45 protein-coding genes and 2 pseudogenes (2 of these 47 cut by a window edge) are annotated in these 57671 nt (G+C 60.0%); 19 read left to right on the top strand and 28 right to left on the bottom strand.

The genetic code is table 11. The features are described from left to right. Positions 1-162, top strand: a pseudogene (locus B5M06_RS14520) (hypothetical protein); its annotated part reaches 99 nt to the left of the window's first position; the annotation flags it as partial. On the opposite strand, the gene B5M06_RS14515 reads toward B5M06_RS14520, so the two are convergent. The 20 genes from B5M06_RS14515 to B5M06_RS14440 all read right to left on the bottom strand — a co-directional run bounded on the left by B5M06_RS14515 (position 156) and on the right by B5M06_RS14440 (position 27605). Next, positions 156-686 (bottom strand): phenylacetate--CoA ligase family protein, encoded by a 531-nt coding sequence (locus tag B5M06_RS14515; protein WP_054066616.1) that lies wholly within the window; start codon positions 684-686, stop codon positions 156-158. The pseudogene B5M06_RS14520 and the gene B5M06_RS14515 sit on opposite strands and share 7 nt — an antisense overlap. Beyond that, positions 683-2047 carry an HlyD family type I secretion periplasmic adaptor subunit gene (locus B5M06_RS14510; protein WP_054066615.1) on the bottom strand — a complete coding sequence of 455 codons (1365 nt, stop codon included), beginning with the start codon at positions 2045-2047 and terminating at the stop codon, positions 683-685. Before B5M06_RS14510 ends, B5M06_RS14515 begins: the two co-directional genes overlap by 4 nt. Next, complete coding sequence (locus B5M06_RS14505) at positions 2035-3291, bottom strand: glycosyltransferase (RefSeq protein WP_054066614.1); 1257 nt, start codon at positions 3289-3291, stop codon at positions 2035-2037. Before B5M06_RS14505 ends, B5M06_RS14510 begins: the two co-directional genes overlap by 13 nt. After that, positions 3276-13328, bottom strand: a complete 10053-nt coding sequence (locus B5M06_RS14500; RefSeq protein WP_080025278.1) for a calcium-binding protein — start codon at positions 13326-13328, stop codon at positions 3276-3278. The genes B5M06_RS14505 and B5M06_RS14500 overlap by 16 nt, the downstream gene beginning before the upstream one ends. A gap of 1 nt (position 13329) precedes the next feature. Beyond that, entirely contained in the window at positions 13330-13857 is a 528-nt protein-coding gene (locus tag B5M06_RS14495) for a hypothetical protein (RefSeq protein WP_054066064.1), read from the bottom strand. Between the two features lie 57 nt (positions 13858-13914). Further along, positions 13915-14097: a hypothetical protein gene (locus B5M06_RS17130; protein ID WP_162777396.1), complete on the bottom strand. Its 183-nt coding sequence runs from the start codon at positions 14095-14097 to the stop codon at positions 13915-13917. Beyond that, positions 14094-14693: a hypothetical protein gene (locus B5M06_RS17125; protein ID WP_162781739.1), complete on the bottom strand. Its 600-nt coding sequence runs from the start codon at positions 14691-14693 to the stop codon at positions 14094-14096. Before B5M06_RS17125 ends, B5M06_RS17130 begins: the two co-directional genes overlap by 4 nt. A 211-nt stretch (positions 14694-14904) precedes the next feature. Beyond that, positions 14905-15435: a hypothetical protein gene (locus tag B5M06_RS14490; RefSeq protein ID WP_054066063.1), complete on the bottom strand. Its 531-nt coding sequence runs from the start codon at positions 15433-15435 to the stop codon at positions 14905-14907. Next, on the bottom strand, positions 15432-17213 hold the full coding sequence (locus tag B5M06_RS14485; RefSeq protein ID WP_162781738.1) for a hypothetical protein: 1782 nt from the start codon (positions 17211-17213) through the stop codon (positions 15432-15434). Before B5M06_RS14485 ends, B5M06_RS14490 begins: the two co-directional genes overlap by 4 nt. A gap of 29 nt (positions 17214-17242) precedes the next feature. Continuing rightward, positions 17243-18148 carry a hypothetical protein gene (locus B5M06_RS14480; RefSeq protein ID WP_054067421.1) on the bottom strand — a complete coding sequence of 302 codons (906 nt, stop codon included), beginning with the start codon at positions 18146-18148 and terminating at the stop codon, positions 17243-17245. Further along, on the bottom strand, positions 18145-18303 hold the full coding sequence (locus B5M06_RS17120; RefSeq protein WP_162777459.1) for a hypothetical protein: 159 nt from the start codon (positions 18301-18303) through the stop codon (positions 18145-18147). Before B5M06_RS17120 ends, B5M06_RS14480 begins: the two co-directional genes overlap by 4 nt. After that, complete coding sequence (locus B5M06_RS14475) at positions 18300-19769, bottom strand: EF-hand domain-containing protein (RefSeq protein ID WP_162781737.1); 1470 nt, start codon at positions 19767-19769, stop codon at positions 18300-18302. Before B5M06_RS14475 ends, B5M06_RS17120 begins: the two co-directional genes overlap by 4 nt. 222 nt (positions 19770-19991) lie before the next feature. Next, positions 19992-20372, bottom strand: coding sequence for a hypothetical protein (locus B5M06_RS17265; protein ID WP_162777420.1), 381 nt, complete (start codon positions 20370-20372; stop codon positions 19992-19994). Beyond that, on the bottom strand, positions 20369-23257 hold the full coding sequence (locus B5M06_RS17675) for a calcium-binding protein (protein ID WP_080025275.1): 2889 nt from the start codon (positions 23255-23257) through the stop codon (positions 20369-20371). Before B5M06_RS17675 ends, B5M06_RS17265 begins: the two co-directional genes overlap by 4 nt. A 13-nt stretch (positions 23258-23270) precedes the next feature. Further along, positions 23271-23600, bottom strand: coding sequence for a hypothetical protein (locus B5M06_RS17115; RefSeq protein WP_162777451.1), 330 nt, complete (start codon positions 23598-23600; stop codon positions 23271-23273). Continuing rightward, positions 23597-24409: a hypothetical protein gene (locus B5M06_RS14460; RefSeq protein WP_054067039.1), complete on the bottom strand. Its 813-nt coding sequence runs from the start codon at positions 24407-24409 to the stop codon at positions 23597-23599. Before B5M06_RS14460 ends, B5M06_RS17115 begins: the two co-directional genes overlap by 4 nt. Next, complete coding sequence (locus B5M06_RS14455) at positions 24406-24636, bottom strand: hypothetical protein (protein ID WP_058879662.1); 231 nt, start codon at positions 24634-24636, stop codon at positions 24406-24408. The genes B5M06_RS14460 and B5M06_RS14455 overlap by 4 nt, the downstream gene beginning before the upstream one ends. Continuing rightward, positions 24633-24833 (bottom strand): P-loop NTPase family protein, encoded by a 201-nt coding sequence (locus B5M06_RS14450; RefSeq protein ID WP_054067041.1) that lies wholly within the window; start codon positions 24831-24833, stop codon positions 24633-24635. The genes B5M06_RS14455 and B5M06_RS14450 overlap by 4 nt, the downstream gene beginning before the upstream one ends. Positions 24834-24846: 13 nt before the next feature. Continuing rightward, complete coding sequence (locus B5M06_RS14445) at positions 24847-25389, bottom strand: hypothetical protein (RefSeq protein WP_054067042.1); 543 nt, start codon at positions 25387-25389, stop codon at positions 24847-24849. Beyond that, positions 25386-27605 carry a peptidase domain-containing ABC transporter gene (locus B5M06_RS14440; protein WP_080025274.1) on the bottom strand — a complete coding sequence of 740 codons (2220 nt, stop codon included), beginning with the start codon at positions 27603-27605 and terminating at the stop codon, positions 25386-25388. The genes B5M06_RS14445 and B5M06_RS14440 overlap by 4 nt, the downstream gene beginning before the upstream one ends. Before the next feature lie 383 nt (positions 27606-27988). On the opposite strand from B5M06_RS14440, the pseudogene B5M06_RS17700 reads away from it, so the two are divergent. The 5 genes and pseudogenes from B5M06_RS17700 to B5M06_RS17260 form a co-directional block, all read left to right on the top strand. Further along, positions 27989-28102: pseudogene (locus B5M06_RS17700) on the top strand (nucleotidyltransferase domain-containing protein); the annotation flags it as partial. 16 nt (positions 28103-28118) lie between these two features. Beyond that, on the top strand, positions 28119-28454 hold the full coding sequence (locus tag B5M06_RS14435) for a hypothetical protein (protein ID WP_338028327.1): 336 nt from the start codon (positions 28119-28121) through the stop codon (positions 28452-28454). A gap of 138 nt (positions 28455-28592) precedes the next feature. Next, on the top strand, positions 28593-28895 hold the full coding sequence (locus B5M06_RS14430) for a hypothetical protein (protein WP_054067043.1): 303 nt from the start codon (positions 28593-28595) through the stop codon (positions 28893-28895). Positions 28896-29036: 141 nt separating this feature from the next. Further along, the gene (locus B5M06_RS14425; protein WP_077344978.1) at positions 29037-29396 is read left to right on the top strand and encodes a hypothetical protein; all 360 of its coding nucleotides are present in this window, start codon (positions 29037-29039) and stop codon (positions 29394-29396) included. 150 nt (positions 29397-29546) lie between these two features. Continuing rightward, positions 29547-29690, top strand: coding sequence for a hypothetical protein (locus B5M06_RS17260; RefSeq protein WP_165442798.1), 144 nt, complete (start codon positions 29547-29549; stop codon positions 29688-29690). Positions 29691-29977: 287 nt separating this feature from the next. Here B5M06_RS17260 and B5M06_RS14420 read toward each other — a convergent pair whose 3' ends face one another. Then, the gene (locus B5M06_RS14420) at positions 29978-30478 is read right to left on the bottom strand and encodes a tetratricopeptide repeat protein (RefSeq protein ID WP_205245586.1); all 501 of its coding nucleotides are present in this window, start codon (positions 30476-30478) and stop codon (positions 29978-29980) included. Positions 30479-30817: 339 nt separating this feature from the next. Here B5M06_RS14420 and icd point away from each other — a divergent pair, with 339 nt between their 5' ends. Beyond that, the gene (icd, locus tag B5M06_RS14415; protein ID WP_054067046.1) at positions 30818-32074 is read left to right on the top strand and encodes an NADP-dependent isocitrate dehydrogenase; all 1257 of its coding nucleotides are present in this window, start codon (positions 30818-30820) and stop codon (positions 32072-32074) included. 218 nt (positions 32075-32292) lie between these two features. Further along, positions 32293-33702 (top strand): MFS transporter, encoded by a 1410-nt coding sequence (locus B5M06_RS14410; RefSeq protein ID WP_054067047.1) that lies wholly within the window; start codon positions 32293-32295, stop codon positions 33700-33702. A gap of 47 nt (positions 33703-33749) precedes the next feature. On the opposite strand, the gene B5M06_RS14405 is transcribed toward B5M06_RS14410, so the two are convergent. The 3 genes from B5M06_RS14405 to B5M06_RS14395 all read right to left on the bottom strand — a co-directional run bounded on the left by B5M06_RS14405 (position 33750) and on the right by B5M06_RS14395 (position 37674). Beyond that, positions 33750-36314 (bottom strand): chemotaxis protein CheW, encoded by a 2565-nt coding sequence (locus B5M06_RS14405; RefSeq protein WP_054067048.1) that lies wholly within the window; start codon positions 36312-36314, stop codon positions 33750-33752. Between the two features lie 95 nt (positions 36315-36409). Beyond that, entirely contained in the window at positions 36410-36961 is a 552-nt protein-coding gene (locus B5M06_RS14400) for an NUDIX hydrolase (RefSeq protein ID WP_054067049.1), read from the bottom strand. A gap of 14 nt (positions 36962-36975) precedes the next feature. Continuing rightward, complete coding sequence (locus B5M06_RS14395; RefSeq protein WP_054067050.1) at positions 36976-37674, bottom strand: fumarylacetoacetate hydrolase family protein; 699 nt, start codon at positions 37672-37674, stop codon at positions 36976-36978. Between the two features lie 39 nt (positions 37675-37713). Between B5M06_RS14395 and pgeF the strand changes: the two genes are divergently transcribed. Next, a complete protein-coding gene (gene pgeF / locus B5M06_RS14390; protein WP_054067051.1) occupies positions 37714-38580 on the top strand; it encodes a peptidoglycan editing factor PgeF in 867 nt (288 codons plus the stop codon). Here the strand turns inward: pgeF and B5M06_RS14385 are convergent. After that, positions 38500-38811, bottom strand: coding sequence for a hypothetical protein (locus B5M06_RS14385; RefSeq protein ID WP_054067052.1), 312 nt, complete (start codon positions 38809-38811; stop codon positions 38500-38502). The two genes, pgeF and B5M06_RS14385, sit on opposite strands and share 81 nt — an antisense overlap. Positions 38812-38997: 186 nt before the next feature. Between B5M06_RS14385 and B5M06_RS14380 the strand changes: the two genes are divergently transcribed. From B5M06_RS14380 to B5M06_RS14365, 4 genes are all read left to right on the top strand, one after another. Next, positions 38998-40692, top strand: a complete 1695-nt coding sequence (locus B5M06_RS14380) for a PHA/PHB synthase family protein (protein WP_054067068.1) — start codon at positions 38998-39000, stop codon at positions 40690-40692. 123 nt (positions 40693-40815) lie between these two features. Then, positions 40816-41997 (top strand): acetyl-CoA C-acetyltransferase, encoded by a 1182-nt coding sequence (locus B5M06_RS14375; RefSeq protein ID WP_054067053.1) that lies wholly within the window; start codon positions 40816-40818, stop codon positions 41995-41997. Positions 41998-42190: 193 nt separating this feature from the next. Further along, positions 42191-42928 (top strand): acetoacetyl-CoA reductase, encoded by a 738-nt coding sequence (gene phbB / locus B5M06_RS14370; protein ID WP_054067054.1) that lies wholly within the window; start codon positions 42191-42193, stop codon positions 42926-42928. A gap of 635 nt (positions 42929-43563) precedes the next feature. Further along, on the top strand, positions 43564-44922 hold the full coding sequence (locus B5M06_RS14365) for an alanine/glycine:cation symporter family protein (RefSeq protein ID WP_054067055.1): 1359 nt from the start codon (positions 43564-43566) through the stop codon (positions 44920-44922). A 135-nt stretch (positions 44923-45057) separates the two neighbouring features. On the opposite strand, the gene B5M06_RS14360 is transcribed toward B5M06_RS14365, so the two are convergent. The 3 genes from B5M06_RS14360 to B5M06_RS14350 all read right to left on the bottom strand — a co-directional run bounded on the left by B5M06_RS14360 (position 45058) and on the right by B5M06_RS14350 (position 49178). Then, complete coding sequence (locus tag B5M06_RS14360) at positions 45058-46005, bottom strand: tyrosine-type recombinase/integrase (protein WP_080025273.1); 948 nt, start codon at positions 46003-46005, stop codon at positions 45058-45060. Positions 46006-46332: 327 nt separating this feature from the next. Then, complete coding sequence (locus B5M06_RS14355) at positions 46333-48384, bottom strand: PAS domain S-box protein (protein ID WP_080025272.1); 2052 nt, start codon at positions 48382-48384, stop codon at positions 46333-46335. A 146-nt stretch (positions 48385-48530) separates the two neighbouring features. Beyond that, positions 48531-49178, bottom strand: coding sequence for a GntR family transcriptional regulator (locus tag B5M06_RS14350; RefSeq protein ID WP_054067058.1), 648 nt, complete (start codon positions 49176-49178; stop codon positions 48531-48533). 123 nt (positions 49179-49301) lie between these two features. On the opposite strand from B5M06_RS14350, the gene scpA reads away from it, so the two are divergent. The 6 genes from scpA to B5M06_RS14320 form a co-directional block, all read left to right on the top strand. Next, complete coding sequence (gene scpA / locus B5M06_RS14345; protein WP_054067059.1) at positions 49302-51491, top strand: methylmalonyl-CoA mutase; 2190 nt, start codon at positions 49302-49304, stop codon at positions 51489-51491. A gap of 14 nt (positions 51492-51505) precedes the next feature. Then, the gene (gene meaB, locus B5M06_RS14340) at positions 51506-52546 is read left to right on the top strand and encodes a methylmalonyl Co-A mutase-associated GTPase MeaB (protein ID WP_205245377.1); all 1041 of its coding nucleotides are present in this window, start codon (positions 51506-51508) and stop codon (positions 52544-52546) included. Positions 52547-52623: 77 nt separating this feature from the next. Next, a complete protein-coding gene (locus tag B5M06_RS14335) occupies positions 52624-54162 on the top strand; it encodes an acyl-CoA carboxylase subunit beta (protein ID WP_054067060.1) in 1539 nt (512 codons plus the stop codon). A gap of 165 nt (positions 54163-54327) precedes the next feature. Beyond that, positions 54328-56382: an acetyl-CoA carboxylase biotin carboxylase subunit gene (gene accC / locus B5M06_RS14330; RefSeq protein WP_054067061.1), complete on the top strand. Its 2055-nt coding sequence runs from the start codon at positions 54328-54330 to the stop codon at positions 56380-56382. Positions 56383-56592: 210 nt separating this feature from the next. Continuing rightward, on the top strand, positions 56593-57063 hold the full coding sequence (locus tag B5M06_RS14325) for a VOC family protein (protein WP_054067062.1): 471 nt from the start codon (positions 56593-56595) through the stop codon (positions 57061-57063). An 83-nt stretch (positions 57064-57146) separates the two neighbouring features. Then, positions 57147-57671: the 5' portion of an alpha/beta hydrolase gene (locus tag B5M06_RS14320; protein WP_054067063.1), read on the top strand. Its footprint extends 369 nt past the window's final position; only the first 525 of its 894 coding nucleotides appear in the window; it begins with the start codon at positions 57147-57149; its stop codon lies beyond the right edge, outside the window.

Raw genomic sequence — 57671 nt, 5'->3', positions numbered from 1 at the left:
GCGCAATGGGATGCCGCCATCCAGCAACAAGCCCTACAGACCGTCGCCGTCCGCGAACGACAGGCGCAAGCCATCGTCAAGGTCGTCACCCAGTACGTCGACCGCATCCGCGTCGTCAGAGCGAAGGGCGACACCATCATCAAGGAGGTTCCCGTCTATGTGCCCGGCTTGGTTTCATCCACTGGCTGCGGGAACTGGCGGATGATGGCCATGGTCGCCGAGAGATCGCGCCGGTGCCAGAGATGATCGCGCAAGGTCGCCGTCTGCCAGAGCAATTGGGTGAGCGCCGTGCGCCGTACCGTGACGGGTTCAGTGGTGGAGCCGCCCGTCGCGATGTCGAAGGTCTTGCCGTGGGCGCGTGGATAGGTGGTGGCCCGTAGGCCATCGGCCTGCGTTTGCAGATCGGTGCGCGTCAGCAACGGAATCTCGTGCCAACGGGCCAGGTCGTTGGGTAGGCGCTCGCGATAGAAGGCGCAGTGGCGGCGCGCGTGGTCGAGCAGCGCACCCAGCTGCCGATCCTGTCGTTCCCGCAGCGCCTCGGATGACATCCACTGGGTGCTTTCCATCTGGAACAGCAAGGCCAGCACGGCGGCATCGCGTGCTCCCACCACGGCAGGCCAGCGGATGCCGTGTACCTGGCTGGACAGTGCCTCCGTCAGTGACGACGGCCGTCGGGCATTGCTCATCGCTCTCGACCGGCCTCGTGCCAGGCTTTTTTCACGGGTGAGAGCAGGTACTCCGCCACCGTACGGTCGCCCAGCAGGATTTCCGCCGTGGTCTGCATGCCCACCGACAAGGGATACTGCACCCCATCCATCTCCAGCGCGTTTGCGTCGAGCGCCACCAGGGCTTTGTAGCGCAGCGGCCGCTGGCCGCCCGCCAGCCCCTGGTCTCGGGCTTCTTCCTCGCTCTGGGCATCGGCACTCACGTGCTCGACGGTGCCCTGTCCCATGCCGTACTTCTGGAAGGGATAGGTGGCGAACTTGAGCTTGACCGTCAGTCCCGGCCGCACGAAGCCGATGTCCTCGTTGGAGACCCAGACCTCGGCCTTGAGCTTTTCTTCGCGAGGCACGAGGCTGGCCAGCACGGTACCCGGCTGCACCACGGTGCCGGCGGTGTGGGTGGCCAGGTCCTTGATCACCCCGTCCTGCGGGGCTTTGAGTTCCAGCAGCGCGCGCCGGTGCTGCTGCTTCTCCAGTTCCTTGGCCAGCTTGTCGATTTGTGCCCGCGCCTCATTGCGCTCGGCGTGCAGCTGCCGCAGATAGTCCGCCTCGATCTGCTTGAGTTTTTTGAGCGACTGGTCGATGCTGGCCTGGGCGGAGGCGATCAGGTGCTTTTGCGTCTTCAGCTCCTGTTCCTTTTCGATGCGCTCGCGGCGCTTGTCCGAGCCCGTCAAGGTTCCGGCAAAGCCGTCTTTGACCAGCTTCTCGTAGGCCTTGTCCTGCTCGCGGTAGTGGGGCAGCACCGATTCCAGTCTCTCCTTCTGCTGGCGGGCGGCGGCCAGCTCCTGCTGCGCCTTGGCCAGGCGGCTGCGTTCCTCGGCCAAGGCGGCGGCCAGGGCATCGCGGTTGGCCTGGTATTGGGCGGCGGTCTCGCGCAACAGCGCCGCCGGTGCCTGAACGTCCGGCTCAAAGGGCTTGCCGGTGAGCTCCGCATCAATGCGGGCCAGTTGAAGTTGCTTGCGGGCGTATTCGGCGGCGATGGCCTCGAGATCCGCCTCGGTGATCAGCGCATCCATGCGCATGAGCACCTGACCGGCACGCACCGTCTCGCCCTCGCGCACCAGGATGTCCTTGACGATGCCCGCTTCCGAGGGCTGCACGATCTTGAGATAGCTGGCGGGCACGAGTTTGCCGTCGGCCACTGCCACGATGTCCAGCCGTCCCAGCAACGCCCAGACGATGAGAAAGGCGACCAGCGCCAGGATGGCCCACAGCACCCGCCGCCCCTGCGGATTGGGCGCGCGGTGTTGCAAACGGACGAGCGGAGGATGGAAATCCAGCGGGTCGCTGTGGGCCTGCTGGAGGAGGGATTTCAATGCAAGCATGCCGGGGGACTCTCTTGTGGTTCTGGGGTCTTGCGGGTACGGTCAGTGTTCCAGCCTTCAAGCATCGCGCGCTCGATGGCGAACAGGCTTTGTTCGATGGCCTCGCTGGGCGAGTAATCGGCATGACGATCCCGGAACGCGCGGGCGGCCTGCCGATACGTCGGGTTGCCGAGCAGTTCCTGCAATGATGTGGTGACGCTGTCCACATCGATGCGGCCACTGAGCAACTTGCCCGCACCCAGTTCCTCCACCCGATGCGCAAAAAGTGTCTGCTCGACATGCCGAGGCCGCATCGCCAAGGGCACGCCTGCGAGCAGTGCCTGGGTCGAGAAGCCACTGTTGCCGTAGCCGAGCGCCAGATCGGCATGTGGAAGCAAAAGAGACAGATCGATCGATGCGAGTGCAATGCGCAAACGCCGCGTCGCGCACCGTTTCGCTGCCTCGGGGCGTATCCCGGGCACGATGCACAGCACCTCTGCATCCAACCGGGCGAGCGCCTGCAAGATCGATTCGAAGCCCGGTACAGCAGGACGCAGGTAGGCCAGTACCCTGCAACCCTCGCGGTTTTGCCAGCCAACACGCAAGGCTTGGGGCACCGAGACGATGGGCCCGACATAGCGCCCATCCGGCCGCGCGCCGTAGTGGTCGAGTTCGGCAAAAGTGTCCAGGATGTCGTGGGCACCAAACAAGTCGCGCATACGCACTGCGCTTGCATGGCCCAGTGCTTTCTGCGCGGCCTCCAGCACCCGGTCGAGCCTTTCCTCGGCAGCCATGAGCGCCTGATCGGACACCGCCTCCCAGGGCCGGATCGACGGCCAGGGAGAAACAGCCGGAGGGATCGCAAAGCCGTTGCCGATGGACAGATGGGGAATATTGGCAAGCCGTGCCGCCAGCAAGGCCGTCGGCGCATGGTCGGCGACCAGCACGTCAGGCTGGGCCAAGGTCAAAATCCCCCGCCAGGCGTTGAGCCGAGCGACCACGTCCTGCGCTTCGGCAAAACCGCTGACGCGCAGCACATCGGCGTAGTTCACTGGTGGGCTGCTGCCCGTGCCCGCCTGTGGGGTCAGGGGCGCGGGCAGCACGGTGATGCCGGGTGCCGGGCGCTGTCCGGCGGGTAGCCGCACGTCCTTGAGCGCCAGGGTCACCCCGTGCCCGCGGGCCATGAGCCCTTGCGCCAGCCGCAGGCACCGGGCGAGGTGACCGAAGGCCTCGCCCAGCTCCCACGCGATCAGAACGCGCGGCATGGGGGGCAGCAGCGCAAGGCCGTGACGCCTTCCTTCAGGCCGGCAAAGCCCTTGAGCTGGGTGCCGGCGGCCAGCCCCACGGCGTCGCCATGGGTGCGCAGCATCGCCGCGTTGCCAGAGAGCAGCCCCACCAGCCCCGAGAGGTCGGCACCCTGGCCCTTGCCCAGCCACTGCGCCGCCCCTTGCCGTTCGGCATCGAGCCTGTTCAATGCCTGCAGCAGGTGCTGCCAGTGGGCTTCGACCGCCTGGCTGTTGCTCGGGGACGGTGCCTGCCCTTGGGAGGGCACGGATGGCGACAGCCAGCGATCGAACCATCCGGCATCCAGGCTGGGCAAAGGATTTTGGTTCACCGCCTTGGCATCGGCCTTGAAGCCATCGAGGAAGCGCTCGAGCAGGTCATCCTGCTTGCCCTTGCTGCCGCCGGGATTGCCGGGCCCGGTGCCCGCGCCGTCATTGATGTTGGCGCTGTGTCCGGGCGGCGGTGCGTCCGCGCCGTTGCCCACGCCTTCGTTGCCCTTGCTGGCGGCGGGTAGCACCGTCTTGTTGCCGACGCTGATGCGGAACACGTCGGAGGCCGTCGAGCACACCCCATGGCCGTCGCTGGCCACCACCTTGACGTCGATGGCGGCGGTCGAACCTGTAGGCGCCGTGCCGCTGAACGTCTGCGTGGCGGCGTCGAACTTGAGCCAACTGGGCAGCGGCTTGCCGTTGGACAGGGTGGCCGCGTAGCTCAGCGTGTCGTTGCGGTCGGCGTCACGGAAGCTGCCTGCGGGCATCTGCCATGAGAAGGCCTTGCCCTTGGCGAGTTGCACATCACTCAGGCAGCGAACCAGATCGGGCATGTCGTTGGTGCCCTGTACGGTCACCGTCAATGCGCCGTTGCTACGCTGCGTGCCGTCACTGGCCAGGTAATTGAAGGTCTCCGTGACCGTCTCGCCCGCACCCAAGCCCTGCACCTTGGACGAGCAATCGTCGAGCACGTAGGCGTAGGTGCCATTGGACAGCAGGGTCAGCACGCCGTATTCGCCGCGCCGGATACCGGGGTCGGCCACGCGCAGGCGCTTGCCTTCCGGATCGCGGTCGTTGGCGAGCACATTGCCCCAGGCCAGCAGCTTGCGATCTTCGATGACGGTTGCCGTATCCGGCGCCGTGACCGGTGCCTGGTTGCCGCCGCCCGATTCGACCACCAGGGTGAAGCTCTGGCTGGCCGAAGCACCCGCCAGGTCGGTGGCGGTGACCCGCAGGACGTAGTTGCCCGCCGTGGCTGGGGTGCCGCTGAAGCTGCCGGTGGCGGCATCGAAGGTGAGCCACCCGGGCAGGGCACTGCCGTCGGCAAGCGTGGCCGAGTAGCTCAGCACATCGCCCGCATCGACATCGACAAAAGCGCCCTCGGGCAGTTGCCAGCGGGTGGGCTGACCGACGCGGCCGCTCTGGTTGCCAAGCAACACGCCCACCTCGGGCGCGTCGTTGACATTGGCCACCTCGATGGCGAAGGTCTGGCTGACTTGTGCTCCGGCCAAGTCCGTTGCAGTCAGGCGTACGGAGACGCTGCCCACATCGCCGTTGGCCGGGGTGCCCGAGAACGTACCGGTCTGGGCGTCGAAGCTCAGCCAATCGGGCAGTGGATCGCCGTTGGCCAGCGTGGCCGTGTAGGCGAGCTCATCGCCTATGTCGACATCACGGAAGCTGCCAGCAGGCAGCGTGAAGCTGAAGGCGCTGTCTTCCAGGGCGCGCAGGTCGGACAGGGGCGTGCCGACTTCGGGGGCGTCATTGGTGTTTTGCACCGTGACATGGAAACTGTGCAAACTTGATGCGCCCAGGGCGTCCATGCCTTGCACGATGACGTCAAATTCACCCACGTCGTCGTTGTCCGGCGTACCGAACAAGGTGCGCGTGGCCGCGTCGTACTGCAGCCAGTCCGGCAGCGTCGTGTAACCCGAAACCGTCACCCGCGTCAGGATATCGTCGCCATCGGCGTCGATGAACAGGTCGTCGGGCAGCACCAGACTGAAGGCAGCATCTTCGAGCGCCACCTGATCGTCGATGGGGTTAGCAACTTCCGGCGCGCGGTTCATGAACTCACGCAGCGTGACGGCGGTGCCGTCGGCGAACTCGAAGGTGTCGATCACCGTGCCGCCCGATGCGCCATCCGGGGCGTAGTTGCTCACCCGCACCACGTCGCCGCCCGAGCCGTAATGGATGAGCAAGTCATCGCCGTCTACTTCCAGCCGCACGTCTTCGCGGGCGATGCCTTCGCCGAAAGTGAGCACATTGCCGACACCCGCATCGAGGTCATCTTCGATGATGTCTTCGCCATCACCCAGATTGACCACGTAGGCGTCACGCTGGGCACCGCCACGCAAGACATCGTTACCCAAGCCGCCGGTGAGCACGTCCTCGCCATCACCAGATTCCATGACATCGTCGCCGTCGTAGCCGTAGAGGCGGTCGCCGACGTTGGTGCCTTCCAGCGCGTTACCCGCATTGTCGCCCTCGACCACGAAAGTCCAGGACACAAGGGTGGCGTAATCCACCGCCGTGCCGTCGGCGAACTCGAAGCGTTCCACTGCGTGGGTGCCGAGCACGTCCTGCGGGTTGAAACCGGTCAGGCGCACCAAGTCTCCGTCGTCCCCGTAGGGAATGAGCAGGACGTGGCCGCCGTTGCCGTCCGCCTCGAAACGCAGGTTGTTGCGTAGCGCATTCGGATCGATGCCGGGGCCGAAGCGCAGCACGTTGCCCGCATCTTGTTCCGCCACGTCGTCGATCGTGACGATGCCGTCGCCTAGCTGCACCACATAGGTGTCGTTGCCGCCTTCACCCGCCAACCAATCATCGCCTGGCGTGGCTTCGATCAGGTCATTGCCGTCGCCGCCCCGGACGCGGTCCGTGAGCGTGGTTCCCTTGAGAGCGTCGGCGTCGATCGTGCCAACGATGTCGAAACCGCGCGCGAGCAGTTCCTCGTAGCCGATCTCGTCGCCGTCGATACCGAAGCGGAAACGCTCCACGGCACGCGGCCCCAACGGGTCCTGCGGGTCGAAGCCCGACAGACGCACACGGTTGCCGGTGTTGTCGAGATCGAGGGTCAGGAAGCCTTCGGCATCAAAAGACAGGCGTACGTCATCGAGCGTCGTGCCCTCGGGCAGCACCAGCGTGTTGGGTGTATCGCCGTCTTCGCTGTCGATGATGGTGTCCGTGCCGCCATCGGCGTCGATGAGGTAGAGGTCCCCGCCCGCGCCGCCTCTCAGGGTGTCGTCCGCCCCGCGACCCTCGATCCAGTCGGCGAGTGCCGTGCCGGTTAGCTCGTCGTCGTTGGGTGTGCCGATGATGCGCACGCCACGTGCCAGCAGGTCGTCGAACGACAGGTTGACACCCAACCAGGGCAGACTGATTTCCGAAACCGGCGCCTGCATACCCTCTGCGCGCGGGTCGAATCCGGCAAAGCGGATGGCATCGCCTTCCTGGTTCAGGCGCAGCAGCAGGTCGCGTCCGTCGAATTCCAGGCGCAGGTCGTCGGCGTTGATTTCGCCGGTGATCTCGATGCGGTTCGTGTCCTGTTCGCGCCAGGTCTCGGCAATCAGCGTCTCGGTCGGGCGAGTGCCCCAGTCCTTGTGGATACGGTAGGTGTCCGAGCCTGCGCCACCCACAAGGCGATCCGCGCCGCCTTGGCCATTGAGCACGTCATCGCCGTCGCCGCCGATCAGCGTGTCGGCAAACGGCGTACCGTCGAGCCAACCGCCTTCATCACCGGCCATTTCGGTCTTGCCCGTGGGTTCGATGCTCTCGGCCACGATCTCGGTGCCATCGGCAAAGCGGATGATGTCCACCGAGCGGGTCTGCGTGGCCCGGTTCGGCTCGAAGCCCTTCAGGATTACCCGGTCGCCGGGCTGGTTGGCGAACTCGATCACCAGATCGCCATTCTGCTGCGAATAGCGCAGGTCTTCGGGGCGAATGCCGGGGCCGAAGGTGAGGATGTTGGGCGCATCGTCGACGATGGCGCCGCCGTACCACCAGCCGCCTTCGCCGCCTTCGCCGCCTTCGCCGCCTTCGCCGCCGTCCCAGCCGCCGCCATAGCCCCCTTCACCGCCATCCCAGGCGGCCGCACGAGCGAGTTCGTCACCATAAGCCCATTCGCCACCGTAACCGCCTTCACCGCCGCCGTAGCCCCAGTTGAGCACACGGTGGTCGTCGTCGATGATCACTTCACCGTGGCCAGGCTGATACACGTAGGTGTCGCCACCCCATTCGCCGAAGAGTTCGTCGCGGCCCGTGCCGCCGGTGAGCGTGTCCGCGCCCCAGCCGCCGTAGATCACATCGTTCCCGTCGCCGCCGTCGAGCACGTCATCGCCGTCGCCGCCGTGAATCAGGTCGTTGCCCTCACCGCCGAGGATCGTGTCATTGCCAGCCAGACCCAGCGCGATGTCGTTGCCCGCGCCCGCGTCCAGCGTGTCGCCATCGGCGGTGCCGTAGAGCACGTCGTCGCCGTCGGTCGGGGTGTTGTTGGCGAGATTGGCCGAGACGAACAGGTCGCCGGACTGCGCATAGGCCACGGCCTCCAGTCCGCCCGCCGGGGCCACCGTGCCGGTCAACTCAAAGCCCGTGCCCTCAAAAGCCAGCGGCGCATCCATCGTTGCCGACAGCAAAGCGCCTGTGTTGGCCTGCAGCCAACCCGCAAGGTCGAACACGCGCGTCTTCCCGTCGGCATCGATGAACTGGATGCGCTCCAGATCGCCCGGCAGATTGTCGATGCGGGTGTTCTCCAGCGTGATCGAGCCGCCCGCACCGCCTTCGATCAGCAATACCACCCGTCCGTCGGGGTCCAAGGCGGCGGAAAGCATCGCAGGCAGAACCGTGGCACCGAAGGACAGCGTGTCCGTGCCTTCGCCGGTGGTCAGCCGGTCATGGCCGTCGCCGTGGTTGAAGACGACCACATCGTCGCCCGCGCCGGTGTCGATGCGGTCATCGCCCGCCTCACCAGCGACCAGATCGTCGCCGGCACCCGAGTACACGTTGTCGTTGCCGCTGCCAGCCGAGACGATGTCATTGCCGGCAGCCAGGTAGACGTTGTCGTCGTTGCCGCGTGCCTGGACGGTGACCGACTGGCCGGTGTAGTCGTTAATGACGTCATCGGCCTGGCTGCCGAGGATCGTGGTCGGGTCGCCCCAATAGCGCTGCTGCCAGCCCATCTTGCCGCCATCGGCGCGGGCGATCACGTCGGAGAGCGTCCATTCGGTGCCATCGCCGAAGCGGAAACGCTGAATGGCGCCACGCCCCAGGTCATCCCCGTTCTCGGTGCGCACGACCAGCGCGTCGTTGCCACCGATGCCAATGACCAGGTTGGTGTAGCCGACATCACCCGCCTGGCCGCCCCAACTCGCATCCCCCAACTGCACCGACACGTCCTCGGGCCGGATGCCCGGCGCGAAGACCACGGTGTCGTTGGCCACCGCCAGGCTCGCGCCCATGGCGTTGTCCAGCCCTGTGCCCGGAGCCACGATGTAGGTGTTGTTACCCGCGCCGCCGTAGAGCGAGTCGCGGTCGGCGCCGCCATCCAGTGTGTCATCACCGGCTTCGCCGAAGAGCTGGTCGCGCCCCGCGCCGCCAGTGAGCACGTCGTTGCCCTCGCGACCATAGATCACGCTGTCCTTCTCGGTGCCCGCCAACGTATCCTCGTCCGGCGAGCCGTAGAGGATTTCCGCGCCTTCGCTGACATTGAGCTTGGCCAGCACATCGTTCACGTTCAGACTTGCGCCGTTGTCGAAGTCGAAGCGGTCGATGCGTTGCCAACTGTTGAGCCATTCCTTGATGCGCACCGCGTCGCCCGACGCGGTGACGGTGGCGATCAGGTCGTTGCCGTCGCGGCTGAATGTGATGTCGTTCTGGCCAATGCCGGGCTTGAACAGCACGCGGCCATAGTTGTCGGCAATGGTGTCTTGGCCATCGCCGGCACCGAAGCGGTAGGTGTCATAACCGCCCAGGTCTTGGAACTGGTCGTTTCCGGCGCCGCCATCCAGCGTGTCGTCCTGGTAACCGCCAACGATCGCGTCATCACCCGATGTGGCGGCCAGCGCCCGTGCCGCCAGTTCGGTGCGATCCCACACCGTGCCGTCGGCAAAGCGCAGTTGCTCGATCCCTCGCTCGGTAGACCACGTGTCGGCCTGCCCGCGCACGGTGAGTTGGCTGCCATCCGGCAGGGTGACGGCCATGTCGCCTTGCAACGTCCAGCGCACGGTGACATCGGCGGGGGTGATGCCTGCCTCCAGCTCCACCGTGTCCGTGCCAGCGGTGTAGCCTTCGTTGATTACATCCTGCCCGTCGCCCAGCGTGACGCGGTAGGTGTCGGAACCCGCACCGCCTTCCAGCATGTCATCACCGGTACCGCCGATCAGCAGGTCATCGCCCGCGCCGCCGATCAAGATGTCGTTGCCGTCGCCGCCAAAGAGTTCGTCATTGCCCGCGCCGCCCACGATCACGTCATCGCGCCCATTGAAGCCGCGCAATTCATCATCACCGGCCTCGCCCAGCAGACTGCGGGATTTGATCGCCTCCATATCCCACACCGTGCCATCGGAAAAAACGATTTCCTCCACCGCGAAGCGGTTGCTCTCGTTGAAATGGTTCTTGACGATGAGCGTCTCGCCGGTGTCGCGGATGGTGATCTTCAGGTCATCGCTGACCTGCCAGCCGTTGACCGTGCGCACCCGCTCCAGCCGCACATCGGAGGGCAGCACACCCGCCTTGAGCTCGATGCGGTCGGTCTCATTTTGCTGCCAGGAATCCTCGATGATCGTGTCGTGCCCATCGCCCCGACCGAAGCGGTAGGTGTCGCCTTCACCGTTCCCGTCGTAGACCTGATTACCCCAGCCAATGACACCGCCGCCGCGCAGCACATCGTTGCCCGCGCCGCCGTCCAGAATATCCCGGCCCGCGCCGCCGAGCAGCACGTCATCCCCGCCCTGGCCGGTCAGCACATCCGCCGCCCTTGAGCCGATGATGGTTTCTGCATCTTCGCTGCCGGCAAAGAGAATGGCCTGCACGTCGGCAAACGACAGCACCGTGCCGTCGGCAAAGGCAATCCGTTCGATCAACCACGGGCCGTTCTGCCCGCGCCAGTCTTCATCGAAATACTGCTTGAGCGTCACCCGGTCGCCGCTATCGCGAATGGCCAGCACCAGATCGTTGCCGCTGCGGATGAGCTTCACGTCCGATGGCAGAACGCCTTCCTTGAAACGCAAGGTATCGCTGTTGCCGGCGGTGGTGTCGCCATCGATCACCGTGTCTTGGCCGTCTCCACGACCAAAGAGATAGGTGTCGTCGCCGTTGGCGGCGATGGATGGCGTGGTATTGCGCTCGACCCGATAGCTGCCGTTCTCGTATATCCAGTTCCAGCCGGTGGAGCCGATCAAGAGATCATTGCCCGCACCGCCATCGATCACGTCGTTACCGCCGTTACCGATCAGCGTGTCATTGCCCGCCTGGCCGGCGATCGCGTCCCCGGCGCTGGAGCCGTGGATCACGTCGTCGCCCTCGGTGCTCGCGGCCACGGTGGCGCGCAGCGCATCGTCGTGGCTCCACACCGTGCCGTCGTCGAAGACGTACTGGCCGACGCCGTTCTGGCCCCACCAGTAGCCGCCGCGCGGCACGGACAGCGTCTCGCCCGTATCGACAATGGTGAAGACGAGGTTGTCGGCGTAGTCGGCGGTGACCCGGATGTCCGCTGGATTCAGACCCAGCAAGCGCACGGTGTCGCGCTGCACGCCGTTCTCGGCGATGTCAACGATGGTGTCGTTGCCGTAGCCGCGCCCGAAGACGTAGGTGTCGGCCCCGGATTCGCCGTAGAGCAGGTCGTCGCCCGCGCCGCCGGAGATCAGGTCGTCACCGGCCCCACCGTAGATGCGATCATCGCCGCCCTGGCCGAACAGACGGTCGTTGCCGTTGTAGCCATAGAGGGTGTCGTTGCCGTCGCCCGCCAGCACGATGTCGGCCTTGTCGGTGAGTCCCGTCACGTCATCGCCACCGGTGAGCGTGCGCACCTTGAATTCATCGAGCAGGGCCGCGATGCCCGCCGTCTGCGGTAGGGTTTCGACGAGGTTGTCGAAGTCGGCAAGGCCCTGCCAGTTGGTGCCAGCAAGGAACGCACCGGCGTATCGGTCCAGATCGAGCAGGTCGGCCAGATAGTTCTCGGGATCGGTTGCTTTTTTCTCTGCCAGTTTCTGGTTTAGTGCCGCAGCATCCAGCCGGATACCGTCGTTGTCGATGACGAGTTCGATCTGGTCGAGGTACGGTTTCAGTCGCGTTTGCATCACCAGGCTGGCGTAAACGCTTTCCTTCAGGCTGTCGTAGGCTTGTTGCAGCAGGTCGAGTTGCGCCGTCGAGAAATTGAGTTTCAGGGTCGGCACGCTGTAGGTCATGGCAATACCGCCACTATTCTGGGTGCTGCCGGGCGTGGTGGTAACGGTCATCCCCCAGTTGGCGTTGCTGGTCTGGCTTTTTTGTGTCGGCAGGTTGAAGAAATACTGGCCGTTGAAGGCCTCGAGCGCGTGCAGTTTCTGGTTCCAGCTGTCGATGAGCTCGCGGTAGTGCGCGCTGAGGTAGCTCGCGCCAATGTCAGTCGATAGCGCGCCGGTCATACCCTCAAAGGTCAGCGGGCCTGCCGTCTGGGCAGCGACGAAACCGACGCTGTCAATGTGGTCGGAGCGCCGGTCGTTGCCGAAGGCTTCGTACTGGATGATGTATTGGCCCTGGGCGCGCGCATCCAGGTTTTTTGCCATACCGGAGGTATCGGCCCAGGCAGTGAGCAGCTGGTCGATCAAGGCCTTTTGCTCGGCGCGGGTGGCGGCGTTCTGAAACTGGGCGAGAACACCGGCGAGGCTGCTGGATTGGGCGGCGGCCTGCTGCAATTCGCGCACGTTGCCCGCGCCCTGCATGTTGGGCAGTACCCTGAGCGCTTCGGGGACTTCGATCTCTTCGGCGAAGCGGGTGTCGAAGGTGTCGATGGCGAGTTTGAATTCGCCCATGACGGACGTTGAGCCGTCGGCACGGGTGAATGTCCCTTCGCGGGCGAGCGTGTTGCCGTTGGCGAGGTTCTGGTTCTTGAGGGTGTGGGCGAGGTTGAGGCTGACGATGCCGGCGTCGGCCAGCGAAACGAGTTCGCCGCCTTGCGAGACGCCGTCTTGCGAAATATCGCGCCAGAGCTTCAATTCTGCGAAGGCGGGGTCGGTGGCGTCGATCACGCCGTCGCCATTCGCATCCAATGCGGCGAGGGCTGCAAATCCATTCGGGGCGAGGGTGCCGTTGGGCAGTACGGTGAAGTCGCCGAACAACTCCGCGCCGGTGTCGATGGTGCCGTTACCGTTTCTGTCCCACACCAGCAGGGCGTCGTTCGCACCCGCCCAGCCGGTGAGGGTCAGGACGCCGTCGCCGTCGTGGTCGAAATAGACGTTGCTGGCGAGTCCCACCGTCTCCAAGCCGTCGCCGTCGAGGTCGAGGATGATGGGGTCGCGGGGCCAGACCCAGTTTTTAGCCGAGTCGAAGAAATTCGAGTATCCCCGATCGCGGGGACGCATTCCTTCAGGTAGAAACAGATTCAGGAATTCGTTGGCAGCCTTGTTCAAAAGATCGATCAAGGACTGTTGCAGCGGCTGGCCGTTCTGCACGAGTTGCTGTGCTGCAGAGGCGGCGATAGCGATGCCGGTCAGAGCAACTTTTTGTGGCGAGGGTGGCATCAATCCAGCGATCGTGCCCGCAGCACCACCCAATATACCGAGTGAGGCTGCCAAAGCATCTCCAGGTGACTGAGCGTTTTGCAATGCGTTCAGATTCATCACGGTCTGCGTCACGGCCGTTGCAGGAGCAACGCCAATACCCAGTCCTTGGGCAAAAGCACCAAAGCTACCCGTTGATGCCATGGCTGCCGCCCCTGCAGCTACCGCAGCGCCAAACGAAGCCTGGTTGGCTGGTGTACTCAGACCGCCTTGGTACGCTCCATATGCGTCGCCTGCTGCAGCCGCTACTTCTCCCGCCGTCACGATACCGCTCATATCAGCCTCCTATCCTGATGAAAAATGCAAATACGCCAAAGAAAATCATCCAGATCGTTGTCCCGGCAGCGCTGAAAAAAATCCCGATCCAATAAACGAACTCTTCTCTCTTAAGTCGTGGGTACAGTTCCATCTCTACGACCTGCTTAGGATTTGGAAAACCCCATTGTTTTGTCGGGTGCCATCCTCCTGGATAGTCATTGACCCGCCAGTTCAGAACGAGGAATAGAGCCAGAAGAACAAAAAACAGCACCATTGCCCAACCACTAAGGGAGGAGAAATCATGGAAAACTCGCTCAGCGACGGGCGTGGTCTCAATTACGGCGCGCCAGCCCTTCGAGAACATCGGTAGCAACACGACCACGAACCCGACCAGGGCAAAGGCTGCCTGCAGCGGGTACGACCACTTGGCGAGCCACGTTGCAGCTGCCTTATGGAATCTACGCCGCGCAAGAACTGCCGGATCAGCAGGCTCCGTTGGCTCGGTCAGGCCGTGGATTTTTCTAAGCCGCTCTTTGCCTAATGCCATCAAGAATCCTCCTTCACCAAACTCATATGCATGGCATGCTGCCCCATATTCACCACCTCAAACTGTCCGCACCATTGGGAACATGGTCGCGAGACTGCCTGCTGCGGTAATGGTTCCGGAAATCGTTGCCCCCGTATTTCCATCACGCGCGCTGACAGAGGCATTGATGACTCCGTCAACAGCGCCAACCTGTCCGCCAAGATTTCCAAGAACCAAGGTGACTGTCGATGGATTGCTCATTTTTCACGGCTCCTAAAATTGATGAAAAAAGATAGAGATTTCAAGGCAAAAAAAACCAGAGCAGCCCCTGTGGCAATGATTAACAGGAACCAATTTTTTTGGTACGGATTTCTTGGGTAACTCTGAACCCAGGTGTCTGCATAATGATTTGTCGCGACAATTTTTTTTCCAAAATTGTCGTGCATGCTTAACCTCTTGATTATTCCTTTTCCCGGCGAAATTTCTGTTACATCAGCAATATCAACAAAAGCGGGCTCGCCAGAATAATCCTCTCGACACACGACTTCTTTCAATCCGTCGCACGGAGATACGAAAACTCTTTTGCCTCTGTACGTAAGAACGATAACGGGTGGGGATTTGCCTCCACCTCCAAGTCTTAGGTTCACATTTTTGAAGCTTTTCTCTAACGGTGACCTATACAGCTGAGAAGAATCCCATATGTCAACAGAAAGGAAAGGGGTCAAACATATCAATGCAACGATTGCTGTATATTTTGAAACCACTCGGGATTTCTCTAACGCAGTGAGTGGCCGACCTATGCGCTGCTCTTCACTGTCAAAAATTGACTTTTCTGACGAAATTCCTCGCCACCTCATTAAATATCCTCCCTCACCAAACTCATGTGCATGGCATGCTGCCCCATATTCACCACCTCATCCACCTGCAAGCCCTTGGGGACTTATGCAGAGGTTCCCTAGAGAGTACGCGTGGCGGAAGGCATCTGCATCGCCATTTACCGGCCCTGTTAGTCCGTAGCTGTCTGAGTATTGCTGGGCCCTATCATGAAGATCACCGATATAGGACATTTTATTCCCTTTCAGATGATGCAATTCCAACGCGCTTTTCGCCCGTTGCTTGGTTAATGAATACTGAGAACTTCAACCGTACCCCTGTGGCACATTCCACACTTTTTCTACCGATCTCATCCTTCCATTCAACAGGATCAAAATCATTGGAGTCAACAGGACTGGAGAGCGGGTACTTATAACGATTAACTTTATCCAAAGCCAGCACCCCTTTGGAATAACGCAACAAAACCCAAAAACCTTCTTCGCCCCGAAAATTAGCCTTGTCTAGCTGAGAGTTAATGGCGTCCACGGCCAATATATCTGGCAGAGACCTCAACCTATTCTGATACGCCTGCAATGCACATACGGTATCTGCATCGGATATGCTGTATGGAAATGTAGCCTGATAATCTCCTGCCATCAAGTCAGAAAAATAGGTTTCAATATCCGAGTTGTTTTTTGCATAGAAAAGCAAAGCCACGCATAACGATAGGAGAATAAACTTTATGAGCCACCCCATAATTTTTTGGCTCTGTATCAATTCGCTCATATCACCGCTCTCCAGATCGCATCATTGGTGCTGGCGGTCTGGCTCTTGCCGTCCGGCAGGTTGAAGAAATACTGGCCGTTGAAGGCCTCGAGCGCGTGCAGTTTCTGGTTCCAGCTGTCGATGAGCTCGCGGTAGTGCGCGCTGAGGTAGCTCGCGCCAATGTCAGTCGATAGCGCGCCGGTCATACCCTCAAAGGTCAGCGGGCCTGCCGTCTGGGCAGCGACGAAACCGACGCTGTCAATGTGGTCGGAGCGCCGGTCGTTGCCGAAGGCTTCGTACTGGATGATGTATTGGCCCTGGGCGCGCGCATCCAGGTTTTTTGCCATACCGGAGGTATCGGCCCAGGCGGAGAGGAGTGGGTCGAGGAGCGCCTTTTGCTCGGCACGGGTGGCGGCGTTCTGGAATTGGGCCAGCAGGCTGGCCACGCCGTCCGACTGGGTCGCGGCTTGCCGAAGCTCGCGCACGTTGCCCGCTCCTTGCATGTTGGGCAGGGTTTTGAGGGCTTCGGGGACTTCGATCTGTTCGGCAAATTTCGTATTGAAGGTGTCGGTGGCAAGATTGAATTCGCCCATGGCCGAGGTCGTGCCATCGGTGCGGGTGAAGCTGCCTTCGCGGGTGAGCTGGTTGCCGTTGGCGAGGTTCTGGTTCTTGAGGGTGTGGGCGAGGTTGAGGCTGACGATGCCGGCGTCGGCGAGGGAAATCAGTTCGCCGGCGCCCGTCGCCCCGTTCTGGTCGGCATCGCGCCAAAGTTTGAGTTCGGCAAAGGCCGGGTCAGAAGCGTCGATGATGCCGTCGCCGTTGCTGTCCAAGGCGGCGAGTGCGGCAAAGCCGTTCGGAGCCAGCGTGCCGTTGGGAAGAGGTGTGAAGTCGCCAAAGAGTTCGGCGCCGGTGTCGATGGTGCCGTTGCCGTTTCTGTCCCAGACCAGCAGGGCGTCGCCCTGACCCACCCAGCCGGTGCGGGTGAGGATGCCATCGCCGTCGTGGTCGAAATAGACGTTGCTGGCGAGTCCCACCGTCTCCAGGCCATCGCCGTCGAGGTCGAGGAGGATGGGGTCGCGGGGCCAGACCCAGTTTTTGGCGCGGTCCCACCATTCTTTGATGTTTTTTGACCAATCATCAAAATGCTTCTTCCACGTATCAGTTACGATGCCCCACTTCTCGGAAAAATCGTCAAAATGCTGCCTCCATTTGTCGATTCTGTCCCGCATTTCCGGGATCTGATCACGATAAAAATCCATCAACTCAATAAGTCGCTGGTTTATCTCCAGCGCATCAACGCCATCGCCGCCGGTGTCGCGTAATTTTTCCCAGAGGCGCTCAACCGCCTCATCACCTGATCTCTCTCGGATTATCTCCATGGGTGTATTGATGGTCCAGTTGTCTAGTCCGAGACCATTGTCCTGAAAAACCCTTTCGTGAATATCCTTCGTTTCCTTGTATGTCAAATCCCTATCAAGCTTGCCGCCATTGTTATCAGCAATCTCTTTATATTTTTCCAGAGTCTTGTCCGCCATATCGGTGCGAATCTTATCGATCTGCTGCGGAGTCAGATTTCTGCACTGATCGCCGCCCATTCCCATGATGGCGGTTTCTCGCAAATATTTCAGCGCGGCATTCCCAGCAAACGAATCGCCTCTTGCAACGCCTTCAGCCCAACCGGCATAGTTATATCCTTGAGCATAAAGCCAGTTGTATGCATCAGCTGCTGCTGCTGCCCCTCCGGATTGTAAGGACTGTTGCAGTGATTGAAGTTGAGCGCTGGTGACAGTTTGTGGCACGGCGTATTTCCTCGATAATCAATGGACAATTACTTGTTTGGCGAATTTTTGGGTGGTGAATGACTGGCGGACTCTTCGCGAACTTCGAAGCCAGTCAGCAAATCTATTGTTTTTTTTCTAATCTCTTGCCACTCTGATAGGCGCGCTCTGTTAAAGCGGACATCAACGTACACTCTCGCCTTGGGCTCCAACGAGAAATCCATACTGCAACTTGCCACGCCACCAGGTACATAGGTTCTGCCACATGAAATATAGGTGTCGGCCAATCCAGATGGCGCGAAGTGAAAATATTTGTCGTCAACCTTGTCACTGTCTTTCGCAGGTTTGCCTGTATGAGGGTCAAGACCAGCAACTACATAAGCATCCAGCCCATAAACCTTACTTGGCAATCGTTCATAGTTTGAAAACCAAAACTCCGTTGGTTTTGCAATGCTGTCAATTACTATCCTTGCTTGCCTATCAACGGCCATAGCTCCCAATTTCGGATAAATTGACCCAGCGTTGACTCCAATGCTAATCCATGGTGATTCCTGCTTAAGGAATTGCTGACGCCTGTTTTCTCTCAATTCCGAGCTTTCCTGGCATCTCATATCCGTCATGCGGATATCGATTCCAAAGCTGCGCAGTTTCGATTCGAAGGTGCGTTCAGGAGCAGTCCCTTTGCGCTTCTCGCCAAATCCCGGATCGTCGTCGTATTCCACATATTCAACGCAGTGCCGGGGAATGCGAACTTTCATTCCGCCAAGGTCGCCAACAACATCTTTCGGGGTGTACTGCGCCAGCGCCATTTCCGGCGGCTGAAACCCAAATAACCGGTTTTTTATCCTCTGAAACTCCCAGAAGACATAACCGCTGGCTATTGACAGTCCTATCAATAAATAAACTATCCAGCGCCATGCCCGCCAACGATTGCTGTACTTGTTTTCGCCGCTCATATCTCGTCCTTCACCAAACTCACCTGCCGGGCATGCTGCCCCATATTCACCACCTCATCCACCTGCAAGCCCTTGGGCACCTGGTGCGTGATGAAGATCATCGTCACCTTGCCTTTGAGCCGGTTGATCGTCTGCGCGAAGTGCTCGGCGGTCATGCAGCCACCTGCCAGAGAGGATCATTGGCCCCATCGGTCTGGCTCTTTTTCTCGGGCAGGTTGAAGAAGTACTGGCCGTTGAAGGCTTCGAGCACGTGCAGCTTGCGGCTCCAGTCACTGATCAGGTTGCGGTAGCGTTCGGAGAGGTACAGGCCGCCTGCGTCGGACATCAGTCCTGCACTGCCGCTCACGCTGCCGGAGGAGATCGCCGCGAAGGCCACGGTGTCGATGCTGCTTGAGCGGCGCTCGTTGCCGAAGGCTTCGTAGACGATGCGGTATTTGCCAGAGGCCCGCTCTTCCAGGCTCTTGGCCATGCCGGAGGTGTCGGCCCAGGCGGTGATGAGTTGATCGAGCAGGGCTTTTTGTTCGGCGCGCGTGCCCGCGTTCTGAAACTGGGCGAGAACACCGGCGAGGCTGCTGGATTGGGCGGCGGCCTGCTGCAATTCGCGCACGTTGCCGGCGCCGCCCATGGTGGGCAGGGTTTTGAGGGGCTCGGGGACTTCGACCGGTTCGGCGAAGCGGGTGTTGAACGTGTCGGTGGCGAGGCGGAATTCGCCCATGGCGGACGTTGAGCCGTCGGCACGGGTGAATGTCCCTTCGCGGGCGAGCGTGTTGCCGTTGGCCAGGCGCTGGTTCTTGAGGCTGTGGGCGAGGTTGAGGCTGACGATGCCGGCGTCCGCCAGCGAAACGAGTTCGCCGCCTTGCGAGACGCCGTCTTGCGAAATATCGCGCCAGAGCTTCAATTCTGCGAAGGCGGGGTCGGTGGCGTCGATCACGCCGTCGCCATTCGCATCCAATGCGGCGAGGGCTGCAAATCCATTCGGGGCGAGGGTGCCGTTGGGCAGTACGGTGAAGTCGCCGAACAACTCCGCGCCGGTGTCGATGGTGCCGTTACCGTTTCTGTCCCACACCAGCAGGGCGTCGTTCGCACCCGCCCAGCCGGTCTTGGTGAGCACGCCGTCGCCATCGTGGTCGAAATAGACGTTGCTGGCCAGGCCGACCGTCTCTAAACCGTCGCCGTCGAGGTCGAGGATGATGGGGTCGCGGGGCCAGACCCAGTTTTTGGCGCGGTTGAAAATATCTCCGAGAGGCGAGAACTTGAGTGGTTCAAAGCGATCTGGTATCCCGTTACCGTCCAGATCATAAGGGGTGCATTCTTTGGGCTGGGTTCCCGGAAAAGGAAATTCCCGCCACCAGTTTGGATCATCAGGTGACGGTATACCTTGAGGCGGCCAGCGTGGTGGCCAATTTGTTTCCGTTGTCGGTAGCCGGTCGTTCGGGTCCGGAGTGGCATCATTCTTTGGATTCCCGTCCCATTCGCTAGGCGGTCGCCAAGATGCAGTATTAGGATCTGTTGAATTTGTCGAACCATTCGACACGGCCTTCCGAGCTCGCTCCAAGACTTCCTGCCATGATCGAGCATTCTTGCCGATACCAATCCCGACATCATTGTTGTGTTTATCCATTGCTGCACGGTCAGGCGGATTGTCTCTTTCTCTCCATTCCCCCCCATGCTCTGACTACGGATTCCGGATACCCTTGTCGTACAGCCTCGGCAGCAGCAAGGATGTGTCTGTAGGCATCTGCCGGACCATCCTGACGCCCAGGAAGTTGAGATGCCACAGCCTCGCGTTCTGCTCTTGCGTAAATTTCCCATGGAAAGTTCATCACCTCGTCTCCTCAATAATCTATTGAAAACATTTGCATTTGAGAGTGTGGTCGTAAATCTCGACCGAACAACTATCGCTCCCTTGCAGGTTTACTTGGCAAGAGAAGTTTTTTTGAACCTCGCTGTCCTTAATCGCAACATCGAGAGAAATTTCCTTGATAGGAAAAACGCCCCAAAATGAGTCGATTTGATGGCGGTCTAAAAAGTCGGACGACTTGAAAATGAGTCCCTTGGATGCATTCACCTCTACGATATTTACCGATTGCTGTCGGAAGTTTTGTACCGTAAATGACACAAAACTCGTGTTAACCAAGAATATTAGAAGTACTGCAACAGCGATCAGGAGAAAAAATCCTCCTAGCAGCCTGGCTATAGGGGCGGACACATGTATCTTGTTCATGCCGCTATCCTCCACGCCTTATTCGCCGCCTCGCCGTCCCGCCAGCGCCGACCTTTGCAGGCCAGCACCAGATCCTCGCCGCTGCGGATGAGCTTCACGTCCGATGGCAGAACGCCTTCCTTGAAACGCAAGGTATCGCTGTTGCCGGCGGTGGTGTCCCCGTCGATCACCGTGTCCTGGCCGTCGCCCCGGCCGAAGAGGTAGGTGTCGTTGCCGTTGGCGGAGATTTGCGGCGTGGTGTTGCGCTCCACCCGATAGCTGCCGTTCTCGTATATCCAGTTCCAGCCGGTGGAGCCGATCAAGAGATCATTGCCCGCACCGCCATCGATCACGTCGTTACCGCCGTTACCGATCAGCGTGTCATTGCCCGCCTGGCCGGCGATCGCGTCGCCGGCGCTGGAGCCGTGGATCACGTCGTCGTTCTCTGTGGTCGCGGCCACGGTGGCGCGCAGCGCATCGTCGTGGCTCCACACCGTGCCGTCGTCGAAGACGTACTGGCCGACGCCGTTCTGGCCCCACCAGTAGCCGCCGCGCGACACGGACAGCGTCTCGCCCGTATCGACAATGGTGAAGACGAGGTTGTCGGCGTAGTCGGCGGTGACCCGGATGTCCGCTGGATTCAGACCCAGCAAGCGCACGGTGTCGCGCTGCACGCCGTTCTCGGCGATGTCAACGATGGTGTCGTTGCCGTAGCCGCGCCCGAAGACGTAGGTGTCGGCCCCGGATTCGCCGTAGAGCAGGTCGTCGCCCGCGCCGCCGGAGATCAGGTCGTCACCGTCCCCACCGTAGATGCGATCATCGCCGCCCTGGCCGAACAGACGGTCGTTGCCGTTGTAGCCATAGAGGGTGTCGTTGCCGTCGCCCGCCAGCACGATGTCGGCCTTATCGGTGAGCCAAGCGTTGTCGTCACCACCGGTGAGCGTGCGCACCTTGAATTCATCGAGCAGGGCCGCGATGCCCGCCGTCTGCGGTAGGGTTTCGACGAGGTTGTCGAAGTCGGAAAGCCCCACCCAGTTGGTGCCGGAGAGGAAACCATTGGCGTAGCGGTCCAGGTCGAGCAGGTCGGCGAGATAGTTCTCGGGATCGGTTGCTTTTTTCTCTGCCAGTTTCTGGTTTAGTGCCGCAGCATCCAGCCGGATACCGTCGTTGTCGATGACGAGTTCGATCTGGTCGAGGTACGGTTTCAGTCGCGTTTGCATCACCAGGCTGGCGTAAACGCTTTCCTTGAGGCTGTCGTAGGCTTGTTGCAGCAGATCGAGCTGGCCTTGCGAGAAATTCACGCGCAAGGTGGGGTAGGCTGCGATGGCCATCGCCCCCGAGCCGCCGCCGCCCGAACCGGCCGAGATGGCCAAGCCCCAGTTCGCCCCGGCGGTCTGGCTCTTCTGCTCGGGCAGGTTGAAGAAGTACTGACCGTTGAAGGCTTCGAGCACGTGCAGCTTGCGGCTCCAGTCACTGATCAGGTTGCGGTAGCGTTCGGAGAGGTACAGGCCGCCTGCGTCGGACATCAGTCCTGCACTGCCGCTCACGCTGCCGGAGGAGATCGCCGCGAAGGCCACGGTGTCGATGCTGCTTGAGCGGCGCTCGTTGCCGAAGGCTTCATAGACGATGCGGTATTTGCCAGAGGCCCGCGCTTCCAGGCTCCCCGCCATGCCGGAGGTGTCGGCCCAGGCGGTGATGAGGGTATCGAGCAGGGCCTTCTGCTCGGCGCGCGTTGCGGCGGATTGGAACTGGGCCAGCACCGCCGCGACGCTGCCGGATTGCGCGGCGGCCTGCCAGAGTTCGCGCACGGAGCCTGAGCCTTGCATGTCGGGCAGGCTCTTGAGGGATTCGGGGACTTCGATCGCGTTGGCGAACTTGGTGGAAAAGGTGTCGGTGGCGAGGCGGAATTCGCCCATGGCCGAGGTCGTGCCATCGGTGCGGGTGAAGCTGCCTTCGCGGGTGAGCTGGTTGCCGTTGGCAAGATTCTGGTTCTTGAGGGTGTTGGCCAGATTCAGGCTGAGGATGCCCGCATCGGCGAGGGAAATCAGTTCGCCGGCGCCCGTCGCCCCGTTCTGGTCGGCATCGCGCCAAAGTTTGAGTTCGGCAAAGGCCGGGTCGGAGGCGTCGATCACGCCGTCGCCGTTTGAATCGAGGGCGGCGAGGGCGGCAAAGCCGTTGGGAGCGAGGGTTCCATTGGGCATCGGCGTGAAGTCGCCGAAGAGTTCGGCGCCGGTGTCGATGGCGCCGTTGCCGTTGCGGTCCCAGACCAGCAGGGCGTCGTTCGCGCCGGCCCAGCCGGTCTGGGTCAATACCCCGTCGCCGTCGTGATCGAAATAGACGTTGCCGGCCAGGCCGACAGTCTCCAAACCATCGCCGTCCAAGTCGAGGATGATGGGGTCGCGGGGCCAAACCCAATTTTTGGCGCGGTTGAAAAGATCATTGAAATACTTTTGAATATCATAGGGCGTCGGGATATTTTGCCCAAGCCACTCACCGAATTTTTGGCCGTAGACTGGTCCATATTTCAGCAAGATCGATAAAGCGGTAAGGCCAAGTGCAGCAGCTTTCGCTTGCGGTATAGGTGCAAGTGCCAAACGGGCGGCCACGGCTGAAGCTATTGCAGCCATGTCAGATGCTGTTGCGCTTACGTTCTGAACAGAGGCACCATTATCTGCGATATTTTTGATGTTTTGAATCGCACTTACCATATTCAGCGGAATGAGCGCCGTGTTGGCCATATAAAGGCCGACCGTCGAAGCTGTGCCGACTTGGGGTAGCGTAGACGCAATATTCAAACCTGCTGTCACAATGGTATTTACATCACCATTACTTGTGACTACCTGCCCAGCAGATTCGCCAACCGTCACGCCGTTCAGAAAACTTTCGAGATTGCCGCCTGTAACCATAATTCATCTCCCTTTAAATCGAACCATATTTAGATAGGTGAGTGAATGCATAACCAATCATTAAAGCCGCCATAATTGGCATTAGCCTGAGCAAAATATTGACGCTTCGCGGCGCATCCTTTCGAATATTCCATTGACCATGATCACTCAATTCGAAATATCTTCGAAGCATTGGACGCTCAAGAAACTTAGCGACGACAATTGCAATGAGTGGCAGCCAAAGAAAGAGTATTTTTGCAAGCTGCTCATAACCTACTCCAATCAGAAGCGACGATAACGCTATGGCGCTAACCAGACAGACAAAGTAAACGAATAGCCAAACCCCTTCCTTCGCAATGCTCACGCCGCCACCCTCCGCATCTCATCATTCGCACACTCGCCGCCCCGCCAGCGCCGACTTTTGCGCACGTCCGCCAGCGCCACGCCTTCCTTGAAGCGCAGGGTGTCGCTGTTACCGGCGGTGGTGTCGCCGTCGATCACCGTGTCCTGGCCGTCGCTCCGGCCAAAGAGGTAGGTGTCATCGCCGTTCGAGTCCAAGGCAGCGAGCGCGGCAAAACCATTCGGGGCGAGGGTGCCATTGGGAAGGGGCGTGAAGTCGCCGAACAGTTCCGCGCCGGTGTCGATGCGACCGTTCGCATTTCTGTCCCAGACCAGGAGGGCGTCGTCCTTGCCCACCCAGCCGGTCTTGGTCAATACACCGTCGCCGTCGTGGTCGAAGTAGATATTCGAGGCGAGGCCGACGGTTTCGAGGCCGTCGCCGTCAAGGTCGAGAATGATGGGGTCGCGGGGCCAGAGCCAGGTTTTAGCGCGGTCGTAAAAGTCTGAAATCTTGTCCCAGTTGTCGTAAATGAACAGTCCGCCGCTGGCGATAGTAAATGCGCCGCGTATCCACGGATTGACTTGTGCAATCGTCAACCCAAGACCGAGTAGCAGGTCTCCGGTCTTTTGAATCACATTGGCATAATCACCGCCGGTTGCTGTGCCATTGGCCATTTTCTCCCCAAGCGCGCCGACGGACGCCGCCCATGCAGCTTGACCGACAACCAATTTGGCATACCCCATGCCGAAAGTGCCGGCTATGCTGTTTCCAATCTGGCTGGCAACAAAACTGGCGGCAGCAGTCCCTGCTGCCGCATTCTGAATCGCACTCATGATTTTCCTCCCATCATTACGCCCATAACTACGAAAATAAGCCCAACAACCAAAGTCGGTATCCATAGCCTATTCGCCAATGAAACCCACGCCTTGGTTCGCGGGTGCCGCGCATAGAAGTCGGCCAGTTCACCCTTCGGGTCCCGCCACACTTCAAGCCATGAATACCCCCAAATAGCGCAAAAAATCAGCATCGCCGCGCCGACTGCTGTAAAAAACTGGCTCACGTGTTCTCCTCCTTCACCAAACTCATATGCATGGCATGGCTCCCCATATTCACGACCTCATCCACTTGCAAGCCCTTGGGCACTTGGTGCGTGATAAAAATCATCGTCACCTTGCCTTTGAGCCGGTTGATGGTTTGCGCAAAATGCTCGGCGGTCTGTTGATCCAGGTTCGAAATCGCCTCGTCGAAAATCAGCACCTTGGGACGCTTTTCAGCCTCCTTTCATGGAAAATAAAACGGAAATTCCACCAAGCAGAACAAACCACATGAATGTCGCCAGCCATATGCCGCCTGCGCTATCGGCAAAAAACACCCTTTCCTCCAATTTTGTTCTTGGATAAAGCTCGCCCTGCTTGATATTTTTGGGGGATCGAACATGGTTGATATTGATGGGGTAGCCGTATTCCGAGTGGCTTTTTCCGTCAATTTTGCTGGCCGAGTAGAAATAAAAAACCAGACCAACAGCGAGGCATAAATACAGCGTGCCAGTCAAACCGGAAAACTCTCTGTGAATCCACGAAACAATCGGAATAGAGGAAATAACCTCATACCAAGCTTTGTTGAGTTTCGGCATGAGCACAATAGTGAAGGCCAGAGGCGCGAAGATCAGGTGTAGTCGAGTGGTCCACTTGATCTCCCAATTCACGATTGCTTCGTGAATTGGTCGTCGACCAATGACATCGGGATCAGCTGGGTCCTTTGGTGGCCTGATTCCATGAATTTTTCGCCACTGATCTTTGCTCAACTGCTTCATTTGTCTTCCTTCACCAAACTCATGTGCATGGCATGCTGCCCCATATTCACCACCTCATCCACTTGCAAGCCCTTGGGTATCTGGTGCGTGATGAAGATCATCGTGACCTTGCCTTTGAGCCGGTTGATGGTTTGCGCAAAATGCTCGGCGGTCTGTTGATCCAGATTCGAAATCGCCTCGTCGAAGATCAGCACCTTGGGGCGCTTGAGTAGCGCGCGGGCAATGGCAATGCGCTGGCGCTGCCCGCCCGATAGCCCGGTGCCGCGCTCACCGATCTCGGTCTGGTAGCCCTGCGGCAGCTTCTCGATCACCTCGTGGATTTCCGCCGCCTTGCAGGCTGCGATCACGTCCTCGAAGCTGGCGTGCGGGTGCGCCATGGCCAGGTTGTCGTAGACCGTGCCGGAGAACAGCACCGTTTCTTGCGGCACCACGCCGAAGGTGGCGCGCAGTTCGTTGGCCGCCAGTTGCCGGATGTCTCGCCCGTCGAGCAGGATTTGCCCTTCCTGCGGCCAGTAAAAGCCCTGCATCAGCTTGGCCAGCGTGCTCTTGCCGCAGCCACTGGGGCCCATCAGTACTGTGAGCTTGCCGGTGGGGATGGCCAGACTCAGGTTCCGGTAGAGCCAAGGGTGCTGCTCGGAGTAGCGGAAGCCCACGTCCAGGATGTCGATGCGGCCTTCGCCGCCGGCGGCGCGTTGCGGGGTGAGGGTGAAGGGTTCCTGCGGCATGTCCAGGATGTCGCCCAGGCGCTTGACGGAAATGCTGGCCTGCTGGAATTCCTGCCACAGCCCGACCAGGCGCAGCAGCGGCTGGCTCATGCGGCTGGCGAACATCTGGAAGGCCACCAGCATGCCCACCGTCATCCCCGCTTCGGGCTGCATCACGAGCCACGCCCCCACGATGAGGATGGACAGCGTCATCACCTGCTCCAGCCCGTTGGCGACGACGTTGTAGGTGTTGCCGACCTGCTTGGTGGCGAAGCCCGCCGAGAGGTACTGGGCCAGATAGGTGCCGTAGCGCTTGCCGACATCCGGCTCCAGTTGCAGGGATTTCACCGTGGCCATGCCCGCCAGGTATTCGGTGAGAAAGGCTTGATTCCTTGCGCCGAGCAGGAACTGCTTGTCCAGCCGCTCGCGAAAGATCGGCACCATGATGAGGCTGGCGATGACGATCAGCGTCAAGATGCCCAGCGCGATCAGCGTGAGCTGCCAGCTGTAGGAGAACATCACCGCCAGGAAGATGAGCAGGAAGGGCAGATCGAGTACCAGGCTCACCGCCGCGCCGGAAATGAACTCGCGCAGCTGCTCCACGCCGTGCAGACGCGCCACCAGGGTGCCGGTGGGCCGCGCCTCGAAGTACGGCAGCGGTAGGTGCAGCAGGTGCTTCAACACCTTCTCGCCCAGCACGGCGTCGATGCGGCTGCCGGTGTGCAGCACCAGATACTGGCGCAGCCAAGTCATGCCGCTGGTGAAGAACATGAACACCACCAGCGCCACGCCCAGCACGATGAGGGTGCTCTCGGAGTGATGGGCGATGACCTTGTCGATGATGACCTGGGTGAAGAGCGGTGTGGCCAGGCCGACCAACTGGATGGCGAGGCTGGCGAGCAGTACATCCCGCCAGATGCGCTTGTGGCGCAGCAGTTCGGGCACGAACCAGGAGAAGCCGAAGGGCTTTTTCTGGGTTTCGGGCGATGCGGTTTTGCTGACCGATTCGGAAACGGGTGGCTCGGCCTGGGCCACCAGCAGCAGTACCGGTGCCGCTTGGGCGCGGGCGGCGTCGAGCGCCACGGTCTCCGGGGCCGACTGGCCGGGTTTGACCCAAGCCAGGGTGTCGTCACCGTGCTGGACGATCAGCGCCGGGGTGAGCGGGATGCGGGAGGGTGGCGGGGGTGACGCGGCATTTGTATCTTCGCCAGAGCCTGCCTGCGTAGCTTCAGCCGCGGGCGTAGGCAACAGCGCCACGGCGGGCAGCGGCAAGGCCGACAGCCCTGATGACTGGCCATCAGGCCAATGCGCCAACCCGGCCTTGAGGCCGAGGGCGTCCAAGGCCTCGATCAGCGTGGGCAGATCGATAGGCGGCGGAAAACGCTTGATCACCAGCTCCGTATCGAAGGGCTGGCGATAGAAACCGGCCAGGCTCGCCAGGAGCCACAGCGCGGCTTGGGTGTCTACGTGTGTATCCGCATCAGCAGTCGTATCCTGATGCACTCCCTGCATGCTTTGTCCATCTTGTTTGTTATTCTGACGAAATACAGGTTGTGCGAGTGTAATGAGGGGGCTGTCAATAGCAAGATGGCATGTTGTCGCAGGATTTTTGCAAACGTGTTGCAGCCGGCCGACATCCCATCACCCGCTCATCCCCTCACAAACACGCAGAAACGCGCTTATGCTCGGAGAACGGGTTTGGTTTCGGTCGCGACTGCACCACCAAGCACCTGAAAAGGCCTAATGTTTTAAGGCATTAGGCCTTTTTTCTTTTTGGGTGCAAGAAAGTACATGTTTTTTGCAGCACCGCCAGACGCAATGGGCAGGCAGCGCCGTAACATGCAGGATGATTGAGGGCGCCAGCAACTTCGATAGGGCATAACCAAGTGGGTGCAATGAACTACACACGCATGCTTGAGCAGCTGCAGACAGCCGTTCCCAGCCTGTCTGCGCTGTATGTGTTTGGCGCTCAGGCCACGGGCGATGCAGGCCCAGACAGCGACTTGGACCTGGCCGTTCTGGCGGATGAGGCGCTGGGCCCTGAAAAGCTGTGGGCTGCTGAGCAGCGAGCTGGCCGCCACGGCGCGCTGCCATGTGGATTTGCTGGACTTGCGTGCCTCGTCTACCGTGATGCAATACCGCATCATCACCACAGGGCAGCGCCTGTGGGCCAGAGACAGCCAGGCTGCCTTGTACGAGAGTTTTATCCTGAGCCAGAAAACTGCCCTGGATGAAGCCAGGGCAGGGCTGCTGCAAGACATTCAAAAAACACTACCAAGCGCTGCAGCTGCCCATTGTGGAGGCTGTGATTACCAAGCATCTGGGGGATTTCACGGCGTACAGCAAGACGCTGCTGCTTAAAAACGCTACTTTGCCGCAGCAGTAAATTTTGGATCTACAGAGGTAGGACACCAAAGAGTGTTGAGATGGCTTTAGAAGCTGCTAGCTTGGCAAATAGGGCCTACCTAGAATGCGCTTTGTTACAGGCATGGCGTGCATATGAAGCGGATAGTGATTGTCCGTTTAATGTTTTCATCGATGGCCTTCGCTCAGAGCGATGTCGTTCGAGGCGCAGGCAGATTGGCAGGTCAATTTGGCGTGGGCATCACTGACACTATTCGTGACAATCAGCCTCATTGGGAAACCATACCAGCCAAGTCAAAAGCTGAGTGCCTGAAGGAGTCCAATGGCGTATTGAACAATCAATTTGTTCGCTGCAGAAACGGTCGCCAAGAGTATGTGCAGTACAACAGCAAGAACGAGCGCATGGTGCTGAGAGAGCGGCCTATCCCGATGAATTGATGGTTCCGAACTGTTGACAGCAGATCTTCCAGATTTTTGGGTGTGCCCCCAGGTCGCTTTGGCAATCGGCTTGCCGAGCGCTTAGGACGATGCTTGCATGGGGCAGCTCAAGATTGGAGTCATTTTTATGTTTGGCTGGTTTTGCAAGCTATTCGTGACGTCAATGCGCGCAGCGCCGCGCTGGAAATATTGGAGCAGCAGGCGCAGGCTGCAAAGGAGCAGCTCAACGCATCTCTTCTGCTTGCCTATACCTCTTCAGGCCCTGAGACGAAAGTCGCATACCTGGAGCTTGCGAAATCCAGCTTTGCCACGCTGCAGGCCATTGCTGCAGAGCATCCAAGCATGCGTTTAACCAACGAGAACGAAGTGGATGACGCCATCAAACTGATGGAGGAAGAATTTACTCGCGCCGGTTATTACGCGATGTTCGATGCCAGCCGTAGGCAAGCAGCGTCGGCGCATGTGCATCTCAGCCAAAGAGCGAAAGAGTTGTTGCGCTAAAAGCCATGCTGCTTGCGCCAGCTCGGCAGCTGCAGGTCACAGGCTGCATGTGCTTTTGGTAGAGGCTGGTGCCAGTATTGGATAGCCCAATGTGCAGACCTGCTCAATAGGGTATGGTGTCCGTACTGAAACAAAGAAAGCACTTTCTGTATGGCTAAACCTAACTATCAATTCGAAAAGCGTCAGAGAGAGCTGGAAAAAAAGAGAAAAAAGGCCGAGAAGGCACAGCGTAAGGCCAGTGGCGCTGATGGCGTGCCTGCGGAAACACCGGTTGTGCCGACATTGGCGCAGTAAGCCCACTCTACGTCCCTTGGATCGCTTGTTCAAAGTCTTGACGTACTGGCTGAGGCTTGCGCGTCTGCACGGACCGGCCTGATCGCCAATGCAAACCTGCGGTTTGCTGTCTGGTGTGAGTAGCTTTAAGAAAAGCCCCTTCTGGCTATGGCCAAAAGGGGCTTTTACATTGGTGAGTCAGTGCCCGGGCTTGCTGCAAAAGGCATGGATTGATCTGCTGTGTCGACAGCGTAAGCCTGCAGCAGGACGGGCTGTTTGCTTTTACTGGGCAGATATTTCACGCACGATCAGCCATTGATTGCCTTCGCGCTGCAGCTCCATGGTTTTGAGGGTGCTGTCTTTGTAGTTGTCTGCAGAGTAGTCCTGGCGGAATCTGGCCGTGGCGCGTGCGCCGTTGTCTGCGCGGCTTTTTGCATCTGGCCCTGTGTGGCGTAGAGCACGGCCAGATTGTTGTAAGGCTCTGGCAGGTTGGGGAAGTCACGTGTCAGCGCGCTAAAGATGTCTATGGCCAGATCGTACTTTTGCTGTTCTGTGGCGATCACACCCTGCAGAAAGCGCATATGTACGTCGTTGCCGTTGCGGCTCAGGTGTGCCTGCGCAAGCGCTGCCGCTTCGGTCAGCTTGCCCTGGGCCATGAGCTGATTGACTTCGGTGACGGCCGTGGAGGCAAGGCTTGCGCTGGCAAAAGTCAGGGCCGCCAATGCCAGACTGGCAGTGCGCCAGCGCGACCAGCGTTGCATCCAGGTACGTGAGAGACCGGAGAGGGAAGACGCAAGAGCAGGGGGCATACAAGCGAATTTCACAGCAGCATGGCAATTCGGAAGGAGTGAATGAAAGCCTGTTACAAGGCAGAAGTTACGAAACTTTTACTTTGTTTCTGAATTTTGTATGTAGGTGGATTGCCTGCGCTGTGGGGGGGTTGTCTGTTCTGTACATCCTTGCTGTGCGGGTGTGGCGCAGTCGCAAAGCAGCACCAGGTGCAGCGGCTCGCTGCAAGAGGGGCATCGCCAATGCATACCCGGTGGTGCGCGTTTCATGCCGCCATGCGGGGTGAAGCAGCCTAGAATCGGCAGCAAGTGGCCATGCAGACCACAAGCCCTACGTTGAAGTCCGGAGATAGCTTCCTCATGCAGTACACACACATCCGCATTCCTGAAAATGGCAGCAAAGTGACCGTTAACGCGGACATGACCTTGAATGTTCCCGATCAGCCCATCATTCCTTTTATTGAAGGTGATGGTGTGGGCGTGGATGTCACGCCAGTGATGCGCAAGGTGGTGGATGCTGCAGTGGCCAAGGCCTATGGCGGCCGCCGTCAGATTCAGTGGATGGAGGTGTATGCCGGCCAGAAAGCCACGCAGGTCTACGGCCCGGACGTCTGGCTGCCCGAAGAGACGGTGGATGCCGTGCGCGAATATGCCGTTTCCATCAAGGGGCCGCTGAATACGCCTGTGGGCGGTGGCATTCGTTCCCTGAACGTGGCACTGCGCCAGACGCTGGACCTGTATGTGTGCCTGCGCCCCATGCGCTACTTCCAGGGCGTGCCTTCGCCCGTGCGTGAGCCTGAGAAGACCGATGTGGTCATCTTCCGCGAGAACTCGGAAGACATTTATGCAGGCATCGAGTTCGCTGCAGGCACGGACAAGGCGCAAAAACTCATCGACTTTCTGCGCGATGAGATGGGCATTGACCATATCCGCTTCCCAGCGACCTCTGGCCTGGGCATCAAGCCTGTCTCGCGCGAAGGTACGGAGCGCCTGGTGCGCAAGGCCATCCAGTACGCGATTGACCATGACAAGCCTTCGGTGACGCTGGTGCACAAGGGCAACATCATGAAGTTCACGGAAGGTGCGTTCCGGGACTGGGGCTATGACGTGGCCCTCAAGGAGTTCGGTGGCGAGCTGATTGACGGCGGCCCCTGGGTGGAAATCAAGAATCCCAGGACCGGCAAGCGCATCACCATCAAGGACAGCATCACTGACGCATTCCTGCAGCAGGTGCTGCTGCGCCCGGCCGAGTACAGCGTGATTGCTACCATGAACCTCAATGGTGACTACATCTCGGACGCTGTGGCGGCGCAGATTGGCGGCATTGGCATTGCGCCCGGTGCAAACATGTCAAGTTCCGTGGCGGTGTTTGAAGCCACCCATGGCACAGCGCCACGCTATGCAGGCAAGGACTATGTGAACCCCGGCTCCATGATTTTGTGTGGCGAGATGATGCTGCGCCACATGGGCTGGGTGGAGGCGGCGGACCTGATCATCAGCGGCATGGAGCTGGCCATCCAGAGCAAGAAGGTGACTTATGACTTCGCGCGCATGATGGAAGGGGCCACCCAGGTGTCATGCTCCGGATTCGGGCAGGTGGTGATTGACCACATGTAAGTGGCCCTGCGTATCCGCCAACCCCGCAGCCGCGGGGTTTTTTAGCTTTTGACCGTGTGTACGGCGGGCGCTTTGGCTGTGCAGCTGCGGTTTGCATGCATTCGCTTGACCTCGGTAATTACGAAAAAAAGAGCTGCCAGCGCTCTATTTGCAATGCTTTCAGATAGAAAAGTAGTTGAAACCATTGCTGTATCAGCGCTAGAAGCTATTGATTTGATATGACTCATACTTCCACTGTGGCATCTGCTGCTGAGCCAGATGGCATGCATGGGCGTGCACGCAAGCTGGCCATGGCAGTCATTATTTGCGGCCTGGTGATCTGTGTGCTCGACAGCACTATGCTGAGTCTGGCCCTGCCGCAAATGGCCCGGCAGTGGCAGATTGACCCGGCCCAGACGCTGTGGGTGGTCAATGCCAACCAGGTGGCATCGCTGGTGCTGCTGCTGCCACTGGCTGCGCTGGGCGATCGTCTGGGCTACAAGCGTGTGTACCTGTGGGGCATGCTGGTGTTTGGCCTGTCCAGTGTGCTGGCGGCGCTGGCACCTTCGCTGCAGTGGCTGATTGTGGCGCGTGCCCTGCAGGGCATGGGCATGGCAGGGGCGCTGAGCGTCAATGGCGCGCTGGTGCGGCAGATTTATCCGCGTGCCCAGCTGGGGCAGGGCCTGGCGCTGAACTCCATGATGGTGGCCATCAGCTATGTGACCGGGCCGGTACTGGCGGCGGCGGTGCTGTCGCAGCTGGACTGGCGCTGGCTGTTCAGCCTGCACATGCCGCTGGCACTGTGGGTGTGCTGGCTGGGGCGCAAGGCCTTGCCCAAGCCATTCAAGCCTTCGGATCTGCGGGGGCTGTCCTGGTGGGATGTGCTGCTCAACATCACCATGTTTGCAGCGCTGTTCCTGGGGCTGGATCGTCTGAGTCACTACAGCCCAGAGCAGGGTCTGCTTCCTGCCGTTGCCTGGCTGCTGCTGGGTTTGCTGGCGGGCTATGTCTATGTGCAGCGCCAGAAGCGCGGGGCGCAGCCCATGCTACCGCTGGACTTGCTGCGCATTCCGGCGTTCAGGCTGTCCATGGGCGCTTCCATCTGCGCCTTCAGTGCGCAGACCATGGCCTTTCTGGCCATGCCTTTCCTGCTGATGGATGCCTATGGCGTATCGACCGGGCAGGTGGGCATGCTGATCAGCGCCTGGCCGGTGGCGCTGGCCATCGTTGCACCCATTGTGGGGCGGCAGATTGGCAAGATTCCAGCCAGCCGCCTGGGCGGCATGGGCATGCTGCTGTTTGCGGCCGGGCTGGCGGCGCTGTCGCAGCTGTCGGCTGGCGCACCTGCTTGGGATATTGCCTGGCGCATGGCCATGTGCGGTGCGGGCTTTGCCATGTTCCAGTCGCCCAACAACCACACCATCGTCACCTCTGCACCCATGCACCGCAGCGGCGCGGCCAGTGGCATGCTGGGCTCGGCCCGTCATACCGGGCAGAGTCTGGGCGCGGTGCTGCTGGCGGCAGCCTTTGTGCTCTGGCCTGGCAGCGAAGGCATCGCCGAGCAGCGTGCCTTGCTGATGGGCGCAGGTCTTGCGGTGCTGGCGGCTGTGTGCAGCGTACTGCGCCATACGCCGGTCAAAGGCCGCTGAGGCGGCCTGCGCCAGCACAGCGCATGCTGGCGGAAACCGTGGCGGGTTTAGCCGATGTACTCCATCGCCTCACCAGATTTGCGGGGCGACTGCAGCGCATGCAGCAGCCCCTGTGGGTTCAGGCACTGGATCAGCAGTGCGCCCTGGTTGGCCTGAATCAGCTCATGCACCAGCAACTCTGCGCCGCCCGCCATGCTGGGCGCGGGGCGCACGCTCTCACGGGCGAAGTGGTGCACGCCATGCAAGGCGCTGACCAGCAGACCAAACTTGCGCTCGCCGTGCTCAACCACCACCACCTGGTGTTTTTCCGTCAGGCGTGAGCGCTGACCGGTCAGCAGCTCACCCAGATCAAACACCCAGACAAAGCCTGTGACCTGCCCCTGCGCATGCCGTGCCAGTGTGCCAATGCAGTAGGGCAGGCGGCTGGCCGAGACGGGGTTGACGGAGGTCGCGGGCAGGGCCTCCAGCACGGATTCGGCATGCAGTGCAAACAGCTGCTTGCCCACGAAGAAGGTGGCCATCTCGATGCCGTTGATGCTGGCACTGCTCTGGATGGCGTGGCTGGCCTCATGCACGCTGTCTGCTGTTTCCACCTTGCCAAAGGACTCGATGGAAATGGCCAGTACATCTTCGCGGTAGCCGTCAGAGGTTTTGAACTCACGGTAGCCGCGCGAGACGCTGGCGCCCACAATGCCGTATTCGTTCTGGTAGGTGGTGATGGCGGCATCGCTGTGGCCCACCTGCAGCTGCAGCAGCTCGGGCTTGGGCAGTTGGACCGTGCTGCCGGGGGGCGAAGCAGGATCGGTGCTCGCCAGCACCAGTCCCTGGCGGTTGACGTACATGGCGCGGGTCTTGGGTTTGCCGACCAGAGAGCTTTCCAGCATGGCCTGCAGCTCCGGTATGGCATTGAACACGATGGCAATGCCGCCTACGGTGCGTTCATGGGCATCGTCCGTGCGAATGGGGGCGTGGTAGACATAGGTGGCCCCTTCGCTGCCAACGTGCGCAGTGCTCCACGGCGTGACGTAGTAGGACTGGCTGTCATTGAGTTGCATGACGGCCTGCACGGCTGCGCTGTCAATCGTCTGCTCCAGCACGCTGCTGCCATCGGGCAGATGCGGATGGCTGGCGCACAGGATGCGGCCCTTGTTGTCATAGACCATGAGGCGCAGGTAGACCGTGTAGAGGCTGTTGATGTGTTCCAGTACCTGGGTCGCTTCGGCCAGCAGAGCTGCAGGCGCCTCGCCTTGCGCATGGTGCAGCGTCAGCAGCTGGCGCAGCACGGGCGAGAGCGCCCACCAGCGGCAGTCATTGGCGCGTTCGTAGAGGTTGCGGTCCAGCAGATCGACCAGCAGCTGGGTCAGCGACTGGCTGTCGCGCAGGCCGACGCTGAGCACGGTGTCGTACAGATCACGAATCGACTGGGTAAAGACCAGATTCGTGCGTGCGCCGGTCTCGCCAATCTGCTCGAGCACCGACTTCAGGCGCACCGACCCTCCGCGCTGCCCGGCCGTCATGACCTGGCCATTCCAGACCACGCGGCGGATGGAGTCTGCCGCGTTGATGATGTCGTACAGCGGCGGGCAGAAACTCTTGGCGTGGGCCAGCAGACCCTGTGCCACATCGTGGGGCAGACTGTCCACGCAACGCATGATTTTGGTGCCAAAGGCCTGTTCCACCGGAATCATGACCTGACCTTTCCACCCTGCAGGCCCCGGATAGCCTTGGTAGGGCTTGGCAGAAACGGTTTGCACCAGATAGGTGCGCCCGGAGTGTGTGAACAAATGTGGTGCGCCTTCGGGGTTGGTGGGGACCTTGGTGCCCGGCGCAATCCAGTGCGCGTCGCTGCTGGCGAGTACGTAGTCATGCTCGTTGAGCAGCAGGGCTACGCTGCGGCCTTCGGCGGCGCTGCTGCCGGCAAAAATGCCTGCCATCTCCCCCAGAAAGTCAAAGGACAGGCACAGCACGCCGCAGGGTTGGCCGGTCTGCGGGTGCAGCATGCGCTGTGTGTAGAGCAGGGCCTGGTCCTTGTGGGGGCGCAGATTGGTGTGGCGGAAGGTTTCTACAAAACTGTGGCTCTCCAGCGTCTGCGCCAGCAGTGGATCGTGCGAGCCATCGACGGGCGAGCTTTCATCGATCTGAGCTAGCACGGTGCCGGTCAAATCGAACAGCATGATTTCGTCGTACACCGTGTATTTGTGCTGGTACTCACGCAGGCGCTCGACGATGCCCTGGCCATCGGTGAACCCGGCGACGTAGTTGCACAGCGTGCGGTCCGTGGCCAGAAAACCGACGTCGGCCGTGCGTTCATAGAGATTGCGCACCACGATGTCGATGACGTGGTGGGCGCAGGTGGCGATTTCGGACATGACCTCGCCAATGGACTCCGACACCATGGAGTGCACCAGGTCCTGCTCCAGGCGCTGAAAGCCTTCGCGTGTGGCGGCCATCATGGGCAGCATGCTGTGCGCCTCTTCGGCGCAGTGCATCTTGGCCGATGATTCGATCAGGCGCCACATGAGGTTGAGCTCCTGCAATAAGCGCTCGCAGCGCGCGACATCCCGCATGTATGGGATGAAGGTGTCGATATGGATCTCGTTGTCGCTTGTCATGTCTGCCTCCCCTTTTCAAGACAGAGCTGGCAGTTCAGGGGCCCAGCTCTTGTATGTCTTGGAAAAGCAAAAGCCAGGCCAGAGCGAACAAAGAGTTACAGCAAATCGATGTTGTGTACCTGTTCTACGCCACGGGCACGGTCGTCCAGGTAGTGCTGCAAGGTGGTGCTGACGGTGCGAAAGGCCAATTCATCCCACGGAATGTCCTTGGGCTCAAACAGGCGCGCTTCAATGGTTTCGTGCCCGGGGTTGAAGCTTTCGCTGAGCAGGCGTGCGCAGTAAAACAGGTGCACCTGACCAACGCGTGGAACGCTGATCACGGAAAACAGCCGGCCCATGGCAATCTGGGCACCGGCTTCTTCATCCATTTCGCGGGCAGCGCCTTCGGAAGTGGTTTCATCCAGCTCCATGAAACCTGCTGGCAGCGTCCACTTGCCCCAGCGGGGTTCGATGTTGCGCTTGCACAGCAGGATGCGGCCATCGTCGGTAACAGGGATGCAGCCCACCACATTCAGCGGGTTTTGATAGTGCACAAAGCCGCAGGAGGGGCAGATGGCGCGCACGCGCGTGTCGCCATCGTCAGGAATGGCGTGCTTGACGGGGCTGCCACACTGGCAGCAGAACTTGATGGTGGGGCGAAAACTCATGGGCAATGCCTGCTTCAGGCAGTGATGGCTACGCGCAATGTGCCCAGGCCGGTAATACCGCCTTCCAGCACATCGCCGGCCTGCACGGCACCTACACCTTCGGGGGTGCCGGTCATGATGAGGTCACCGGGCTGCAGCTCCCAGGCCTGGGAAAGCACCTCAATAGTCTCAGCAATATTCCAGATGAGTTGGTTCACATGGCTGCGCTGGCGGTCTTTGCCGTTGACCTGCAGCCAGATTTCTGCCTGCTCTACATCACCCGCCTGTGCAGCAGGCGTGATGGCGCTGATGGGGGCGCTGTGCTCAAAGGCCTTGCCAATGCACCAGGGGCGGCCCTGCTTTTTCATGTCGTTCTGCAGATCGCGGCGCGTCATGTCCAGGCCTACGGCATAGCCCCAGATATGTTCCATGGCCTGCGCGGCCGCAATGTTTTTGCCGCCTTTGCCAATGGCTACCACCAGCTCGATTTCGTGGTGCAGATTGCTGGTCAGCGTGGGGTAGGGCATGCCGACAGTGCCACCGTTTTCTGCGGGCAGTACGGCATCTGCGGGCTTCATGAAGAAAAACGGTGCTTCGCGCCCCGTAAAGCCCATTTCTTTGGCGTGCTCCGTGTAGTTGCGGCCTACGCAGTAGATGCGGTGTACGGGAAAACGGTCAGCGCAGCCAATGACAGGCACCGAGGCTTGGGCTGGGGGCGTAAACACAAATGGCATGGTTCAGGGCTAAGCAGTCAACGAAAGAACAAGTGTGCCATGAGTCAGGTGTCAAGTTATGCTGTGCAGGTGACTGATACCAAGCATCTTCAGCAGCAGTGGCTGCAACCCGATTGGCCCGCCATTGCTGGCGTGCATGCCCTGTTTACCACCCGTGCAGGTGGGCAAAGTGCAGCTCCGTGGAACGCCATGAACCTGGGTGACCACGTACATGATGACCCGCAGCATGTAGCGGCCAACCGGGCGCTGCTGCAGGCGGTGCTGAGCGATATTTCCGGTCGCCCAGTGCAGACCCGCTTCCTGCAGCAGGTACATGGCTGCGATGTTCAATTTCTGGAGCACGCATCGCCCAATGGACAAGCCTTTGACGCCTGTTTGACCACTGAATCTGATGTGGCCTGCATTGTCATGGTGGCGGACTGTCTGCCCGTCTTGCTGGCACACCGCAGCGGGCGCGCCGTTGCTGCAGCCCATGCGGGCTGGCGCGGACTGGCAGGACATAACGGCCATGGCGTACTGGAAGCCGTCTGGCAGGCTTACGCCGCCCGACTGGGTGTGGCTGCCGATGCGCAGCTGGCAGCAGAAACGCAAGTCTGGCTGGGGCCATGCATTGGCCCCGAGGCTTTTGAGGTGGGCGATGAAGTGCGTGAGGCCTTTGTGCAGACGCTGCCTGCAGCCGTGCAGTGCTTTGTGCCCGTGGCGGGTAAGAGTGGCAAGTGGCTTGCTAATTTGTCGCTCCTGGCGCGCCAGCGACTGCAGGCTGTGGGCCTCACGCACATTTATGGCAATGACGGCAGCGCGCCCTGGTGCACGGTGAGCAATGCCTCACGGTTCTTTTCTCACCGGCGCGATGCTGCTGTTCTGGGCAGCACCGGCCGCATGGCTGCCTGCATCTGGAAGGGCTGAAGCCTTGGCGGCCTGCGCCTGATCGTAGGCACGTTGCTCGGCTTCGCGCTGGGCCTTGAGCTTGCGTTTGCGCTCTGGCGTGCCAAAGATGTAGATGATGATGCCGACGGGCAGCAGGCCATAGAGCACCAAAGTGACCATGGCCCCCAGCACGCTGCCCTGAGGGCCGAAGGCTTCGGCCAGTGCCATCATCACCGTGACATAAAGCCACGCAATCACGATTAAATACATGGTCTGTAATTTGCTTGATTTCTGTGCCAGGCGCTGGTTGCGATGTTGATTGGAGTCAAGGAATCAGGCTTTTGACATATGGCTGTCATGCACTGATTGTCACAATTGGTGTGCTGGACAACAATCATCAACCAGCATGATGCACTGTCGCATGGTGGTGCCGCCAAGAACGCAAGGATGACAAGCATGAATTCCACACCAGACTGGGGTGCTGCAGGGGAGCAGTACACAGACTTTTTCTCCAGACAATGGCAGAACGCCTTCCAGTCGTTTGCCGCACTCGGCCAGGCAGAACCCGCCAAAACAGCGGTCCAGTTGGATGTGAATCGGCTCCAGGCATTGCAGCAGGAGTATGTGCAGGAGGCGGCCCGTCTGTGGAGTCAGGGACTGCAGGCGCCAGCACAGCTGCAGGACAGGCGTTTCAAGTCTGCGCCATGGCTGAGCAATCCCGTCGCAGCCATGACGGCTAGCGCCTATTTGCTCAATGCCAAGGCACTGATGGGCATGGCGGACGCGGTGCAGACCGATGAAAAAACACGCCAGCGCATTCGCTTTGCCGTAGAGCAGTGGGTGGCAGCCATGTCGCCCAGCAACTATCTGGCGCTGAATCCAGAAGCCCAGCAAAAGGCGCTGGAGACCAAGGGCGAGAGTCTGGCCAAGGGCATTCAGAACATGCTGCACGACCTGCAGCAGGGCCATCTGTCCATGACGGACGAAAGTGCCTTCGAAGTTGGCAAAAACGTTGCCACCACCGAAGGGGCCGTGGTCTATGAGAACGAGCTGTTCCAGCTCATCGAGTACAAGCCGCTGACGGGCAAGGTCTACAAGCGCCCGTTGCTGCTGGTGCCACCATGCATCAACAAGTACTACATCCTGGACTTGCAGCCTGAGAACTCGCTGATTCGCTATGCCGTCAGCCAGGGGCACCGTACCTTTGTCGTGAGCTGGCGCAATCCGGATGAGTCGCTGGGCCACTTGGGCTGGGATGACTATATTGAAGATGCTGTCATCCGCGCCATCGATGTGACCCAGCAGATTGCCGGTGCGGACCAGATCAACACCCTGGGCTTTTGCGTAGGCGGCACCATGCTGGCTACGGCGCTGGCCGTGCTGGCTGCGCGTGGTGAGGATCCTGTAGCCAGTGCGACCTTGCTGACCACATTTGTGGACTTTTCCAGCACCGGGGTGCTGGATGTCTTTATTGATGAAGCCTTTGTGCAGATGCGTGAAATGCAGCTGGGCAAGGGCGGTCTGCTCAAGGGGCAGGAGCTGGCCGCGACATTCAGCTTCCTGCGACCCAACGATCTGGTCTGGAACTATGTGGTGGGCAATTACCTCAAGGGCGAGACGCCGCCACCCTTTGACCTGCTGTACTGGAACAGCGATGCCACCAATCTGCCAGGCCCCTGGTATGCCTGGTATCTGCGCAATACCTATCTGGAAAACAACCTGATTCGCCCCGGCAAGCTCACCGTCTGTGGCGAGCAGATCGATATGGGCCGCGTGACGCTGCCGCTGTACATCTATGGCTCGCGTGAAGACCATATCGTGCCGATTGAGGCCGCCTATGCCTCGACGCAGGTATTCCCTGGCGACAAGCGTTTTGTCATGGGTGCATCGGGCCATATTGCGGGCGTGATCAACCCTCCGGCCAAGCACAAGCGCAGCCACTGGATTCGCAGCGACAACGCACTGCCAGCCAGCCATGGCGAGTGGTTGCAGGAGGCGACAGAACACCCTGGCAGCTGGTGGACCGACTGGTCGCAGTGGCTGCAGAGCCATGCTGGTACACAAATTGCAGCCCCCAAACGCTATGGAAAAGGGCGCAGCTACGAGGCACTGGAGCCAGCACCCGGGCGGTATGTACGGGAAAAAGCTTGAACCACGCTCACCCAAGTCATAGCAAAATGCTGCATTGCAACATCTGTCTGTAGCGCATTTGCCGCCGCAAGTACGTTGGGCACAAGTTGCAGCGCTTAGATCAACGAATAAAGGAATTAGAAAATGGAAGACATCGTCATTGTTTCGGCAGTGCGCACAGCGATCGGCAAGTTTGGTGGCAGCCTGGCCAAGGTGCCTGCTGTGGATCTGGGGGCTACGGTCATCAAGGAGGCGCTGCAGCGCGCCAATGTGCCTTTTGACCAGGTGGGCGAAGTCATCATGGGCCAGGTGCTGACCGCAGGCGTCGGTCAGAACCCTGCACGCCAGGCCATGATGAAGGCGGGTGTTGCCAAGGAAACACCTGCCCTGACCATCAATGCCGTCTGCGGCTCGGGCCTGAAGGCCGTCATGCTGGCGGCGCAGGCCGTGGCAACGGGGGACAGCGAAATTGTGGTCGCAGGCGGTCAGGAAAACATGAGCCTGTCGCCCCACGTGCTCAAGGGCTCGCGCGACGGCCAGCGCATGGGGGACTGGAAGATGCAGGACACCATGATCGTTGACGGCCTGTGGGATGTGTACAACCAGTACCACATGGGCATTACGGCCGAGAACGTGGCGCGTGAAAACGACATCACACGCGAGCAGCAGGACGAGCTGGCCATGGGCAGCCAGCAAAAGGCGGCGGCTGCGCAGGACGCAGGCAAGTTCAAGGATGAAATCGTTCCCGTGGTGATTCCGCAGCGCAAGGGCGACCCTGTCGTGTTTGATACCGACGAATACATCAACCGCAAGACCAGCCTGGATGCGCTGTCTGGCCTCAAGCCTGCTTTTGACAAGCAGGGCACGGTCACCGCTGGCAACGCCTCTGGCATCAACGACGGCGCAGCTGCCGTTGTGGTCATGAGTGCCAGCAAGGCGGCTGCACTGGGGCTCAAGCCGCTGGCCAAGATCAAGGCTTACGCCACCAGCGGTCTGGACCCCGCCACCATGGGCATGGGCCCTGTGTTTGCTACACGCAAGGCGCTGGAGCGCGCAGGCTGGCAGGTGGGTGATGTGGACCTGTTTGAACTCAATGAAGCTTTTGCCGCACAGGCCTGTGCCGTGAACAAGGTGCTGGGCATTGATGCGGCCAAGGTGAACGTCAATGGCGGCGCGGTTGCGCTGGGCCACCCCATCGGTGCCTCGGGCTGCCGCGTGCTGGTCACGCTGCTGCACGAAATGCAGCGCCGTGATGCCAAGAAGGGTCTGGCCGCACTGTGCATTGGCGGTGGCATGGGTGTGGCGCTGGCCGTAGAACGCGCATAACAGCCGCAGTTGGAGCCGCGAAGCGATGTGCAGCCATCGCTTCGCTGGCGTTTTCCCTGTGCAGGGCATCCGCAATAGGCACGAGCAAGGGTGAATGCCATAGTCACGGAGTCTGAGGTGCAAGCTCAGCCGCTGTGATGCTGTATGGGCGGTGTGAGTTGTAAAGAATGACTAAATCAGCAGGAGTACAAAGATGAGCCAGAAAGTAGCGTATGTGACCGGAGGTATGGGAGGGATTGGTACTGCCATCTGCCAGCGTCTGCATCAGGATGGCTTCAAGGTGATTGCCGGTTGTGGGCCTACCCGTGATTACCAGAAGTGGCTGGATGAACAAAAAGCCCTGGGCTTTACCTTCTATGCCTCGGTAGGCAATGTGGGGGACTGGAATTCCACAGTGGAAGCCTTTACCCAGGCCAAGGAGGAGCACGGCAGCATTGATGTGCTGGTGAATAACGCCGGTATCACACGTGACCGCATGTTCCTGAAGATGACGCCTGAAGATTGGCGCGCCGTGATTGAAACCAATCTGAACTCCATGTTCAACGTCACCAAGCAGGTGGTGGGTGACATGGTGGAAAAGGGCTGGGGCCGCATCATCAATATCAGCTCGGTCAACGGCGCCAAGGGCCAGGCCGGTCAGACCAACTACTCCGCCGCCAAGGCTGGCATGCACGGCTTTACCATGGCGCTGGCCCAGGAGCTGGCTGGCAAGGGCGTGACGGTGAACACCGTCAGCCCCGGCTATATCGGCACCGACATGGTCAAGGCCATTCGCCCTGATGTGCTGGAAAAGATTGTGGGCGTGATTCCCGTCAAGCGCCTGGGTGAGCCCAAGGAAATTGCCTCCATGGTGTCCTGGCTGGCTTCGGAAGATGGCAGCTATGCAACCGGGGCGGACTTCTCGGTCAACGGCGGTCTGCACATGCACTGAGTCTTGCCTCGCCAAGCAAAATGCCCACCGGAAGGTGGGCATTTTTGTTGCAGAGCATGGAAGATGAAAGCGGCCGCTGCCACGAGGGCGGGCCTTGCACCCCTCTTACAGACGGATGGGGGCGCGCTTGCGGTCGCGTTCGTCTTCAGGCCAGATGGTGGTAATGGTTTGGGGTTGCATGGTTTTCACTCCTTTGCCTCTTTAACGTCCTGATCGCTGGTGGCGTTGACGTCGTTGGTGCAACTGTTTGTTTGCTGCGTTCGAGAATGTGTCGAAGCTGGCGTCGTGCTCAGGCGCGCAGAGGAGCGCGCTTGCGATCACGTTCATCTTCGGGCCAGACAGCTAAAACTTGTGTGTGGTTCATGGGGTGTATTCCTTATGTACGAAGAACAACGCAGTTGCTAGGCAGCGCGTTGACACGCCCGAATAAAAAAAATTTGAAATTTTTTTGTAGCCCTCGGATTGGCCTCTTCTGAAGCTGCTGGTGCGGCCGTGCCGTACAGGCTGGCTATGCGCTGTATAGGGGAAAATATTGCGTCTCATGCATAACTGCTTGCGCAGGTGGAGAATGCAGCCCCTGCGGTTGGCGAAGGGGAGGAGGTCCCGGTAGCTGCAGCCCATGGAAGAAAAACGGTATGCAACAACTCACAGAATGGCTCCAGGCTCTTAACGGACTGGTCTGGGGCATCCCCATGATCGTGCTGATACTGGGCACAGGCTTTTATCTGCAGCTGCGTCTGGGCTTGATGCCACTGCGCAATATTGGCTACGGCTTTCGCATGATCTGGAAGAGCCGTTCCGTGCATGACGCTTCCAGCGGTGATATCTCGCCTTTTGCTGCCTTGATGACGGCGCTGTCTGCCACCGTGGGTACGGGCAATATTGCCGGGGTGGCTACGGCGATTGCCGTGGGCGGGCCCGGTGCCCTGTTCTGGATGTGGATGACGGCGCTGGTTGGCATGGCCACCAAGTACGCCGAAGTGGTGGTGGCCGTGAAGTACCGCGAGAAAAATCCCAGGGGCCATTGGGTGGGCGGCCCCATGTATGCCATCAAGAATGGTCTGGGCCCACGCTGGCGCTGGCTGGGTACGGCGTTTGCCATTTTTGGCGGCCTGGCAGGCTTTGGCATTGGTGCCATGGTGCAGGCCAACGGTATTTCTTCGGCCATTGAAGGTGCTTTTGGTGTGCAGACCTGGATCACTGGTCTGGTGGTCGCAGCCCTCACCGGTGCCGTGGTGCTGGGTGGCATTACCCGGATTGGCGCGGTGGCCGAAAAGCTGATTCCCACCATGTGCGTGGTCTACATCCTGTGCGTGCTGTGCGTGCTGGGCACCTTTGCTGACAAGATTCCTGCTGCGTTCGCACTGATTTTTGAGCAGGCTTTCAACCCCACGGCAGCCGTGGGTGGCTTTGCAGGCTCTACCGTGCTGATGGCCATTCGCATGGGTGTCGCGCGCGGCATTTTCTCCAATGAAGCGGGTCTGGGCACGGCAGGTATTGCGCAGGCCGCAGGCCAGAGCAAGGACCCCGTGTTCTCGGGCATTGTGGGCATGATGGGCACGTTTATTGACACCATCATCGTCTGCACCATGACGGGCCTGGCGATTGTGGTCAGCGGCGTGTGGAACAGCGGCGCCAGTGGCGCACTGCTGAGCACACAGAGCTTTGAAGCCGCCATGCCCGGCGTGGGCAAGTATCTGCTGGCGATTTCGCTGGCACTGTTTGCCTTCACCACCATCTTGGGCTGGGCCTATTACGGCGAAAAGTGCTGGAACTATCTGGTCGGCCCCGTGTGCGAAAAGCCGTTTCGCCTGCTGTGGGTGATCGGCGTCTATCTGGGGGCGGTCGTGACGCTGGATGTGGCCTGGCTGGTGGCGGACACGCTCAACGCGCTGATGGCGATTCCCAACCTGATTTCCCTGCTGCTGCTCTCGCCCGTGATTGCACGGCTGACACGCGAGTACTTTGCCGCGAAGCAGGCTTCAGAGCAGTAAGTCGTAGCCCACGGAACTGGGCAATTGCAGTGCCTGAAACTTCAAAAACAAGAGCTGCCAGCGCAGATATTTGCTTGTTTTCAGATACAAAACTATCTGAAACGCTGCAAATACGAGCGCTGGCAGCTATTTTTTTTATAAGTCCTTATCGTTGTTGAAGTAGGCACGCAGATGCTGCAAGGCATTGGGGTTCTTCATGCCAGAGCGTGCCAGCACCTCGCTGACGCTGCAGCCAGACTCCAGCCACTGCACCAGCACTGTGTTGCGCAGCACCTGGGGGCCCATGCGTGCAGGCTCGGGCAGCTTGGCGGCCAACGCCGCCTGGCGCAGGGTTTTGGTGACCAGATGCAGCAGGGTATGGCTGGTCAGCTGCGGGGCTTTGCGCGTGCAAAACAGCGCGCTCTGGCCCTGCATGGCGTGGTAGCCCGCGCGCGCCTGCAGCCAGGCTTGCAGGGCATGGTGCAACTGGGGGGAGACGGGCAGGGTACGGGTCTGCATGTCGCGCTCGCCTGCCACCAGCAGGGACTGAATCACACGCGGCTCGTCTTCGCTCCAGCGCAGGTTGCCCACTTCCAGGTGCTTGACTTCCTCGGGCGTGAGGCCCAGCTCCATCAGCAGCATCAGAATGGCGCGATCGCGGCTGCTGATCAGGTCGTCCGGCTGTGGAATGTGCTGCTGCAGGGCCCGCCACATGCGTGGAGAGAGGATGGCGCCTTGCGGGTTCTCGCTGGGGGGGATGTCCTGGGCAGCCAGGCCCTGGGCCGGATTGCTGCGTGCCCATTGGTGCAGCACGGCATGGTCGTACACGCGGTCCAGCACACGCCAGTAGCGCCGGCACGTGATGTCGCTGGGCTTGTGGCTCTTGGGGCTTTGCGGTGCGTGGTTGATGAACTGCAGCACTTGCACAGGCGTGGCACGGGCCCAGGCAAAAGGCTGTATGGCTTCGGCCTGCTCGCCAGACAGAAAGCGCAGCCAGGACAGCCAGATAAAGCGGTAAGGCCTGGCGGCCTCAGGGCTGAGCGGCTCCCAGGGGTTTTGCCCACAGGTCATCAGCCAGTGTTCAAACGCGTTGTCACCGCGCATGGGGATAAGAGGTGTCTCTTCTTCAGGGAGACAGTGGTTGCTGTGCAATGCGATGCGTCTTCCAAAAACAATGGGCCAACTGAAAAACTCAGGCCGTGTTTATAGCTGTTTCTGAAGATGCTATGCCGCAAAGTGCAGGCTAGGGCGTGTTCACATCAACATTGGGTTCGCTGCCCCTGATTATGGAGATCACAAATGGGGTTGAAGGCTTGGGGCGGTCTGCGTTGTTGCGGCGGCTTGCAAGGCGCTCGGCATTGCTGCGCCACCGCGCCGAGCATCCCATCCCCAAGCCTTCAACGCGAATCTCAAGCTTTATGTGAACACGCCCTAGTGCACATGCCTCTGATCACTGACGGCAGGAGTTTCCCGGGCATGTGGGCTGTGGATGGCGGCTTCCATCAGGTCGCTGGCGGAAAAGCGCTCATCCAGCGTAGAGGCATGGCTGATGCGCAGCATCTGAACATGGAACCTGAGGTAGTGGTGCTGCACCTCCTGTATGGAGCGGGTCAGGCGGTCCACAAGAGCAGCAAATGACGCAGCGTCCTTGATGCCAGGCAGCAGCACGGCCAGCAGGTCCTTGCTGTAGCGCGACAGCGTATCGGTGCAGCGCAGCTGCTGCTCCAAGAGCTGCGCCAGCAGGCGCTGGGCATTGTTCAAATCGTGAGGTGTAGCTTGGTCATCGAGCACAAACTGCACGCACACCACGCCCGCATGGGTGGACTTTCGGTGGGAACTGATGAGCTGGCTGGTCAGCCGGTCCATGAACAGCTTTCGGGTCGGCAGCCCCGTGCTGCTGTCATGCAGCTCTGCATGTGGCAGCATGACCTCCAGGCTGGGGCGCTCGCTGATATCGCTGATCACCACGATGAAGTGGTGGGGGCGCTTGATCTCATTGAGCACGGGAGAGATGGAAATACGCTGCATCCAGACCTGGCCATTGCTGCGGGTGAGCAGCACCTCAGCCTGCCAGTGCTGCTCGGTGGCCAGGGTATGCCACAGCCCGCTCATGTCGGGGGGGATATCTGCAGTTTCGTAAAGCCATGGCAGTGATTTGCCAATGCAGTCCTGCCTGTGCATTTCCATCAGGCGCTCAAAGGACGGATTGACATCCGTGATGTTGTAGTGCGCATCCATGATGGCAACGCCCTCATGCACGTGGTGAAAGACGCTGGCAGCAATGCGCAGCTGTGCGTCTGCACGCTTGCGCTCCGAGATGTCCTGTAGATAGGCAACAAAAATCAGCCCTGAAGGGGTGATCGCCTTACCCAGTGACAGCTGCAGGGGAATGAGCTTGCCGTCTTTGTGTATGCCCAGCACTTCGCGGTGTTTGTTGGTAATCGGTTTGCCCACGTGCTGAAGGTGGCCTTCCAGAAAGGCATTGTGCTGCTCTGCCAGAGGTGAAGGCATGAGCATATTGACGCTGCGGCCCAGTACTTCTTCCTTGGTGTAGCCAAACAGTTGCTGCGCCATGGAGTTGTATTCAAGGATGATGCCGCGGGCATCGGTGCTGATGAAGCCCGCATCGGCTGCTTCCACCATGGCAAACAGACGGGCATCGCGGGCTGCAGCAGCGTGCCAGTGGGCGCGGTAGCGCATGGCTGCATGCGCCAGCCCCAGAATGACAAACACGGAACCTGCGATGGAGACAATAAACAGTGACAGCATCTGGCTGCCATGCAGATCAGGCATGGCCGATGGCAGGGACTCACTCGTTCCAGGCAATGCAATGCGCATGGCATGCATGGAGAGGTAGTGCATATTGGCGATGGCGGCCGCCAGCAGGGAAGGGGGAAGCCAGCGCCAGTACAGCAGTTTTGTGCCACGGGCATGCTGTTCCACCCAGCGGTAGCTGGCAAAGCTCAGAATGCTCAGAGCGACGCCTGCGACGCTGGCCAGCAGGAACTGCGGCAGGTCCAGGCGCACCACTCCATCAATATAGGCAGCGCCAAGGCCGCTGTAATGCATGACCGTCACGCCAAGGCCAAACAGGCTGCCGCCCAGCAGCATGCGCGCTGTGCTCATGGGCTGGCTTTGCAAGGTCCAGATGGCAATGCCTGCGGCAGCCAGACTGGGCAGGATGGAGGCGGCAGTTTTCCAGACGCTGTAGCTCACATGCGTGGGCAGCTGCATGGCCAGCATGCCGGTGAAGTGCATGCACCAGATGCCAAAACCGAGCACGATGGCAGTGCACAGCCAGGCAATGCGCTGCTGACTGTGCGCGGCGGCAACCTGGTTGTTGCGCAGAATGTAAAAGCCAATATGGCAACTGACAAAGGCAATCAGCAAAGACAGCAGCACAACCCCTAGGCTGTGAGGCACATGGGTAATGAGATGTGAACTGGGGACGTTGATGTGCTCAAACACGCTCAAACCAAGCATGTGAACTCCTGGGTATCTCTGGCGGCGCTGCGCATGCGATGAAGGCGACCAAGTACTGGCGTACGCGGCTAAATTTGATTGCTATAGAAATATTTTTGGTTACTTTCCAGGCCATGTCTGTAGGAAGAGTCTTGGAACTTCACTTTTCATGACATTTTTGCGGCCTGCAACCCATTGCTGAAGTGCGTAAGCATGGCTTGGCGGCTGCCCTGCGCATTTCGAGCCAGCAGCTGCTGCATCAGCGCTTCATGCTCCTGCAGGCTGTCCTGTGTGCGCCCCTGCTTGAACAGGGACTGGTGGCGGTTGAGCTTCATGACCTTGCGCAGGTCAGTCACCGTCTGCAGCAGAAAGCGGTTGTCGCACAGCGTCAGCAGTTGCAGATGAAAGGCTTCGTTGATCTGGAAAAACCGGTTGGCATCGTCCACCGCGGCGCACAGAGACTGGTGCAGGGCGTGCAGCTGCTGCAGCTGCGCATCCGAGGCCTGCTGGGCCACGGTGGCGGCAGCATCGCTTTCCAGCAAGGCCAGCAGGTGGTACACATCGCGCATGTCTTTTTCGGATGTCTCGGTCACATAGGCACCACGGCGCGGCTTCATGGTGACCAGGCCTTCTGCGGCCAGCACTTTCAATGCTTCACGCAAAGGCGTGCGGCTGATGCCAAATTCCTCTGCCAGCTTCATTTCATCAATCCAGTCACCAGACTGGAGTTCGCGCTGGTAGATGCGCTGGCGTACCAGTTCAGCCACCTGGAGGTACAAGGGCTTGGGTGCAAGCAGGGGGGTAGTTTCTGTCATAGGTCTTAGGGGGCTTTCCCTAGGCCGGTGTTTCGTAGTTATGTATTCATAATTATGAATCACAAGCAGTGCGGAAAAACTGGCGTTTTCCAGCACAAGACTATTACGGAGACAGTTCTAGCCATGGGCATCGACAGCAAACAGGGCCAGACAGCGGCCACTGCCACATCTGAATTTCCATCAGCCAGCCTCGCAGACTGGGAAAAAGCCGCCGCCAAGGCTGCACCGCAGGGGGATATCAGCCAGCTCAACTGGACCACGCCGGACGGCATCACGGTCAAGCCGCTGTATACGGCGCAGGACACGCAAGACCTGCCCTATGCAGATACTTTGCCCGGGTTTGCGCCCTTTATTCGCGGCCCGCAGGCCACCATGTATGCAGGCCGCCCATGGACGATCCGCCAGTACGCGGGTTTTTCTACGGCCGAAGAGTCCAACGCTTTTTATCGCAAGGCACTGGCCGCCGGGGGGCAGGGGGTGTCTGTGGCGTTTGATCTGGCCACGCACCGCGGCTACGACTCGGACCACCCGCGCGTGACGGGGGACGTGGGCAAGGCCGGTGTGGCGATTGACTCGGTGGAGGACATGAAAGTCCTGTTCAACGGCATTCCGCTGGACAAGGTGTCTGTGTCCATGACCATGAACGGGGCTGTGCTGCCCGTGCTGGCGGGCTATGTGGTCGCAGCGGAAGAGCAGGGCGTGTCGCAGGAGCAGCTGTCTGGAACCATTCAGAACGACATTCTGAAAGAGTTCATGGTGCGCAACACCTATATCTACCCGCCCCAGCCCTCGATGCGCATCATTGGCGACATCATCGAGTACACGAGCCAGCACATGCCCAAGTTCAACTCGATCTCGATCTCGGGCTACCACATGCAGGAAGCCGGGGCCAACCAGGCGCTGGAACTGGCCTTTACGCTGGCTGATGGCAAGGAGTATGTAAAGACGGCCATTGCCAAGGGCATGGATGTGGACGACTTTGCCGGTCGCCTGTCCTTCTTCTGGGCCATTGGCATGAACTTCTATTTAGAGATTGCCAAGATGCGCGCTGCCCGCCTGCTGTGGTGCCGCATCATGAAAGACTTCGGTGCCAAAAAGCCCAAGAGCCTGATGCTGCGCACCCACTGCCAGACCTCCGGCTGGAGCCTGACGGAGCAAGACCCGTACAACAACGTGGTGCGCACCACCATCGAGGCCATGGCCGCCGTATTTGGTGGCACGCAGTCGCTGCACACCAACAGCTTTGATGAAGCCATTGCCCTGCCCACAGAGTTTTCGGCCCGGATTGCGCGCAACACCCAGCTCATCATTCAGGAAGAAACCCACATCACCAATGTGATTGACCCCTGGGCAGGTTCCTACATGATGGAAAAACTGACCCAGGAAATGGCCGACAAGGCCTGGGCCATCATCGAAGAAGTCGAGGCCATGGGCGGCATGACGCAAGCCGTGGATTCTGGCTGGGCCAAGCTCAAGATCGAAGCTGCCGCAGCCGAAAAGCAGGCGCGCATTGACTCTGGCAAGGACGTCATCGTTGGCGTCAACAAATACAAGCTGGCCAAGGAAGACCCCGTCGATATCCTGGAGGTGGACAACGTCAAGGTGCGCGAAAGCCAGATTGCGCGCCTCCAGGATTTGAAGCAAAAACGCGATGCAGCCAAGGTGCAGCACGCGCTGGATGCTCTCACTAACGCAGCGCAGACCGGCGAGGGCAATCTGCTGGATCTGGCTATTGCGGCCATTCGCCTGCGCGCTACCGTGGGTGAAGTGTCGGATGCGCTCGAAAAAGTTTTTGGCCGCCACCGTGCGGATACCCAGAAGGTGACTGGTGTGTATGCAGCAGCCTATGACTCAGCCCAAGGCTGGGAGCAGCTCAAGCAAGAAATCAACACCGCTGCCGAGCTGCTGGGCCGCCGCCCGCGCGTGATGATCGCCAAGCTGGGGCAGGACGGACATGACCGGGGTGCCAAGGTGGTGGCCACTGCTTTTGCTGATCTGGGCTTTGATGTGGACATGGGGCCGCTGTTCCAGACGCCCGAGGAATGCGCGCGCCAGGCCATTGAGAACGATGTGCATGCCGTGGGCGTCTCGACCCTGGCCGCAGGCCACAAGACCTTGGTGCCCGCCATCATTGAAGCACTCAAGCAGCAGGGCGCAGACGACATCATTGTCTTTGTGGGGGGGGTCGTGCCTGCGCAGGACTATGACTTTCTGTTCCAGGCAGGGGTCAAGGGCGTCTATGGCCCCGGCACGCCCATTCCCGCCAGTGCCAAGGATGTGCTGGAACACATCAAGAAAGCGGCAGGCCTGTAACTGGGGAGCGCATCTTGACTCCTCAACAAATTCAGGAAGGCATTCTGCGCGGTAGCCCCGCCGTGCAGCGCCGTGCCATGGCCAAGGCCATTACCTTGCTGGAATCCACCCGCGCAGACCATCGCGCGCAGGCCGATGCACTGCTCACGGCCTTGCTGCCGCACACGGGCAAGGCGCTGCGGCTGGGTATCAGCGGAGTACCTGGCGTGGGCAAATCCACCTTCATCGAAGCGCTGGGCATGTATCTGACGGGGCAGGGCCACCGCGTGGCCGTGCTGGCGATTGACCCTTCCAGCACCGTATCCGGCGGCTCTATCCTGGGTGACAAGACCCGCATGGAGCAGCTCTCGGTCAACCCCAATGCCTATATCCGCCCCAGCCCATCGAGCGGCACGCTCGGCGGCGTGGCCGAGAAAACGCGCGAAGCCATGCTCGTTTGTGAGGCTGCGGGCTATGACGTGGTGATCGTAGAAACCGTTGGCGTAGGGCAGAGCGAAATCGCTGTGCACGGCATGACAGATATGTACTGCGTGCTGCAGCTGCCCAATGCGGGCGATGACCTGCAAGCCATCAAGAAAGGTGTGATGGAGCGGGCCGATTTGGTGGTCATCAACAAGGCTGACATTGACCCCAATGCCGCCACGCGCGCGCAGGCCCAGATTACGTCCAGCCTGCGGCTGCTGAGCATGCACGGCAACCCCGAGCATGCCCAGCACAACGCCGCACTGTGGCAGCCCAAGGTGCTGCAGATCTCGGCCCTGCAAGGACAGGGCGTGGGGGAGTTCTGGCAGACGGTGCAGCAATTTCAGCAGCTGCAGACTGCCAATGGCCGTCTGGCCCAGCGGCGTGAGCAGCAGGCACTGGCCTGGATGTGGGAGCGCATTGATGCCGGGCTGAAGCAGGCCTTCAGGCAACACCCGCAGGTGCAGGCCTTGCTGCCCGGCACGCTGGCCGATGTTGCCGCAGGCCGGCTGGCCGCCAGTACGGCCGCCAGAAATCTGCTGGCAGCGCAGGCGGCATCAGCGCCAACCGCAGCGAAAAGTGATGAAACATGACCGATTTCACCACTCAATCGACATTACATGAATAAGAAAACCGCCATCTTTATCTGAAGAGGATCTGAGGAAGACATATGGAATCGAACAACATCCTGGCCCAGCTCGAAGCGAAAAGAGAAATGGCCCGCCTGGGCGGCGGACAGAAAAGAATCGACGCCCAGCACCGCAAGGGCAAGCTCACAGCCCGTGAACGCATCGAACTGCTGCTGGACGACGGAACTTTTGAAGAATGGGACATGTTCGTCGAGCACCGCTGCACCGACTTTGGCATGGAGAACACCAAGATCCCCGGTGACGGCGTAGTGACGGGCTACGGCATGATCAACGGCCGCCTGGTGTTTGTCTTCAGCCAGGACTTCACCGTGTTCGGCGGGGCGCTGTCAGAAACCCATGCAGAGAAGATCTGCAAGATCATGGACCAGGCCATGAAGGTGGGCGCTCCGGTCATTGGGCTGAACGACTCCGGCGGTGCACGCATTCAGGAGGGCGTAGCGTCCTTGGGTGGTTATGCCGATGTCTTCCAGAAAAACGTGCTGGCTTCAGGCGTGATTCCGCAGATTTCCATGATCATGGGCCCTTGCGCTGGTGGGGCGGTGTACTCGCCCGCCATGACGGACTTTATCTTCATGGTCAAGGACAGCAGCTATATGTTTGTGACCGGCCCTGAAGTGGTGAAAACCGTCACGCACGAAGAAGTCACGGCCGAAGAGCTGGGCGGTGCCATCACCCACACCACCAAGAGCGGCGTAGCCGATCTGGCTTTCGACAACGATGTAGAGGCGCTGATGATGCTGCGCCGCCTGTACAACTACCTGCCGCTGAATAACAAGGAAAAAGCCCCGGTGCGTGCGACGACAGACCCGGCCGACCGTGCCGACATGTCGCTCAACACCCTGGTGCCCAGCAACCCCAACCAGCCCTATGACATGAAGGAGCTCATCCTCAAGACCGTGGATGACGGCGACTTCTTCGAGCTGCAGCCTGACTACGCCAAGAACATCTCGATTGGCTTTGCCCGCATGCGCGGCCAGACCGTAGGCATTGTGGCCAACCAGCCGCTGGTGCTGGCAGGCTGTCTGGACATCAAGTCCAGCATCAAGGCCGCGCGTTTTGTGCGCTTTTGTGATGCGTTCAACATCCCCGTCATCACCTTTGTGGACGTACCCGGCTTCATGCCTGGCACATCGCAGGAATACGGCGGCATCATCAAGCACGGTGCCAAGCTGCTCTATGCGTATGCGGAATGCACCGTGCCCAAGATCACCGTCATCACCCGCAAGGCCTACGGTGGCGCGTATGACGTGATGGCTTCCAAGCACCTGCGCGGCGATGTGAATCTGGCCTGGCCCCATGCCGAAATTGCCGTGATGGGCGCCAAGGGCGCCGTGGAAATCATCTTCCGCGAAGACAAGCACGACCCCGAAAAGCTCGCTGCCCGCGAGGCCGAATACAAGGCCCGCTTTGCCAACCCCTTTGTGGCTGGGGCTCGTGGCTTTATTGACGATGTGATTCAGCCGCACGAAACGCGCAAGCGCATCTGCCGTTCGTTGGAGATGTTGAAAAACAAGCAGTTAGAGAATCCATGGCGCAAGCACGGCAACATCCCTCTGTAAGGGGCGGCGGTGATACAGCCCCCCGATGCTTTGTTGCATGGGCTTGCCGTAGCGCTGCTACTGCCTGCGCCCATGCGCCGCGCCTCGGTCGCTTCGCTGGGCTGTCTCACCACCTCCATGGATAAACCTGCTGCTTAAAGCAAGTACAAGAAAGAGACAAAGATCATGTTTACAAAAATCCTGATCGCCAACCGTGGCGAGATCGCATGCAGAGTCATCGCCACCGCCAAGAAAATGGGCATCCAGACTGTTGCGGTCTACTCCGAAGCGGACAAGGAAGCCCGCCACGTCAAGCTGGCCGATGAAGCCGTGCACATTGGCCCAGCGCCCAGCCGTGAGTCCTATCTGCAGGCCGACCGCATCATTGCCGCCTGCAAGCAGACCGGCGCACAGGCCGTGCACCCCGGCTATGGTTTTTTGAGTGAGAACGAAGCCTTTGCCCGCCGTCTGGAGGAAGAGGGCATTGTCTTTATCGGCCCCAAGCATGCAGCCATTGCCGCCATGGGCGACAAGATTGCATCCAAGAAGCTGGCCAACGAAGCCGGTGTGAACACCATTCCCGGCTACAACGACCCCATCGCTGGTCCTGAGCAGGCCGTGGAAATTGCCAAAGGCATTGGCTACCCCGTGATGATCAAGGCCTCGGCTGGCGGCGGCGGCAAGGGTCTGCGCGTAGCCTTTGACGACAAGGAAGCCTTCGATGGCTTTGCCTCCTGCCAGAACGAGGCGCGCAACAGCTTTGGTGATGACCGCATCTTTATCGAAAAGTTTGTGGAGCAGCCGCGCCACATTGAAATTCAGGTGCTGGGCGATGCGCACGGCAACGTCATCTACCTGAACGAGCGCGAATGCTCCATCCAGCGCCGCCACCAGAAAGTGATTGAAGAAGCGCCTTCGCCTTTCATCAGCGATGCCACGCGCAAAGCCATGGGCGAGCAGGCGGTGGCACTGGCCAAGGCCGTGGGCTACCAGTCCGCAGGCACAGTGGAGTTTGTGGTGGGCAAAAACCAGGACTTCTACTTCCTGGAGATGAACACCCGCCTGCAGGTAGAGCACCCTGTCACCGAATGCATCACCGGGCTGGACCTGGTGGAGCAGATGATCCGCATCGCCGCCGGTGAAAAACTCGCCATCCGCCAGGAAGACGTCAAGCGCGATGGCTGGGCCATGGAGTGCCGCATCAATGCCGAAGACCCATTCCGCAACTTCCTGCCATCGACGGGCCGCCTGGTGCGCTTTAACCCTCCGGAGCAGACCATGTGGCAGGCCGACACCGAACACCTGCACGGCGTGCGCGTAGACACGGGCGTGTACGAAGGGGGCGAGATCCCCATGTACTACGACTCGATGATTGCCAAGCTCATCGTCCACGGCAAAGACCGCAACGATGCGATTGCCAAGATGCGTGAGGCGCTCAACGGCTTTGTGATTCGCGGCATCAGCTCCAACATCCCGTTCCAGGCCGCGCTGCTGGCCCACCCCAAATTCCAGACGGGTGACTTCAACACCGGTTTTATTGCCGAGCACTATGCCCACGGCTTTAACGCCAGTGATGTGCCGCACAGCGACCCGGATTTCCTCGTTGCGCTGGCCGCCCACATGAACCGCCGCTACCGCGCACGTGCGGCCACCATCAGCGGGCAGATGAACGGGCATGAGGTGGTCGTGTCTGCGGACTACACCGTCATCGTCCTGGGTGCAGAAGGCCAGAACCAGCACCACAGCGTCACAGTGTCTGACTTTGAGTTCGACAGCCGCAAGAGCACGGTCACGCTCAACGCCAGCGGCAAGCGCTATGAGTTCCAGAGCTTCAGCGCCATGCGTGAAGTGCGACTGCAGGGACTTTGCAATGGTCAACCCTTTACCGTGCAGGTAGAGCGCGGCACGCCCAAGAATCCGCTGGCATTGCGCATCACCCACAACGGCACGCAGATTGATGCGCTGGTGCTCTCACCCAAGGGGGCCAAGTTCCATGAACTGATGCCCTACAAGGCGCCGCCAGACATGTCCCGGTTCCTGCTCTCGCCCATGCCAGGCTTGCTGGTAGATGTGGCCGTGCAGGAAGGCCAGAAGGTGCAGGCGGGTGAGAAGCTCGCCGTCATCGAAGCCATGAAGATGGAAAACATCCTCTTCGCCAGCCAGGACGGCGTGGTGCGCAAGATCAGCGCAGGCAAGGGGGCGTCGCTGGCTGTTGACGATGTGATTCTGGAATTTGAATGATCGGGGCGGTGTTGCTACAAGCCTTCAGACTTTGTTGCAAAGCTTTGCCGTAGCGCTGCTACTGTCTGCAGCTTTGCGTCGCGTCTGAACCGCCAAGCTTTGCTTGGCTGGCTTGTAGCACCACCTCGAAACGAAGAATGACTATAAAAATCATGCTCCAGCGCAATACCAGTAAGCGCTGACAGCTATGAAAACGATAAGGAGACAGCCATGAACATCACCGCACGCCCCTTCAAGGTCCTGGGCATCCAGCAAGTTGCCATTGGTGGCACCGACAAACAGCGCATGAAAAAGCTCTGGGTGGACATGCTGGGCCTGGAGCAGACCGGCACTTTCCAGTCTGAGCGCGAAAACGTGGATGAAGACATCCTCGCCATGGGCAAGGGCGCGATGAAGGTGGAAGTGGACATCATGCAGCCGCTGGACATCGACAAAAAACCCGCCGTTCACACCACGCCGCTCAACCACATTGGCCTGTGGATTGACGATCTGCCCAAGGCCGTAGAGTGGCTTACCGCCCAGGGCGTGCGCTTTGCGCCCGGCGGCATCCGCAAGGGGGCGGCAGGTTACGACATCTGCTTTCTGCACCCCAAAAGCAATGACGAGTTTCCCATCGCAGGCGAGGGCGTGCTGATTGAGCTGGTGCAGGCCCCCCCCGAGGTGATTGCCGCGCTGGGCTGAGGTGGCGCAGCCTATTCAGCGTTTATTCAGCCTGCAGGCGATTTTGTTTCTTATGCTGCTGCGCAACCACCGGAGACCACGCCATGCCAGGCAGCAATGCGCAAGCCTATTACGACCGCCAGTACAACGCCCGCGCCAGTGTGCAGGATGCGGCAGCCCTGATTGCCCGCTACACCCAGGAAAGCCAGGCTGCTTCGCAACTTCGAGCTATTAAAAACGTAGCTTATAGCGCACGCAGTACCGACGTTCTGGATATATATCTACCCCAAAGCACGCAACAGCAAGCGCAAGGCGCTCCTGTTTTTATATTTATCCACGGTGGCTACTGGCGGGCCCTGAGCAAGAACGATTCGGCCTTCATGGCCCCGGCGCTCACGCAGGCTGGGGCCATGGTGGTCGTGCCTGAGTACGATCTGGCCCCGGCGGTGACGCTGGACCACATCGTCGATCAGATGCGCCAGATGTTTGCCTGGGTGGTGCGCAACATCGCCATCTACGGTGGTGATGCTCGCAATATCTGCGTCTGCGGCAGCTCCGCAGGCGGTCATCTGGTCGGCATGCTGCTGGCCAAGGGCTGGCAGGAAGAGTATGACTTGCCCGCCAGTGCA

Source organism: Comamonas kerstersii (assembly GCF_002056725.1).
In the GTDB taxonomy this organism is placed as follows: Bacteria; Pseudomonadota; Gammaproteobacteria; order Burkholderiales; family Burkholderiaceae_C; genus Comamonas; species Comamonas kerstersii.
Note: the sequence above shows the minus strand (reverse complement) of the source record. Positions and strands in the feature narration are given on the sequence as shown.

Coding starts and splice junctions, on each gene's coding strand:
- B5M06_RS17130 (WP_162777396.1), bottom strand. CDS start 14,097: ATGAGCAATCCATCGACAGTCACCTTGGTTCTTGGAAATCTTGGCGGA.
- B5M06_RS14480 (WP_054067421.1), bottom strand. CDS start 18,148: ATGAGCGGCGAAAACAAGTACAGCAATCGTTGGCGGGCATGGCGCTGG.
- B5M06_RS14375 (WP_054067053.1), top strand. CDS start 40,816: ATGGAAGACATCGTCATTGTTTCGGCAGTGCGCACAGCGATCGGCAAG.
- scpA (WP_054067059.1), top strand. CDS start 49,302: ATGGGCATCGACAGCAAACAGGGCCAGACAGCGGCCACTGCCACATCT.
- B5M06_RS14510 (WP_054066615.1), bottom strand. CDS start 2,047: ATGCTTGCATTGAAATCCCTCCTCCAGCAGGCCCACAGCGACCCGCTG.
- B5M06_RS14445 (WP_054067042.1), bottom strand. CDS start 25,389: ATGAAGCAGTTGAGCAAAGATCAGTGGCGAAAAATTCATGGAATCAGG.
- B5M06_RS14360 (WP_080025273.1), bottom strand. CDS start 46,005: ATGCGCGGTGACAACGCGTTTGAACACTGGCTGATGACCTGTGGGCAA.
- B5M06_RS14325 (WP_054067062.1), top strand. CDS start 56,593: ATGAACATCACCGCACGCCCCTTCAAGGTCCTGGGCATCCAGCAAGTT.
- B5M06_RS14385 (WP_054067052.1), bottom strand. CDS start 38,811: ATGTATTTAATCGTGATTGCGTGGCTTTATGTCACGGTGATGATGGCA.
- accC (WP_054067061.1), top strand. CDS start 54,328: ATGTTTACAAAAATCCTGATCGCCAACCGTGGCGAGATCGCATGCAGA.
- B5M06_RS14460 (WP_054067039.1), bottom strand. CDS start 24,409: ATGAGTGCGATTCAGAATGCGGCAGCAGGGACTGCTGCCGCCAGTTTT.
- B5M06_RS14365 (WP_054067055.1), top strand. CDS start 43,564: ATGCAACAACTCACAGAATGGCTCCAGGCTCTTAACGGACTGGTCTGG.
- B5M06_RS14430 (WP_054067043.1), top strand. CDS start 28,593: ATGAAGCGGATAGTGATTGTCCGTTTAATGTTTTCATCGATGGCCTTC.
- B5M06_RS14420 (WP_205245586.1), bottom strand. CDS start 30,478: ATGCCCCCTGCTCTTGCGTCTTCCCTCTCCGGTCTCTCACGTACCTGG.
- B5M06_RS14400 (WP_054067049.1), bottom strand. CDS start 36,961: ATGAGTTTTCGCCCCACCATCAAGTTCTGCTGCCAGTGTGGCAGCCCC.
- B5M06_RS14505 (WP_054066614.1), bottom strand. CDS start 3,291: ATGCCGCGCGTTCTGATCGCGTGGGAGCTGGGCGAGGCCTTCGGTCAC.
- B5M06_RS14335 (WP_054067060.1), top strand. CDS start 52,624: ATGGAATCGAACAACATCCTGGCCCAGCTCGAAGCGAAAAGAGAAATG.
- B5M06_RS17120 (WP_162777459.1), bottom strand. CDS start 18,303: ATGACCGCCGAGCACTTCGCGCAGACGATCAACCGGCTCAAAGGCAAG.
- B5M06_RS14410 (WP_054067047.1), top strand. CDS start 32,293: ATGACTCATACTTCCACTGTGGCATCTGCTGCTGAGCCAGATGGCATG.
- pgeF (WP_054067051.1), top strand. CDS start 37,714: ATGAGTCAGGTGTCAAGTTATGCTGTGCAGGTGACTGATACCAAGCAT.
- B5M06_RS14355 (WP_080025272.1), bottom strand. CDS start 48,384: ATGCTTGGTTTGAGCGTGTTTGAGCACATCAACGTCCCCAGTTCACAT.
- phbB (WP_054067054.1), top strand. CDS start 42,191: ATGAGCCAGAAAGTAGCGTATGTGACCGGAGGTATGGGAGGGATTGGT.
- icd (WP_054067046.1), top strand. CDS start 30,818: ATGCAGTACACACACATCCGCATTCCTGAAAATGGCAGCAAAGTGACC.
- B5M06_RS14495 (WP_054066064.1), bottom strand. CDS start 13,857: ATGGCATTAGGCAAAGAGCGGCTTAGAAAAATCCACGGCCTGACCGAG.
- B5M06_RS14515 (WP_054066616.1), bottom strand. CDS start 686: ATGAGCAATGCCCGACGGCCGTCGTCACTGACGGAGGCACTGTCCAGC.
- B5M06_RS14500 (WP_080025278.1), bottom strand. CDS start 13,328: ATGAGCGGTATCGTGACGGCGGGAGAAGTAGCGGCTGCAGCAGGCGAC.
- B5M06_RS14440 (WP_080025274.1), bottom strand. CDS start 27,605: ATGCAGGGAGTGCATCAGGATACGACTGCTGATGCGGATACACACGTA.
- B5M06_RS14490 (WP_054066063.1), bottom strand. CDS start 15,435: ATGAGCGAATTGATACAGAGCCAAAAAATTATGGGGTGGCTCATAAAG.
- B5M06_RS14435 (WP_338028327.1), top strand. CDS start 28,119: ATGAGGCGCTGGGCCCTGAAAAGCTGTGGGCTGCTGAGCAGCGAGCTG.
- B5M06_RS14380 (WP_054067068.1), top strand. CDS start 38,998: ATGAATTCCACACCAGACTGGGGTGCTGCAGGGGAGCAGTACACAGAC.
- B5M06_RS14405 (WP_054067048.1), bottom strand. CDS start 36,314: ATGACAAGCGACAACGAGATCCATATCGACACCTTCATCCCATACATG.
- B5M06_RS17260 (WP_165442798.1), top strand. CDS start 29,547: ATGGCTAAACCTAACTATCAATTCGAAAAGCGTCAGAGAGAGCTGGAA.
- B5M06_RS17265 (WP_162777420.1), bottom strand. CDS start 20,372: ATGAACAAGATACATGTGTCCGCCCCTATAGCCAGGCTGCTAGGAGGA.
- B5M06_RS14475 (WP_162781737.1), bottom strand. CDS start 19,769: ATGGATAAACACAACAATGATGTCGGGATTGGTATCGGCAAGAATGCT.
- B5M06_RS17675 (WP_080025275.1), bottom strand. CDS start 23,257: ATGGTTACAGGCGGCAATCTCGAAAGTTTTCTGAACGGCGTGACGGTT.
- B5M06_RS17125 (WP_162781739.1), bottom strand. CDS start 14,693: ATGAGGTGGCGAGGAATTTCGTCAGAAAAGTCAATTTTTGACAGTGAA.
- B5M06_RS14350 (WP_054067058.1), bottom strand. CDS start 49,178: ATGACAGAAACTACCCCCCTGCTTGCACCCAAGCCCTTGTACCTCCAG.
- B5M06_RS14395 (WP_054067050.1), bottom strand. CDS start 37,674: ATGCCATTTGTGTTTACGCCCCCAGCCCAAGCCTCGGTGCCTGTCATT.